We start from the raw sequence: 57,184 nt of genomic DNA on the forward strand, positions 1-57,184 counted from the left end.
CGGGCTGATGAAGCCCCTGCTTCCGCTTTACCCTCTGCGCTGGGCATTTGAAAAAATGGCGGAGCTGGAGCGTTACTCCAAGGCGTCGACGAGCGCGCCGATTACGACTGCCGAGCTCGAGATTCCGCCGGCGTTGTGGCACGCTTATTCAGCCGCAATGGCGCAGTATCTTCCGGCACCGCTTGAGGTCCCCGTGACTTTTTACGCGGCCGAACACGACGGCCGGGCGTGGCGGCATCTCAGTTCTCAACTCGACGTGGTCGAGGTGCCATGGGGACATCATGGCTGCCTGACTGTCGGCGCTGAATATCTGGTTGATCACCTGCGGCAAAGAATTGACGTTCTGGTTGACGGCGCGCCCTCTGCCGTTGAACCGCACTTTTCGCCGATCGGCTGTCACGGCGCGCAAATCGGTGGCCCCGCACTGGTCATCGAAACTTGAGGATCGGACCAGGGCGGCAGCAACGCAAATTGCGCCGTGCCAGTGCCTTGCGATGTTCAGCCAACCGGTCCGGGGATCCAATAGTCGCCGGAAAGCGGCCTGACGCTTACGCCGTAAATTACCCCGAGCTGCAGGCTTGGATCGAAATGGCGCATCGTCCGCTCATTGAGGTCAATGATGCGGCCAGGCGTCAGCGGCCCCACGTCATTTATCTTGACGATGACCTTCTTGCCTACAGCCTCAACCAGGGCATATTTCGGCCTCGCGCCATATCGGACCCCACCAAATTTCTGGCGCAGACTCGTCTTGATGGCAGCCGCCCAGACAGTGGGCTCATAGCGCTCGCCGGAGGCTGTGTTCGGGCCGCCCTCCCGCCATCCGGGCCGGAACGGATTGTACGTGGATGCTGCGCCAACGATCGCATCCCCAGAAGCAGCAATGACGACGGCGCTTGAATGAACTGCAGCCATTTCACTTCGAGCAACGGTAACAGAAATGGCAAGCAGCACTACGACGCCGCAAATTGCGGCGCTCGAGCGAAACAACATCGTAACTCCTCGATTGATTTTCTGGATCGTTCGGTTCCCGATCCCGCAAAAAATGGTCAAGCGAACGCGGATGCGTTAACGAGCTTGCGCCGATTTTGCGGATTCGTGCCGACACTGGCGACGGAACCGTTGTGGGAACCAGGATGGTCCTCCCACAGGTGTCTTTCCCACCGACTAAGAAAGAAATTGCGTCAGCAGCATGACTGAATAGAGGCGCTTGGTGAGGGCGTGAGCAGGAGCAGGCGTCTGGCCGATGTCGGCTCGGGTCACAAGCAGACGTTCAAGCTGATCCATGAGCAAGTCTGCATCGGCCTCACCAGCGGACATGAGAGGCGACGGCGACACGTGATCAGGTAAGCGTCTCATCCGGATGTGAGCAAGAGAAGTCTGCCTCGGTCCGTCGAGAAGCGGTCGAGGACGAATTGAGAGGCGTCAAACAATCGGGGAATTCGTCGGCCGGATTCCACTGCCGGCCCACAGCTCAGCGGGATCGAAATTTGTCTCCGTTGAAAATCTCCTCACAACGGGCGTTTCAGCGGTTAGCTGAGTGGAGCACTCCTGTGGTCCCTGGCTGCCCTCGGGTGCCAACGTCTGCCCTGCATCGTGGGCAGGCAAGCCAATTATCAGTCGCATTGGTCTCACTTCCAGAAGCGTACAGGTTGCTGCAAACTGCATATGTAATCTCGCGATTCGTAGATGTCTTGAGGACCCATGAACGAGACCTTGATATCCGCCTGCACGATGTTTCTCATTCCAGCGACGCTCTTGTTTGGCGCTTTAGGTGTCGCGAACTCGTCCTTTCTCAAGATGCTGGTCTGCTTGCTTGGCATCGCCACGACAGGGTTATGGCTTTACCGGATATGGTGGTGGGCAAACCTGTCTTTGATTGATCGCAGAACGGCGCTCGGTCTCGCGGGCATGTTTGCGTGCGCATGGCTGGTGACATTCCTGGTGCAGTTGAAGAATGTGTTCTCGTCGCGCTGACTGGCTTCGTTCCGTGGGGTGCATCGGCTGACAGCACCTTGGCTCACGACGTCGTCGGCGAGGGTGGTGTAATCGTCTCGGTCGACAACATCCGTTATCGCGCATCGATCCGGGTCACCGCTGCCTTCCCGAATTGCGGCTCGCTATTGGTGTCCGGCAAGGATTTGCGCGGCAGCGCCGATGCCTTGCCGGAAGGCCTCGTCGAACGTGACAGCCGCAAGCTGCCATTGCTGCGACCTGCCCTGCGAATCGAGCTGCCAGTCCGAGTTCCACCGCAGCTCCTGATCGTCCCAGACGAGGCGCACGATCAGCACGACCTCTCCGCCCCGCCCGGCCACGGCTTCAGCGATCTTCGCGGGCGCGATGCCCGCAAGCGCAAGCTCATTGGCGCCGACGCCGGCGAGCGCTGCGGCATCGGGCAGCACGATGGGCATTCCCCGCTTGGCCGCGGCCGCCAGGAGGGCAGCCCGCTGCAGATCCGTCTCTTTCGAGTCGCCTGCAACCACGTATCGTCGCGCGCCCGGCTGCATCTCCACGAAGACGCCAAGCACCGGGCGGCGGGTAAGCCATGGCTTGACGCCCAGCTTGGCAAGCATGCCGTTGATGGCGGCCTCGTCGAACTCGGCCGTCAGAATGAAGGAGCGGTCGCGGGTGCCCTGCTCGTCGTTCTTCGGCTTGCCGCCCTTTTCATCGCGGTAGGAAAAGTCCCGAACCAGTTTCGCAGCATCGGCCTTGTATGGGTCGAGACGCGGGTCGCCCGCGAGCCGCAGCATGCCGCTTACCTTGATGAGAACGTCTTCCAGGCACGATGCGAAGCCGAGGATACGGTTTGCCTCGCCCTGCCCCGTCACGATGGTCTGCGCGCGATAGAGTTCTGCCGGCGGAATAGCGTTTGCCGCGTTGGCGAGCCCCGGTTGCTGTGGCGTGTCGGCGGCGACGGCGGGGAGCGCGAGCAGCACTACCGCCGCGATTGCCGCCAGAAAGCAGGGAATGGAGCGTGTCGTCGCTGGATGCATCCTCAAGGCCGAAAGCCCTCACTTGATGCTGGCGACGCAATGCTGATCGCACCCGTCTCCAGGCAAATCCTCTCCTGACTGGGTATTCTACAGGGAAACTGACGATATTGGGGGCCAGCGAGAGCTGCCTTGCAGTTTCCGATTAGAGCACGAACGTGACCAATTGATACAGCGCATAGGCCAGCTGCACGCCCAACACGGCCAAGGCTACGATCATCAAAAAGGAGCTGAAATGCATGAGGGTTGAAACCAATATGCCCTCTTGAACTGATTGTTCTCGCAAGAAGACTTCGAACTGATCAGTACGTCATGCTGCCCTACAAACGTTTGGCAGTTCGAGAAGGAGGCTTCCGCCGCCGCGGAAGTAATGTCATTGCCGCGAACCTCTTCTTGGCCGGAGGTCGCTTGTTGGACGGAAGTTCACGCCTACGTGCCGTAGAAAATCTTCATCCCCCACACCACGACGACGACGGCCGACACCAGCGTGGCCGCCGTCAAGATACTTTCTAAGGAAGCGACTCTCATACTACTACTCCGCTTCCCAGCCCCGTTTGCGGTCTAGTTGATTCGTTCGGTCCGCCGCAATCGCGCGGGCGACTGTGTTGAGCGCTCGCACGGCAATTGTGGTTTGCGGGCCACATCATTCCCGTAGAATTACTGGCGCAGCGAGTGGGATTCGAACTCCTGGTACGGCCGGGCGGCAGTCGTGATCAAACCAGTCTCCGCCAATCGTCTCCGCAAGAACGGGACTATCCGGCGACAACGCCGCAGACCATCGGCGACTTCCACCCCAGGAACGGCGAACTGGGAGTCTGGAGACGAAATCGAATGCGCGAAAAGCCGGGATGCCCGGCCCTATCTCGCGTTTCTTGGGAAGCCTCGCCGAACGCCGGAATCGCTGGCTGGGGCGGGAGGGTACTCAGCCCGATTGGCTCCACCATCAACCAATTGAAAACGCTACAAAAATTGGTGCGATTCTGGGGTAGTAACGGGGGGCGTCCGACAGAAATCCGCCTACGCTGTTCCTACGACGTCCTTCTTGTGGAACAGCTTTCGAGGCCTCGATAAGGTACCCCATTATAGGCGGAGCAATGAAGCCGGCAGCGGCGGCCAACCCCGTTCAAGTCGCGGGACTGCCCGCATTCTGAAACCTCCGGAGTGCAGAGCATCGGCGATGAGCGGTGCGCTGCCGCAGGAGCCCTACAATGAGAGGCCCGTCATCTTGAGCACAGCCTCGGGCCGTTCACCCTGTACTGCGATCTTCGAAAGCGCTCTTGCGATCTCCTCCAGATCTGTTGCCGTGAGCGTCACGTCGACCGTGCCGCGGTTCTCCTCCAGACGATGTAGCTTGGTGGTGCCGGGGATCGACGAAGAACCGGTAATGAGCCCCCTCTTGCCCTTTGAGGGTCATATGACGGCCCCATACCGACTACGAGCGTAAAAATCTCATCGCCCGAGCGATTTCTTGATACCGTTCAGTCCAAGGCGCAGGAAAGGGTCGGAATGAATATAATAGAATTGGACGCCTTTTTCGCGCCAATGCGGCAATTCGTCGGCCGTCACCAGCGTACCAGCAATCTTGCCGGCGGCGCGTATCTTGTCGACGGTGAAACCGACCTTGTCGATAACGGCCTGTGGGCGGGGTTGACCGAAGGCTGGCGCCGGCGGGTATCCCATGTTTTGCGACAGGTCGCCGGGGCCGATGAAGAACACGTCGATCCCTTCCACCGCGAGGAGTTCGTCGATATTGCCGATCGCCTCCAGCGTCTCGACCATCGAGACGACTAGCCGCTTTTCGTGATCGGCCGGACAGGCGTAGCGAACCGCATCGACGATAGCGCGGGCCTGATCCGCGGTATCGACCATAGGCACCATCAGGCCATCAGCCCCGGCATTCAGATAGCGGATTAGCAGCGAGCGCTGGTGGGAATCCGGCCGTACGATCGCGGCCCCGCCGGCACCACGTATGACCTGCGCGGCATTCCGCACATCCTCGAAACCCCACGCACCATGCTCGCAGTCGACGAAGATCGAGTCCGCGCCAAGCTCCACCAGCCGCGCCGAGAGGCTGGCCGATACATGATGGGGATTGAACATGGTGATCGCCTCACCCTTCGACAGGCGTTCGCGCAGCTTGGCTCCATTCATGGCCGTTCCTTCCGGTCTATCTTTTTGGCTTGTCGGGGGTGTCGTCCGGCGCGCCGACCCAGCGCGCGGTCTCGATATCGGCTGACGTATCGCGCATGAAGGTCGGGCAGATCTGCAATTCGGGAATCATCGCGACCTTCTGCAGGCTGGCGCAGAGCAGCACCGCCCGGGCCACGTCATACGGATCGAGCATCACGGCACGTTCGCTCTCCAGCGGCGGTCGCGCGCGATTGTCCATGATCGGCGTGTTGGTCTCGCCGGGCAGGATCGTGGTCGCGCGGATCCCCTGGTTGCGGTAGGTGTTGTGCAGGAAGGTCATGAAGTTCTTCACGCCCGCCTTCGCCGCGCCATACGCAGCACCGCCCAGCAGGTTCGGATTGAGCGCCGCGAGCGACGACACGGTGATGATCGTACCCTCGCCTTTTGCGATCATGCCCGGCAGCACCGCCTGGGTGAGGTTGAATACCGCGGTGAGGTTGACGTTGACCGTGGAATTCCATTCCTCCTCGCCGATGAAGCGGGCGTTCAACACTTTGCTGGCACTGCCGGCATTGTTCACGAGAATGTCGACAGCGCCGACAATGGCGCCGACCCACGCAACCGCTTCAAGGATCGCCGCGCGAGACTCGATATCGAGGGACCGGCTGATCGCTCGGCCGCCCTGCTTCTTGATCTCCGCTGCGACTTCCTCAAGCGGTTCGATCCGGCGGCCGGTGAGTACGACGGTCGCGCCTTCCCGCGCCAGCAGGATAGAAGCCTCCCGACCGATGCCGGTGCCGGCGCCGGTGACGAGGGCTATCTTCCCATCGATCAGACCCATGATGTCTCCTATTCGGCGGCCGCAGGCGTCGCGCGCGTGTGGCGGTAGATTTCCCGGGCCGCCTCAGGGGTAATCAGTCCCTCCGCGAGATCAAGTTCGATCAGTTCGCCGACGCGCTCGGACGTCCGGCCCCATCCGCCGCCGCCGGGCGTTTCGACCTCGAGCCGATCGCCGGTCTTCAGCACGACCTTACCTTTCGGAAATTGCGGCTGGCCATTTTTTTGCACCTTCCCGGCGCTCCCGGACTGGCCATCCACCACACCGAAGCAGGGATGCCGCACGCGCTCAGAGGCCAAATAGATGCTCATGGGGCCCTTGCCGAGATTGCGCAGGATCACGCGCTGGCCGAGCCCTCCGCGATATTTGCCGGCGCCACCCGAGTCCGCAATCAGTTCCTTGCACTCGGTCAGAACGGGCACGGCGATCTCAAACATCTCGATCGCCGTTACCTTGCAGTTCGACGGAAAACTCAGGGTGTCGAGACCGTCAATCTCCGATCGCGCGCCCTGCCCGCCATGGAAGTTCTGGACCGAGCCGTACTGCGTGCCATCGTCGCGCTGGCCGACGCAATTGGCGGCCCATATCGGCGCACCGCCGCTGTCGCCCATCACCTTGTCCGGAACCACGTTCTCCAGCGCCTTGAAAATCAGCGAGGGGATGACGTGCCCGATCAGATTGCGCGAATTGCCCGCCGTCCATGCGTTCGGATTGAGGATGGAGCCTTCCGGCGCTTCGTCGGTGATCGGGGTGATACAGCCTTCATTGTTAGGCGTGTCGGGGTCCAGCAGGCATTTCAGGGCATAGACCGAATGGGCGTAACGGTAGTTGGTCCGGCAATTGATCGAGTGCAACACCTGGTCCGACGAGCCGGCATAGTCGACGTGAATGGAATCGTCCCGCACGATCACGGCCGCCTTCAGCTTGACGTCGACATCGTAGCCGTCGAGCAGCACTTCTGCCGTGTACGTGCCGTTGGGCCATTGGCGGATCGCCTTGCGGGTCTGCGCTTCCGAACGCGAATGGATGGCGTCGGCGAGATCGTCGATCTCGTCGAGCTCGTATTCATCCAGGAATTTCAGCAGCTCGCGTCCCATGACATTATTCGCCGCCACCATCGACTCGAGATCGCCCAGCACTTCCGTCGGCAGGCGCACGGACGCGGCGATGATGTCGAGCACGTCTTGGTTCGGAACGCCGGCCTTGTGCAGCTTGACGATCGGGAAGCGAATGCCTTCCTCAAAGATGTCGCTGGCCTCCGAATGCAGCGGCCTTCCGCCGACATCAGGCAAATGCGCGATCGAGCCGGCATAGGCGACGACCTTGCCGTTCTTGAAGATCGGCGTAATCATGGTGACGTCGGGCAGATGGCCGGTGCCGATCTCGGGGTCGTTGGTGGCGAGCACGTCGCCTTCGCTGAGCGTCTCGGCTGGAAACTTCGGCAGAAAATACTTTTGTGCGGCGACCGGCAGTGACGTGATGAACACCGGGATCGACCACGTGCATTGGGCAAGCGCCCGGCCGCGGCTGTCCAGCAACACGGTCACATAATCGTGGTTCTCGCGTACGATCGGCGAGAAGGCGGTACGTCCCAAAACATTGTCGGCCTGATCGGCGATGAAGATCAGGCGATTCCACATCACCTGGAGATTGATCGGATCGTTGAAATCGGGGGTATTTTTCGACATCGCGCGCCGTCCTCAGAGAATGTTGATCACGAGATTGCCGTGCCCGTCGACATGAGCGATGCCGCTTGGACCAACGACAGCCGTGGACTCGCGCTGCTCGATGATGGCCGGGCCCTTCACCGGCTGATCGAGCGGGAGCTTGTAATGATCGTAGACGGGCGTCTCGACGTAGGCGCCCAGCTCGTTGAAGTACACCGATCGCTTGCCCTTGAGGGCGTCTGCGACCTCCGCTTGATGTGGACGGGTGACCTGATCCTTGCCGCCGCTGGAACGAAGCCGCCAGGTGATGACCTCGAGCGACGCCGCTACGGTTCGGCCAAACAGCTCGCGATAGAGCTTGGTGAAGTTGTCCATCAACTGCCGGAGAAATTCGTCCTTCGGCAAATTACGGTCAGGCAACGCAACCGTAATCTCGTGGCCCTGCCCGACATAGCGCATGTCGACGGTGTAACGGTTGGTGATCGCCGCTTTCGCGACGCCGGCAGCGCTCACGACTTCGGCTCCTTGTGCGGCCAGATCGTCAAGCAGCAGCCGCATTCCGTCAAAATCCCAATTGTCTACGCCCATCGGGAAACTGGCGGACAGATCCACGGCAACAGGCGCGATGAGGAGCCCGATTGCTGATGTGACCCCGGCACCCGTCGGGCAGATGATGCGCTTGATGCCGAGCTTGCGCGCGATCCCGTAGGCATGCACCGGACCGGCGCCGCCGAAAGCCACCATCGGCAGCGAGCGTGGATCGACGCCAAGGTCGGTCGCATGCATGGCCGCCGCCTTGCTCATGGATTCATTGACGAGGTCGTGGATACCCCAGGCGCAGCGGTCGACGCTGACGTCGAGCGCGGTTGCAAGCTTTTTCATCGCCTCTTGGGCTGCATCTTTCGAGACCTTGAACGAGCCGCCGACGAAGGATTCGACGCCCATATAACCGAGCAGGATGTCGGCGTCGGTGACGGTCGGCTCGGTGCCGCCGCGCTGGTAGGCCGCCGGACCCGGAAGCGCGCCGGCCGAGCGCGGACCGACATCGAGAAGACCAAGCGGATTCTTTGCAGCGATGGATCCGCCGCCCGCGCCGATCTCGATCATCTGGATCGACTGGATCTTGAGCGGAAAACCGGACCCTTTGCGGAAGCGCTGATAATGCGCCACTTCGAGGTCGGTGCCGACGGTGGGCTCGCCATTCGGGATCAGACAGAGCTTGGCCGTGGTGCCGCCCATGTCGAACGAAAGCACGCTCGCCTCGCCCGCTGTTCTGCCGAATTCGGCGGCAGCGACCGCACCGGCGGCGGGCCCCGACTCAATCAGACGCACCGGCAATTCGGCGGCGCGCAGGCTCGGAACCAGGCCGCCGGACGACGTCATCCACAACACCTGCCGGTCGATACCCTTGTTGGCGAATTCGCGCTGCAAATGGGCGACGTGGCCGGCCATCTGCGGCCGGGTATAGGCATTGACGACCGTCGTCGAGGCGCGATCGAACTCGCGCACTTCCGGACAAACTTCCGAGGAAAGTGATACGAAGATGTCGGGGCTCTCTTCCCGCAGCAGCGCGGCAATGCGCTGTTCGTGCTTCGGGTATTTGTAGGCGTGCAGCAGGCAGACCGCGACGGATTTGATGCCCTTGCTACGCAGCCGCCCGGCGATCTCCCGGATGGCGTCTTCCTTCAATTCGGTGACCACGGCGCCATCGGCAGTCATGCGCTCCTCGGCACCAAAACTGTTGGCGCGCGTGACCAGCGGATCGGGATATCGGAGGTTCAGGTCATAGAGATCGTAGCGGCCCTCGTTGCGGATGCGCAGCATGTCCTGGAAGCCGGCGGTCGAGATGAAACCGGTTTCCACACCCTTGCGTTCGAGAACGGCGTTGGTGACGACGGTGGTGGCGCCGAGCACCTGGAGTTTGGCCAGATCGATCACGCTGGCAAAGCGGTCGAGCAATTCCGTCGCACCCTGCACCACGGCCTCCGCCGGATTTTTCGGCGTGCTCAAAACCTTGTGCAGATGCAATTCGCCGTCGTCGTCGAGCAGGGCGAAATCGGTGAAGGTGCCCCCGGTATCAAATGCGAGCTTGGCCATTGTTTCCTCGGCGCGACGGTTCTGCAGGCAGCGCGGGAACGGTCCCGAACGACCCGATGAATCATCGAGCCCGGATCACTGGAATCCCGTTATGGTTGAGGCTACGGGATGCAACTGGCGCCAGCCAACACAAGTGCGGTCTGCCGCCATAGACTTTGGTTATGGCGCCGCCCGGATCCCCTGCGGGTGCTTGCGCATCAGTTTCTCCACCACATCGAGGAGCACCGATCGGACCGCCACTGCGGGTTCCGACAGCGGTAGATGATCGGAGGTGCAAAGCGAGACCGTGGCCTCGATCACCGGACGCACCAGGCGCCTTATATCAGCGCCGGCAAAGCTCGAGGCGCCGGCGGCGACAGAGGCAGGCAATATCGTCGAACCGAGACCGTCCATGACCGCCGCCCCCAGCGACGAAACCGACTCGATTTCGGAGGCCACGTTAGGGACGACCCGCGCCCGGGCAAGGGATTCGTCGATCAGGCGGCGCAGAAAGTGGCCCCTGCTCGGCAACAGCAGCGCAACATCGGTGAGGGACGAAAGCGGCAGCGCCTCGGTCGCCGGCTTGTCGAATGCAGTTCCCGGGGGCGATACCAAAAACAGTTCCTCCCGAAACAAGGGCCGCAACACGACCCCCTTGATCGGCTCCGAACCATAGATGATCGCCATGTCCATCTTGCCGGTCATGATCAACTCGCTCAGCACATGACCGAAGCTGTCATTGATATGGACGATGATCTGGGGATGAAGCACCTTCATCTCCTTCAGGATCGGCAAGGACAGCGCACTCGACGTCGAATAGGTCGCAAGGCCGATCGAGACCCGCCCGGCCAAGGATTTCGAGGAGTTATCGATGTCGATCTTCGCCTGCTCGATCTGCTTGAGTAGCAATTGTGCATGCCGATACAATACGAGGCCGGCCTCGGTCGGCGTGATGCCAGTGTTGCTGCGTGTCAGCAGCTTGTGCTTGAAATGGCTCTCAAGGGCTGCGACCTGCTGGGACAGCGCGGGCTGAGCGGTACGCAGGATGCTGGCGGCGCGGGATACGCTGCCGGCGTCGACGATCTTCACGAAGCTCTTCAGTTTGGTGAAATCAACGCTCATGGCCCCGCCGCTTCGATCCTGCAAGATGCAGGATAGGTCGATGACGACAGGAGAACAAGGCGCTGCCGGCCCGGGCACTGTCGGCCCGGGTACTCCCGCCGCCTCAGCGCAGGGCGGCGCACGCCTTCTCGATGCGGTCGCACGCCTCCTTGATCATCTCCATCGATGTCGCGGTCGAAAGCCGGAAATACGGCGAAAGCCCATAGGCCGCGCCGTGGACCGACGCGACCCCGCCCTTGTCGAGGAGGTAGAGGACGAAGTCGAGGTCGCTGCCGATCGCCTTGCCCTCCGGCGTGACCTTGCCGATGGCACCGGCACAGCTCGGATAGAGATAGAACGCGCCGTCCGGCACGACGCAGCGCAGATGAGGCACAGCATTCAGGCGGGCGCAGGCATAATCGCGGCGCTCCCGGTAGAGCTTGACGCTTTCGCCGACGAAGCTCTGCTCGGCGACAAGCGCGTGTGCCGCGGCGGCCTGGCTGATCGAGGACGGACAGGACGACATCTGCGACTGCAGCTTGTTGATCGCCGCGATCAGGCCGGCGGGACCTGCGGCGTAGCCGATGCGCCAGCCGGTCATCGCGTATGATTTCGAAACACCGTTGGTAAGAAGGATGCGATCCCTGAGCGCCGGCACCACTGCCGCGATCGTCGTCATCGGCTCGTCGCGGAACCAGATCTGATCGTAGATGTCGTCGGACAGCACCATGACATGCGGATGGCGGAGCAGCACCTCGCCCAGTGCCTGGAGTTCGGCCTGATCATAGGCGGCGCCCGTCGGGTTCGAGGGCGTATTGAGGATCAACCATCGCGTTCGCGGCGTGATCGCCGCCTCCAGCGCGGCCGGGGTCAATTTGAAGCCGACGTTCTCGGAGCACGCAACGATAACAGGCTTGCCGTCGTTGGCGATCACCATGTCCGGATATGACACCCAGTACGGTGCGGGGATGATGACTTCCGCCCCCTCCTCCACGCTTGCCATCAATGCCAGGAAAAGGATCTGCTTGGCGCCGCCGCCGACACAGATTTCGCTTTCCACATAGTCAAGTCCAAGGCGGCGCTTGTAGTCGGACATGATCGCAGCGCGCAGCCCCGGTGTCCCATTGACGGCGGTATATTTGGTCTCGCCGGCGTCGATCGCCGCGTGCGCAGCGGCCTTGACGTGGTTCGGGGTGTCGAAATCCGGCTCGCCGATCGTCATATCGACGATGTCGTGCCCGGCGGCCTTCAACTCGCGCACGCGAGCCGCGGCGGCCGTGGTCGGAGAAATCTTGATGCGCGACACACGCGCGGCAGGTACGAAGATGGTCACGGTAGCTTCCTCTGAACGATGATCAGTGTTCGGCTTTGGCCTCGCCCCGCATCCGGCCCGTCAGGAAGAGCTCGCCGAGCTCATCGTGGGTGATGTCCGCAGGCCTGCCGTCCCAGATTACCTTGCCGAGACGCAGGATGACCGCGCGGTGCGCGACTTCCATTGCCTTCTTGGTATTCTGCTCGACGAGCAGGATGGTTTGCCCGCCGGCGTTGATGCGCAGCAATTCGTTGAAGACGATGGCAATGGCCGCCGGGGAAAGACCGACCGACGGTTCGTCGACGAGCAGTATCTTCGGCCGTTGCAGGACGGCCATCGCCACCTCAAGCAATTGCTGCTCGCCGCCCGACATGTTGCCGGCCAGTGTGTTGCGTCGCGCTTTCAGGATCGGAAACAGGTCATAGACATAGTCGCGGTCGGCCCTGACCCTGGCGTCGCGAAGCGTATAGGCGGCCATTTGGAGATTCTCGTCGATCGTCATGACCGGAAAATTGCAGCGGCCCTGCGGCACGAAGGCGATGCCTTCGGCGAGGATCGCCCGCGACTTGTAGCCGGCGATATTCTTGCCCTGCCATTCGATGCTGCCGTCCTTGATCGTCGTCATGCCATAGAGCGACTTCAGGAGCGTCGACTTGCCCGCGCCGTTCGGCCCCATCAGGGCGACAAATTGCCCCTGCGGCACGTCGAGGTCGACGCCGTTGAGGATATCGAGCGAACCGTAGCCGGCGCGCAGACCCTTGATCGAGAGACTGGGATCAACCACCGAGATAGGCCTCCCGCACCGCCGGGTTGCGAACAATTTCGTCGGGTGTCCCTTCGGCCAGCTTGCGCCCCTGATCGAGCACGACGATTCGTTCGCAGATGTCGGTGACGACATCGATGTTGTGCTCGATCACCAGGAAGCTGACGCCAAATTTCTCGTTGGCGAAGCGGATGCTCTCGACGACGCGCTCGATCAGCTTGGGATTGATGCCGGCCATCGGCTCGTCGAGCAGGATCAGTTTGGGCTCCGGCATCAGCATCGACGCGAACTGGATCAGCTTCTGCTGGCCTCCCGACAGTTTTCCGGCGGGCTGATGACGGACATCCCAGAGCCCGGCGATCTTGATAAATTCGCGCGCGCGTTCCCGCAACGCCTCGACACGGGCGCGCGCCATGGCACCGATTCCGAAAGTGGACCAGAGGTCCGGAAAGGTGAACATCTGGCCCGCAATGACGAGGTTTTCCTCAACGTCGAGGGCGCTGAACACCACGGTCTTTTGGAACGAGCGCAGCATGCGGCCCTCGCGGGCGATGCGGTTGAGCGACCATCCCGTGATGTCCTGACCGTCGAGTTTCACCGCACCGGCGTTCGGCTTGGAGAGACCGGTCGCACAGTCGAAAAAGGTCGACTTGCCCGAGCCGTTCGGGCCGATAAGCCCGCAGATCTCGCCGCGATTGACATGCAGACTGACGTCATCGACCGCGCGCACCGCGCCGTAGGACTTGTGCAGTCCGGAGATTTCAAGGATGGGCAGACCGGTCATTTGCGCTCCCTGAGAAAGGACCAGAAGCGATCAATCAGCGGCGCAAAGCCCTTCGGGAACCAGAACACCAGCGCCAGCAGGCAGAACCCGTAGGCGATCATCCTGACTTCAGGCGCGACGCGAAGGGCTTCGGAGAGGCCGACGAACAACAGGCTGCCGAACACGACACCCGAGATCGTTCCCGCACCGCCGCCCAGGACGATGATGAGCATCGTCGTCGAATAGTACATCTGAAACGTGAGCGGACTGACCACCGTCAGGTAATGCGCATAGACGCTCCCGCCGAGACCTGCGAAAGCCGCGCTGATCATGAACACCACCAGCTTGTAGCGCCAGGTCGGAATGCCGACGGATTCGGCCAGCGTCTCGTTCTCGCGAATGGCGACCATGTTGCGCCCGGCCGCCGACCGCACGATCAGATACGCCGCGAGCGTGGCCATCACTGCGATGACCAGCACCAGATAGTAGAAGCTCGTGGTTCCCGAGATCGTGAATGATGCCGGCCCAAGCGCGAAATAGGGTTTCGGAATGCCCGACAGCCCCATGTCACCGCGGGTGAGGCTGATCCAGTTCTTGGCGATCGCCTGCCCGATGATGACGAAGCCAAGCGTACACATCACAAAGGACGTGGCGCGCAGCCTGAGCGCCGGAATGCCAAGAGGCAGGGCGATGGCCGCGGCAAGCAACCCCGCCGCTAGGAAGTTCAGATAGAACGGCGTGCCGAAACGGACCGCCATCAGGCCGGACGTATAGGCGCCGATGCCGAAGAACGCGGCCTGCGCCAGCGATAGCAGGCCGGTATAGCCGACCAGCAAATTGAGGCCGTGGGCCGGCAACAGGAAGATCAGCGCGATGATGATCGCGTGCAGGGCATAGTTGCCGAGAAACAATGGGGCCAAACAGGCGGCTACCGCCAGCGCCGCGCCGAACGGCAACCGCAGATCGCGTCGGGGCGCCGGGAGTGAGAGATCGTTGGGCGACATCGTCTGTCCTCGAACAATCAGAAGCGGGCTTGCGCGGAGAACAGCCCGTGGGGACGCCACATCAATACGAGCATCAAGGTTGCAAAACCGACGGTGTCGCGGAACTGGAGGCCGACATAGGTTGCCACCAGGCTTTCCGCGATGCCGAGGATCATCGCCGCGAAGAACGTGCCGCGAACGTTACCCAGCCCGCCCATGATGATGACCGGCAAGGTCTTGAACGTGATGATCTCGCCCATCCCGCCATAGACGCTGACATTCACCGGCGCCGTCAGCACGCCGGACAACGCCGCCAGGCAAGCTCCGAGAATGAACGTCCGAAGCGCCACTTGGGGTACGTCGATGCCGACCACCGCGCAGCACTCGATATTCTGGGACACCGCGCGCATGGCTTTTCCCATGCGGCTGTAGGTAACCATCAATTCCAGTCCGACGAAGACCAGAATGCAGACGATGATGATCAGGACACGTTGCTCTGCCAGCGTGAAGCCAAAGATCGAGACCGGCTCGATGTAGCCGCCGGAGAAGAATTTATAGCCGCCGCCGAAGACGAGGATCACGGTGTTCTGCAGGACCAGCGCGATGCCGAGCGTCGCCAGCACTCCGGTTTCCGGCGGGGCGCCCACGATGCGCTGCATCACGAACTGGCCGACGACCACAGCTATGACCGCGGTCGCCACCACGCCAATCACGATCGCAACGGGATAAGGCAGATCGAAATATTCGATCGCGAACCAGGCACCAAAGGTGCCCAGCATGTAGTATTCGCCATGCGCGAAATTGATGGCGCGCAGCACACCGAAGATCATCGTCATTCCAACGGCGACGATGGCGTAGACGGAGCCGGAAACGATGCCGTTGACGATCTGCTCGAAGATCGCGGACACCATTTTGGTTACTCCTCTTTCGCGTTCACTTGGCGGGATACTTGATTTCGGCTGCGTAGGCTCCCTTGATGGCCGGCTTGCCGTTCTCGATCTGAAGCAGGATCATCGGCAGGCGTGCCTGGTTATGATCGTCGAAGGTCACCTCGCCCATCGCGCTATCGTACTTGATCTTCGATAGGGCGTCGCGGACCTTGGCACGGTCGGCACTGCCGGCCGCTTCGATGGCCTTGGCCAGAAGATGCACGGTTTCCCAATGCACATAAGCGTGATTGTTGGGAGTCTCGCGATATTTGGCTTTGAACTTCTCCACGAAAGCGAGGCTCTTCGGAGCGTCCCACGCCGGCAGCCACGCAGCGGCCTCTACGGCGCCTTCGAGCGCCTTCGGCGCCGCCTTGATGGTGCTTTCGGTATTGAATTCCGCATTTCCGATCAGCGGTACCTTGCCGGCCAGGCCGACTTCGATCATCTGGCGCCCGATGATCGGCGTCGTGTCCGCATTGCCGTACATGATAATCGCCTGAGCACCGGAGTCGCGGATCTTGGCGAGCACACTGCGAAAATCGACCTCGCCTTCCTTGTAATAGTCCTCCGTCAGGATCGTGCCCTTGAGCCCGGGAAGATATTTCTTCGTGAAGTCGACTGCCGCGCGCCCATAGTCGGTATCGACGGAGAGCACGGCAAACTTCGTGAAGCCTCTTTTCTCGGCAGCATATTGGATGACGATGAGGGCGCGGTTTTCATCGGTCGGATAGTTACGGAACGTCCATTTGAAACCGCCGACGCCCGCAGCATAGGTGATCTTCGGGTTGGACGAGGCGGCATTGAGCAGCAATACGCCCGCGTCCTCGGCGACGGGCTGCATGGCGAGCGTCACCGAACTCGACACGTCGCCGATGATGAAGTCGACTTTGTCCAGGTCGATCAGGCGGCGCGTGGCCGAAACGCCTTCGACCGGCGTGCCCTGGCTGTCGCCCGAATTGATCGCGATCTTGCGGCCAACAACGCCGCCGGCATTATTGATTTCCTCTATGGCCAGTTGGGCTCCGCGCAGCGAGAAGGAACCGTAGCGGGCGTTCGGCCCGCTCATGGGAGCGACGATGCCAAGGCGGATCGTTGCATCCTGGGCCCAGACATCGACCGATCCAACCCCCAGCCCGATCAAGCCCATAGCGAAGCAGAATGCCCTGCGATCAAGTTTGTGCATCATGACCTCCTCCATCCAAAACACTGGCGGCTTGCCTCACCGTAGCTCACCGTCTCGCGAACGGGCGCATCCGGTTTGTGACAATGAGACTATGGTCGCGGGCCAGACCGGGGGAACCACAACTGCAATCTGCCACCATAGCGTTTAGTTATGGCGACCTGCATGGACGCGTGCGCATATCAATTGCATCCATCCTCGGGTTACTGAGCAACAGGTCTTGCGGACTAAAAACGCCCATGCTGCGCGCGGATCTCCGCGTTCGAGGCACTCCTGGTGGGGTGGAAGGCGATCGAACGCCCCTAGGCGCTTAGCTCATTTCGAAGGCCAAAGTAATTGGATTGCCCCCGCTTTCCATACTCCGTCCGAACCTGCGATACCCTCCCCAAATACCCTAGTTCTCGGCGATCTGCGCAAGACATCGACGCTGGTACGGTCAAGCGCTATTGCGCAGGCGCTTCCGGAAAAACGCGCGCACTTCACCTCAGCACCCCGCCGCCAGCTTCCGGAACAGGCTGTCCCTGTAGAGCAACGCATGCTGATCGAGCGAGGCTGCCGCCACGACACGGCCGATATAGATGTGATGCGTCCCGGAGCCGATCGAGATTACCGATCTCGCTTTGCTGCCGGCTACAACCAATGGAATCCGCGAGAGACCACGCGAGACGACTTCCGTCGAAGGCTCGATGAACTCTACTGATCGCAACCCTGCACGCCGCTATTGTCGAGACCCAGCCTCGACGCAAAGTGCGAGTTAGCGCGGGCGATGACTGCGATGTCGGTATGACGTGCCGAACAACGTCATGGCAGTTTGCGGACCCACTCGACGATGACCTTAACGACGGCCTGCGGCTGCTCGGGGATCAATGCGTGGCTCGCGCGCGGGATGATCATGACAGTGGCGCGCCCGCCGAACTCGTCGCGGCTCTCGTACCATTTTTCCCTGGGCTTGAATGGGTCGCTATCAGGCACCAGGTCCAGTATCGGCACGGTGCCCGCCTGCCAGTATTCCGCCTGGCTGGTGGCGGCGGCAGCGACGCCCTGGCTGCGGTGGGCGGCCGGCGCCCAGCCGTTCAACCAGACCGATGCATCGTGGCCTTCCAGGAAAAACCCACGGCGCAAGGCGGCGAGACGCACGTCATCCGGCAAACGCGAGTCCGCGGCCTGCTGCACATCGTCGCGCAGGTAGTCCGGAAACGTCCTCGCGGCTGCCGCGACAAGCACGATGCCGCGCACGAGTTCGGGATGATCGGTCGCCGTCATGCGGGCTACCCAGTTTCCGTAAGCATGCCCCGCGATGACCGCGGGCCCGGCCTTTTCGCGACTGATCACGAACGCAACGTCGCGCGCGAGGTCCTGCAGACGGACGCCTTCCAACGGCCCGGTGCTGCGGCCGGCGCCACGCGGTTGCGGCCTCAGCACGCGGAACCCGGCGCCAGCGATGCCGGCGGCGACCTCGTCGAAGTCCTCGGAACCGCGTCCACGCGACGGCAACATGACGACGAGCGGACCGCTGCCCTCAGCGATCAGGTCGATGGCAACGTCGTCATAGGTGACGACCTCGCGCGTTCGCGGCGCCTGCGCCGCAGTTGACGCCGCATCGCAGACGACGAACACGAAGAAGATCGCCACAGCAAGCCGGCGCATCGGAGCATCGTCGGTTTCACGCACGGAAGCGATCATGGTCGGTCAGAACGTCGGCTTACGCTTCTCGCGGAAGGCCGCCTGCGCTTCCTTGAAATCCGCCGTGGTGGCGAGCATCGCTGTCTGCGACTGCTCGAATTTGTAACCCTCCTGCAACGGCTGGTTTTCCGTGACCAGGAACGATTTCTTGGCGGCGCGCACGGCGAGCGGGCTCTTCGACGCAATCTGGCGGGCGATTCCTTGCGCCGTCTCCATGAGTTCATCGCGCGGCACCGACATTGACGCTACGCGCATGCGCAGCAATTCCTGCCCGGTGACGCGACGCGCCGTGTAGATCATCAGGCGAGCATCCGACTCGCCGAAATGGCGGCGCACATGGGCGACGCCGCCCGCGAGCACATAATCGACCTCGGTCATCGACAGATAGGCATCGTCCGCGGCGACGATGATGTCGCAACAGAGCGCCAGCACGCAGCCGGCGCCGATGGCCCCGCCGTTGAGCGCCGCGATCACCGGCTTTTCGCACTCCATGACGCAGTTGAAGCCTTCACGCACTTTACGTCCGTGGGTCGTGTAGGCGCCCGGCACGCTCGGGTCGGGGCGGTCTTTGAGGTCGGCGCCGGCCGAAAACAGCTTGCCCTGCCCGGTGAGCACGATGGCGCGAACGTCCGGTCGCTGTCCCAAACTGTCAAAAATCCGCGTGATCTCTTCCCGGAATTTTCCATTCTGGGCATTCACCGGCGGCAGGTTGATCGTGACCGTCGCGACGTAGTCGGCGACGTCAACGAGGCAGGTTTCATAGGTCTCGGTCATCGTGGTTTCCTCTCAGTCAAGCGGGGCTGCGGCGTCGAACCCGTAGAGCCGTGCGGGATTATCGACGAGAATGCGGGTGCGAAGCGCGGCGTCGCCCGTCCAGGCGTCGAACAGATCAAGCAAATGCCCGGCATCCGGCGCGGGTGACAGGCGCACATAGGGCCAATCGGAGCCCCACAACACGCGGTCGGGATTGGCTTGGACAAGCGCGTCATGAAGCGGACGCACGTCGGCGTATTCGGGCGCAGCCGACGACACCCGGCAGATTGACAATTTGACCCAGATCCGCGCCTCGCGCAGCGCCGCGAGCAGCAGCTGAAAGCCCGGGTCGGCAACGCCGCGGGCGGGATCCGGCTTGCCCATGTGGTCGAGCACGAGAGGCACGCCGAGCGGCAGCAGGCGCGGCAACCACTCGAGATATTGGACGGTGCCGGCCCAGAGCTGGGCGTGCAGTCCGTGCTCGCGAATTCTCGGCGCCAACGCGACGAACTGATCGAAGCCGACGCTGCCGGGGTAGCGCACGCCGCCAGGAGCGTGTGCCTCGACAAAGCGCAGGCCGACGATGTCTCCGAGCTTCCAGGCAGCGAGCGTCGCGTCGCTCACCGTTGTATCGGCTGCGGCTACGGCCTTGAGCGCGCCCGCGGAGGCGGCAAGGGCATTCAGCATCGCCGACGGATCGAAGCCGTAGGGCGCCGCCTGGGTCAGGACGCCGCGCGCAAAGCCGAGTTTCGTGCGAATCTTCGCGTGCACATCGGGCGTGGCTTCGGGAAGCGCATAGACAGACGGCGCAGACGAAACGAAGCGGTCAAATGGGCCGAACACGTGGCTGTGCACATCGCACGCGCCCGGTGGAAGCGGCCGTCGCGGCGGGCTGGCGTCCGGAGCGATGATCGTTGGCGGCTGCGATGCTCCGGTCATGACTTTTCCGATCTGGAAACAAGCGCCGGCGGCAATAGCGTCAACCCGTTGCCGAGTTGTTTCAGCGGCGGCTCGACGCCGTCGGGAAGCGGGATCTCATGCGAGTTGAGCGTCATCGAGACCATCGTGTAGTAGCCCACGAGTGCGGTCAGTTCGACGACACCGCGCACGCCCCAGCGCTGCTCGACCTCGCGATAGGTGGTGACATCCGGCTCGCCCTGCTGCTGGAGCTGGCGGGCAAATTCGTAGACGACGGTTTCGTCGCGGGTTTCAAACTGCGGCGCCTTGCCTACGCGGATCGCTTCGATGGCGGCCGCGGCCAACCCAGCTTCGCCTGCCGCTCTGGCGTGCACCCACCACTCGATCTGGCTGGTCCAGCGCCGGCCAGTCACCAGAATCGCAAGCTCTTTCAGCAATGGCGGCAGGCACGTCTGGTAGCGCAGATATTCCCCGAGGCTCGACCAGCGCGCCGCAAGTTCCGGAGAGTGGATGACGGCACGCAGCGGCCCGATCAACTGTCCGCGCGGCCCAGACACGGCCGCATCGTAGACGCGACGCTGATCCGCGCTCATCTCATCGGGGGTTGGCAGAGGAATGCGCGCCATGACTTTCCTTCGCATCGCTTGATTTCAGATGATGCCGCGCGCCGCGAGCGCATGGATGGCCGCTGCGTCGAAGCCGATCTCGGCCAGGACTTCGTGCGTATGTTGGCCGAGCAATGGCGGCGCGGCGTCGAAGCTCAACGCGGCATCCTTAAAGCGCATCGGACTGACGACTTGCGGCACAGTGCCGGCACTTTGGTGAGGCAAGTGCCGCAGCATCTGCCGGTGCTTGATCTGCGGGTCGTCGAACACCTGCGGAATGGAGTTGATCGGCGCGCACGGCACGCCGGCGGCATCGAGCCGTGCGGCAAGATCGTCGCGCGAAAAATCGCGGAAACGCTCCGTCAGCAGGCCGGTCAGCATGGCGTTGTTGCGAACGCGATCGGCATTTCTGGCGAAACATGCGTCGGTCGACCACGTAGACCGCCCGATAGCTTCGCACAGCTTGGAGAACTGCCCATCGTTGCCGACCGCGAGCACGAGATGCCCGTCGGCGCAGGCAAATACGTCCTGCGGCTGGATGTTCGGATGACGGTTGCCGCCGCGTTGCGGCGTCTTTCCGCCAACCAGAAAATTCATCGCCTGATTGGCGAGGAACGCGGCCTGCACATCGAGCATCGCAAGGTCGATGGTTTCGCCTTGGCCGGTCTCGTTGCGCCGGACGACCGCGGCAAGGATGGCGACCGCTGCGTACATGCCGGTCATGATGTCGACGACCGGCACGCCAACCTGCTGCGGGCCGCCGCCGGGCTGGCCGTCGCGTTCGCCCGTGATGCTCATCAGGCCACCCATGGCCTGAATGGCGAAATCATAGGCGGCCTGGTTGCTACGCGGCCCGTCCTGGCCGAAGCCGGTGATGGAGCAATAGATCAGCTTCGGGTGCTTCGCGCGCAGCGTCGCCGCGTCGAGGCCGTAGCGAGCAAGCGCGCCAGCCTTGAAATTCTCGATCACAATGTCGACGTCAGCAGCCAGCCGGCGCACCAACTCCTGACCCTCGGGCGCGGCCAGATCGATGGCGACCGAGCGCTTGGCCCGATTGACCGACAGGTAGTAGCCCGACTCCTTCGTGGGCTTGCCGTCACGATCTTCCAGAAACGGCGGCCCCCATGAACGCGTGTCGTCGCCGCTGCCGGGACGCTCGATCTTGATGACGTCGGCGCCGAGATCGGCAAGCATTTGCGTTGCCCACGGCGCCGCCATGATGCGACCAAGGTCCAGCACCTTGAGATGCGACAGCGGACCAGTGCGCTGCCGTTTGTCCGTTTCAGCCATCGACGATCTCCGTGGCCTTGGCGGACGGGCGCTCGCTGAACGATTGATACCATGCCGTGAGTGCCGGGTGACCGGCCCGCCAGTTGAGATCGGCAAAGCGGAAGTCGAGATACGACAGGGCACAGCCGATTGCGATGTGGCCGATGTCGAACGGCGCATCGCCAAGACGCGGCGCGAGCTGCTCGAAACGCTCGAGCGCCGCGCGCGTCTTCAGCGCAAAGCCTGCGATCCATTCCGGCGTCTGCCGGGCTTGCGGCTTGTCGCGCTCGTTCCGCCAGAGGATCAGCACGTCGAGCAAGCCGTTGGCCAAGGCGTGCCGGGTAAGGGTATTCCAGCGCTCCGGCTTTGACGCGGGAAACAACCGGCCGCCGCCCGCGAGCGCGTCGAAATATTCGCAGATCGTCAGGCTGTCGAAGATCGCCGTTCCATCGTCCAGGACCAGCGTCGGAATTTTGCCGACGGGGTTGTCCGACAGCAGCGCCTCGTTCGGCTTCGACATGGCGACGACGGTGCGCAGCAGCGTCAGCCGTTGCTCAAGCCCGAGCTCATGCGCCGCGATCATCACTTTGCGGACGAACGGGGACCGTGGGGACCAGTGCAGCTTCACGATGGGAACTCTTTTCGGTACCTAAAGCGCTAAAAGCTAGCTTTATAGCCTTTTTGATGTGCTGTCTACTGCAGACCGCACAGGCGCTGCCGCGGCACGGCTCAGCGCAACTTGATATCGACCCGCACCAGGTCACCGCGATAGATGCCGTCTGCGATGAGCACGATGTAGCCTTCCTCATCGACGGCGGTACGCTGGACGAAAGCGACGGGTGCATTAAGCGGCACGCCGAGCAGTTCGGCTGTCTCGAGATCGGCACCGCCGATCGTCAATGTCTGTTGCGCATCCTTGATGACGAGGCCTGGAACGTCAGCCACCAGCTTCAGCGCCGTCTTCGACGTGAACGCGTCGGGCGGAATGCGCGGCACGAGCCGCTCGTCGATGAACACGTCCGCGAGCAGAAAGGCTTCACCGTCGCGCGAGTGCCTGCGCTGCAGCCGTTTGTAGCTCGGAGCCAACTCACCGATGCCGTGCGGCACGATCATCGGGAGCTGACCGTCGGCGGCCGACAGCACTTCGATCGTGGCGCCCTCGCGTGCACGGAGCAACCCCGCGAAATTGGTCTCCATCGTACACCACAGATGATCCTTGGGCTGGCGGCGCACGAACGTGCCCTTGGCGCGGAACCGCTCGATCAATTGCTCACTCTCGAGGATGCCGAGCGCCTGCCGGAGCGTTGCCCGTGCGACGCCCACCTCGGAAGCGAGTTCATCGACCGTCGGGATCTGCTCGCCGACTTTCCACCGTCCCGTCTCGATATGTCGGCGGAACAGGGTTGCCAGCTGGATGTAACGCGGCACGGCGCTTTGGCTGAGGGTGCTCATGACAACGTCTGCATATATGGGATTCCGGCCTGACTTGCAGTAAATAGGATAATAACCTAGCCTAACGACCTGTTACATTCAAGATCGCATTCCGCGCCATGGCGCTTGCCTGCGGAAAAAAGGAGGGGAGGCCATGGCTTCTGTAATCCGTCTCATGCTGCCAACACGTCTTGCCTGCGCCGCATCGGCCCTGGCGTTTGTTGCTGCCATGGCAGGCCCACTTCCGACGGCCGAGGCCCAGGACTTCCCGGCGAAACCGATCACGCTGATTATCCCGTTCCCGGCGGGCGGCGCGACCGACATCGCGGGGCGTGTACTCGCCGAGAGGATGGCGATCTCGCTCAAGCAGCCGATCGTTGTCGACAACCGCGCCGGCGCCGCGGGCGCCATCGGCATCAAGGCGGTCGCGACGGCGGCGCCCGACGGCTATACGCTCGGCGTCAGCGGCGTCGGCACCACGGCATTGCTTGAACCGCTCGGACGTAATCTTGGCTTCAGCCCCGGCAATGATCTCAACTATGTCGGCCATATGGGCTCGTCGGCGATGCTGATCGCCGCCAAGTCCGATCTTGGCGCGAAGTCGATGTCAGAATTGATCGCACTGGCCAGATCGAAGCCGGAGCAGTTGACCTATGGCACATCGGGGATCGGCTCGCCCGGCCATCTCGCGATGGAATGGCTGTTGTTCGACGCCGGCGTCAAAATCATGCACTTGCCCTACAGGGGTAACGCGCCGCTGTTGAATGACCTTGTCGGCAAGCACGCCGACCTCGGTGTACTGACCATCCCCGGCACGTCGGATCAAGTGAAGGCCGGCAATATCGTTCCGATTGCCGTGACGAGTACCGTGCGCTCCGATGAACTTCCCGACGTCCCGACCACGCGTGAGGCCGGGATCAGGGATTTTGCGGCCGAGTTGTGGAATGTGCTGGTCGCACCGAAAGGCACACCTCAGCCGATCGTGGACAAGATCAGCGCCGCCCTCGCCGAGGCGATGAAGGATCCACGCGTGCACGCCCGGTTCAAAGCCAACGGCCTTGTGCCTGTGACCATGACGCCAGCCGAAACCCGCGCCTTCGTCGATACCGAACGCGTCAAGTGGGCCGATGTTGTCAGGAAATCCGGAGTGAAAGCCGATTGAGCGGGACGTCAGCTGCATTTGTGGGGACTCTCGAAAATACCCAATGCGAGGTCGGCATACTCACAAAGGATGTTGCCGATGCCGGCGACGTCTCCACTCCCGTGCGAATCCACCAGCGCGATGTTCTTTGCCGCGAGAACCCCTTCAGAGGCCCGTCATCTTGAGCACAGCCTCGGGCAGGCGTTCGCCCTGGACTGCGATCTTCGAAAGCGCTGTTGCGATCGCCTACAGATCTTTTGCCGAAAGATCGCGATCAATTGATGCCGCGGCAGGTTGGGCGTGATCGTGATATCGCCGATCTCGGACGATGCGTTGCATTCGAGCTTCGTAGTCGCCTTACTCGTCGCGAACGCCTCCAGCTATCCCTCGGGCCGGGTGGAGTACGACTGACACGCTGACCGGCGACGTTCACTGCCGCTGTGCCGCGGCGAATCAACCGTGGCGCTTCACCGAGCGGCGACCAGACACCGCCTTCATCATTTGATCGACAGCCCAGATCGGGCGTTCGTTCGGCCAAAAGAAAAAAGTGGAACGTTAGCCATCGGCGCACCGGCGTCAAATCCCACGCATTGAGTGCGGGTGCTATGTCGGAGGAACTGTCGTTGGCCCCCTGGGCGGCACCTCGCGTAATGCGTCTCTCATCGGCATGCCCTGCTGCGCGCCGGCCTTGAGGCAACTCAAGCCGGCGGCCTCGCATCCGACTTCCAACGCCTTTTTGAGCGACGATTTTTCGCCAATCATGGAAGCAAAGGCGCCAACAAACGTATCGCCGGCACCGGTGGTGTCGACCGGTTGGATGCTCGGCGCCGGCGCGCGAAAACGGGTATCGTCGGCCGTCACGGCTATGGCTCCCTGTGCTCCAGCTGTCACCACGCAAGTCAACCCGTCGGATCTGGCCAGCCAGCCGCAGGCGGCCTCGAAATCCGTCACGCCTGCGTCGAGCGCGGCAGCAAGGTCGAGCGCCTCGTGCTCGTTGACGATGAGGTAATCCGTCGCGTCGAGCAGACCGCGGATCGTCGCGCCTGTCATCTGATCCGGGACCGGCGCCAGGTTCCAGATGACTTTGCCATTGGCCGACTTGACTTTGCACGCCAGGTGGAGGGACTCGGCGTACGGCACCTCCATCTGCAGCACCAGAACGGTGTCGGCGTTCAAGAGTGTCTCCGAGACGTCGGCGGCGCATGCCGTATTGTTAGCGCCGCTTGCCACCGTGATCGCGTTTTCTCCGTTCGGATCTACGGTGATGAACGCGCAGCCCGTCGGCTCATGGACCCTGACGATACGGCTCGTGTCGATGCCGTTGCCGGTCAGGTTCTTGAGAGCCTCATCACCAAACACGTCCTGCCCCAGCCGGCCCGCCATACGGACCTTTCCAGGACCGGCGATCCGTGCGGCGGCGACCGCCTGGTTGGCTCCCTTTCCACCGAACTGGATTTCATAGGATGGAGCGAGCACCGTCCGGCCGGGGCCGGGAATGACCGGCACTCTGGCGACCAGATCGACATTGAGTGAGCCGAACACAAGGATCATCGCCCGCCCCCAAGCAAAAACCTCAGCCTTCCGCATCCATTTCGTGAAGCTTCTGGACGCGTCGCCGGAAATCCTCATCCGTCGAAAACTCGGCGGCAAGAAACGAGGAGATCAGATCGTTGGCGAGCCACGGTCCGACGATCTGGGCGCCAATGCACATGACATTCACATCATCATGCTCGACGCTCTGATGGGCCGAATGGACGTCGTGACAGACCGCGGCGCGGATGCCCTTCATTTTGTTGGCCGCAATCGAGGCACCGACACCGGTACCGCACACCATGATGCCGCGCGCGACTTCGCCAGAAGTGACCTTCTTGGCCACGGCCCGCGCGATATCGGGAAAATCCACCGGCTTCTCGTCATAGGAGCCGACATCGACGACCTCGTGGCCGAGGCTGCGGATATGGTCGATGACGGCTTGCTTGAGCGGCCAGCCGGCGTGGTCGGATCCTATGACGAGGCGCATGTGATTTCCATTTCGTTGTTCTTGGGACCGTGACAGCCGCACCCGGCTGTCACGGTTGGGCTTCGTTCAACCACGCATGTCGGGCGGCAGCTCGACCCCGTGGAATTTCTTGTAGATGGCGTTGAGCTTGCCGTTCTTGACGTTTTCGGTGATCCACGCGTTGAGCTTCTCCAGGAGGCGCGGCTCACCCTTCTTCAGCCCGATGGCGAGTTCGAAGCTGGCGAGCGGGATCTTGGATTCGAAAATGCGCGCCGGATTCTTGACGCCAATCTGGTTGATGATCGTGGCCGACGAGCCGACGCAATCGACCTGGCCGGAGACGGCCGCCGTCACGCCGGTGGCATCGTCATCATAGCGCGCGATCTTCAGCTCCTTGTCCTTCATATTCGACAGCATCGTATCCTGCGTGGTGCCGCGCGAGACGCCCACGGTCTTGTCCTTCAGGTCCGGCCAGTCCTTGACGTTCAGTGACTTCAGACAACCGATATCCGATTGCAGCGTGGCGTACTTCTTCGAGAAATCGATAACCTTGGCCCGCTCAGGCGTGACCGACAGGGTGGATATGATGATATCGGCCTTGCCGGTCTGCACATTCGGGATCCGCGTCGCGCCAGTCGTCTGGATGAATTCCAGCTCGAGGCCCCAATCCTTGGCCAGCATCTCGGCAACTTCGACATCGGAGCCGGTCGGCTTCATGCTGCTGTCCATCATGCCGGACGGCGGGATCGCAAGGTCGGTCGAGATGCGGATCTTCTTGGCCTTGGTGATGTCGTCGAGCAGGTCGGCAAAAGCCGGCTGCGCTGCCAGTGCGAGAAGGCAACATGCCGAAATGGCCGCGCCCAAAAGTTTCCTGTTTTTCATCATTTGTTTTCCTCCGGTTATGATTTCAAATTGCCCGTGCCGACGAACTGCGCGAGTTCGAGGGTAGTTGGCGACGTCAGGATCGAGGCCGGCCCGGTTTCGTGAACCTTGCCGCGATGCATGAAGACGATCCGATCGGCGATGCCTTTGGCAAAACCCATTTCGTGCGTGACCATCACCATGGTCATGCCATCGGCAGCGAGCTGTTCGATTACCTTCAGGACTTCGCCTGTCAGTTCGGGATCGAGCGCCGAAGTCACCTCGTCGAACAGCATGACCTTGGGCTGCATTGCGAGTGAACGCGCGATGGCGGCACGCTGCTGCTGACCACCGGATAGCTGCTCGGGATAGGCATGAATCTTCTCTTCGAGGCCGACCTGCGCCAGCACCTTGTGCGCCAGCGCTTTCGCTTCGGACAGGCCCATTCGTTTCACCGAGCAGGGCGCCAGCGTGATGTTCTGCTCGATCGTGAGGTGCGGAAACAGGTTGTAGCTCTGGAATACGATACCGACATCCTGTCGCAGAGCCCGCAGATCGACGTCTGGAAGATCAACCCTGCGCCCGCAGACGGTGATCTCGCCTCCGTCGACCTTCTCGAACCGGTCGATGCAGCGTAGCGCGGTGCTCTTGCCGGAACCCGACCGGCCGATGACGGCAAGGACCTCGCCGCGCTCGACGGTAAAGCTCACGCCATCGAGCACCTTCAGCGAGCCAAAGCTCTTCTGCACGTCGCGGAGCGACACGATGGGAGTGGAAGATGCGGGTTGCTGCATGTCAGGCCAGACTGAAGTTGGCACTGCCACGTCCCATCCGCCGCTCCAGCTTCTGGCTGAACAGGGACAGCGGGTAGCACATGGCGAAGTACACGGCGGCGATGATCGCGTAGACGATGAACGGCTCGAACAGCGAGTTGTTGACGATCTGACCCGAGCGCATCAGTTCGACGAAACCGACCACCGAGGCGAGCGAGGTGTTCTTGATGATCTGCACCATGAAGCCGACGGTGGGCGGCGTCGCAATGCGGATCGCCTGCGGCAGGATCACCTTCATCATGCGCTGGGTGCGGCTCAGCGCCAGGCCTTCCGCCGCTTCCCATTGCGGCTTTGGCACCGATTGTATCGAGCCGCGCCAGATCTCGCCGAGATAGGCGGCGACATAGAGGGTGAGCGAAGCGCTGGCGGCTGCAAGCGGGGACATCTTGAGGCCAATGGCTGCCAGTCCAAAATAGCCGAGGAACAGGATAACGAGGAGCGGCGTACCCTGAACCAGTTGCACATAGGCGGCACTGAGAAGCCGCACGGACCTCAAGGGAGAAATGCGCGCGAGTGCGATCACGAAGCCGACGATACCGCCGCCAATGAGAGCGATCAGGGAAAGCCCGATCGTCCATAGCGCGCCGTGGCCGAGGAAAAGCAGGTGGTTAGCGTTGAGATGTCCGCCCATGCTTACCTCACAACGCCGTGCCGAGCCGTCGCCGGCGCGGAAACAGGACGAGGCCGAGGCCCCAGAATCCCGAGCGCATGACCAGCGACAGCAGAATGTAAAGCACGGCGACGATGATGTAGGTCTCGAAGGCTCGATAGGTATCCGACTGGATGTAGTTGGCTACGGCCGTCAATTCCTCGGCGGATATCTGCGAGCAGACCGACGAGGCGAGCATCAGCAGAACGAACTGACTGGTCAGCGCCGGATAGACCCTTTCGACGGCGGGCAGCAGGATGATGTGCCAGTAGATCTGGAAGCGCGAGAGCGCGAGCCCTTCGGCCGCCTCGATCTGACCCCGCGGGATCGCCTCGAAACCTGCACGCATGATCTCGGCCGTGTAGGCCCCGACATTGATCGTCAGAGCAACCACCGCAACGGTGAAGGCGGACAGTTTCAGTCCGATGCTGGCAAGTCCGAAATAGACCAGGAATATCTGGACCAGCAGCGGTGTATTGCGGATGGCTTCCACATAGACTTTGCAAATGCGGGCAATCAGCCGGCTATGGTTTCCGCGGCCTACGGCCGCAAGTGTACCGATAAGAGCTCCGGAAACTGTTGCGAGGAACGCGAGTTCGAGCGTCAGAATGGCGCCGCCGAGAAAGTTCGGCCACCGTTCCAGTACCGCGGGAAAGTCGAGTTCGATATTCATTGCAACAGGATCATCCAGCGCTCTGATTGGTCATGCGGTCGTAGACACGGAACAGAGCCTGATTACCGTTCGCGCCTTCGCCGTGCGCCCGCGCGTCGACATATTGGCTGGTGACGAGCGCGGTTCCGGGCAGTGGTACGTTCAACGCCTGGGCATGCTCCTGCACCAGCCTGAGGTCCTTGAGCATCAAGTCGATCCGAAAGCCGGCGCCGACGTCGCCTCCGATCATCGCCGGACCGAGCTTGTCCAGCATCCAGGATGCGGCCGAGCCGCCCAACAGGACGCGGCGAAGCAGGTCCAGGTCGACGCCGGAGGCGCGACCCAGAGCGAGCGCTTCGCAAATCGCTTGGATGTTGATGCCGCAAATCAGCTGATTGCAGAGCTTGACCGTTTGTCCAGCGCCGGACGCGCCGACATGGGTGATGGTGGTGCCCATGGCCCCAAAGAACGGTTCAGCCTTGCCGAAGGCTTCCGCTTCGCCGCCGGCCATGATCGACAGCGCTGCATCTCTCGCGCCGAGCGGTCCGCCGGAGACGGGCGCGTCCATGAAGCTCACGCCGGCCTGCTGCAGATCCGCATGGATGCGGCGGACGGCAACCGGCGAGATCGTGCTCATGTCCACGATCAGCTTGCCGGGAGGCGGCGACTTCAGGAGCCCGTGCTCGCCATAGATCACCGCTTCGACATGCGGCGTGTCGGGCAGCATGGTGATGACGATGTCGGCGTCCCGCGCGGCGTCTGCCGGGTTCTGCGCGCGGACCGCGCCATCCTTTGCGACGTCTGCGACGGCCGCCTCGTTGAGGTCGAAGGCACGGACCGCGTGACCGGCCTTCAGAAGGTTGCGGACCATTTCCCGGCCCATCGTGCCAATGCCGATGAAGCCGACGCTTCCCTTGCCATCCCGTCCCATACGCTTACTCGTCTTCTTGTTGGTTGGAGTTGCAGTCAGCGCGATGCTTTGCGGCCTTCCTTCTCGCCGACGACGGCGCGCCTTCTGTATTCGTCGCCGATCTCAAAATGCTTGCGCAGCGTGGCATCCGCCCGCTCCGGATCGCGTGCGATGACCGCCTCGAAGATGCGCCGGTGATCGTCGATCAGGTACGTCTTCATCGAGGGGAACGACTGCACGAGTTCGCGGCGGCTTCGATGCGAGCGCGTCAAAAGGCCCGCCACCGAATTATGCAGAACCGTCAGCGTTTCCGAGCGCGATGCCAACACGATGGCGCGATGGAATTCGAAGTCGGCCATGCCGCCCGCATCGGCCTCATCGATCGTTTCCTCGATATTCGCGAGGGCGCGTTGCAAGCGTTCGAAATCGGCGATGCCGGCGCGTTCGCAGGCCAGCCTGATAGCCTGACATTCGATTGCGACGCGGGCCTGCATTACGTCATCCAGCATGTCCGCCTGCTGGGCCAGCGCAAAGGTGAAGAAGTCGTTCAGGACCGAGACGTCAGGACGCGTCACCACGGTGCCGATGCGGTCGCGTATTTCGACGATGCCGAGCATGGTTAGCGCGCGCAGGGCTTCCCGGACAAGCGGCCGGCTGACGCCGAGCTGTGTCGCGAGTTCGCGCTCGGAATCCAGGCGGTCGCCCGGCTTGAGTGATCCGACGATCAACCGGTCGCGTAGGAAGGCAAAGACCTTCTGGAAGCCCTTTTCACCCTCGGCCGCTCGCTTGAGTTCCATTCCCGCAATCTTTTGGATGTTATCTTGGTAAGACCAGTAGGATGACCAGGGTGTAGACGTCAAGCCCCTAATGGCGCGGCGGTCAGCATGAGTGGCAGTCAGATGCGGGGGAAACCGATCAACAGGTTCAGCCTTTGACCGCGGTGACCACAGCTTCAATCAAAGCCCTCGCCACCGAGATCGGCCACACCAACCATTGCTCGCGCCGTCTATCATCTCGCGATCGAGCGGCTGACCAGCATCGACGCACCTGTTGTCGCCGCGGTGCGCGGTGGCGCAGGCGGCGGCGGGTTGGGCCTGATGTATGTCGCGGACATCGTCGTTGCGGCCGAGGACGCGCGGTTCGCACTGGGTTATGGCGCGCTCGGCCTCACCGCCGACGGCGGCAACACCTGGTTCCTACCGCGTATGGTCGGGATGCGGCGCGCGCAGGAGGCGCTCGCCTTCGGATTGGTATCGCGTCTGAGACCAAGCGACGCAGTTGAGCGAAGCGGCTGCCATCGTCGCCACGCTTGCCGCGGGGCCGACCCGCGCTTACGGCGCCGTCCGCCGCATGCTGCGGCAGTCATTCGAGACGGGGTTGTCAGATCAGCTCGACGCAGAGAAGGAATCGATCGTGGAAGCCAGCGACACCGGCGACGCGCAGGAGGGAGTCGCCGCCTTTGTCGCCAAGCGCCGCCCGCAGTTCCGAGGCGAATGAGTGGAGCGATCGGACGACAACACACATCACCACTGACCGCAGCGCCGTTCCGTTCAGCCTGCTCATATTGGATGCTGTAGATTTCTTTGATCTCTCGGTGCACACATCGTGCACACGCCGCCGTCTAACTGATTGAAAAACCTGAACTCTCGTTCCAATCCATCATGGGCAGCTATGTCCAGCATCCGTGGTCCAGTGAAATCATATTCACTCGGCGCTGAGAATGTCGCGGTATCTGAACGGCAAACCGCGACATGATCTCTTGCCCGTTATGATTGCAGATGAAACCGCCCCGAAGGCCGCGTCATTGCTCTTCTACTTCCTTGAAGGCCTCCCGCGCGTTTCGGAAGGCATCGATCCCTGACGGGATGCCACAATAGACGGCGACTTGAAGCAGGATCTCCTTGATCTCGTCCTTCGTGAGCCCGTTCACGAGGGCCCCCTTTACGTGCAGCTTCAGTTCATGGGGACGGCCCAGTGCGCCTAACATAGCCAGGTTGACGATGCTGCGGGTACGACGGTCCAGACCCGGCCGCGTCCACAGAGCACCCCAGCAAAACTCGGTCGACCATTCCGCCATCGTCCGGGTGAATTCGTCGGCGCCTGCGATGGATTTGTTGACGTAGTCCTCGCCGAGCACTTCCTTGCGAACCTTCAGGCCCTTGTCGAACAACTCAGTCATCGTTGGTTCCTTCCATTGTTTGAGAACTGTTTTTCAAGGCGGCGCGGCTCAGCCGTGCGCCCTCATCAGGCTGGAAACGTCGGCAAGCTCGTCGAGACGCCAAACACCATCGATGATGCGATCTATATCCCAATCGGTCCCACCCAGCCGCGCACAATCGCGCAGTTTCGCTTCGATATCCCGATCCGATAACGGGTCGGCAAGACTGCCCTTCGCTGCCATCACGATCTCGCTGAGCGTCTCTCCCGACGTCAGGCGGATAATGACACGCGCAGCACCATCCGGAAGCGAGGCGTCAAGCTCCGCCCCCACCTTCTGGCGCAGCGAGACGATGTCTGGCCGAAATACCGTCGCATCCGCGAACTCGGTAACGCCGGCCGTTCCCAGCAGCAGCGCACAGGCGGCGCAGTGATGAATGCTGACCCGTGCGTCGCGCTCGTTGCGAACCGGGCGGTCGCCGCGCGCCAGCAGCAGCGCCGAGCCCTGCACTGTAATGGAAGCGATATCATCGATGCGGCGGTCGAGCTTCGCCCGCAAATTGAAACAGGCGTCGATCACGGCATGAAACACGATGCCCGCCGGATAGGGCTTGTAGGTATTCTTCGCGATCTCCCAGGTCTTGCCGAGGCTGCCCGTCAATCGCCCAAGATCAGGTTCGTCTCCCATAGCGCGCGCCCAACCGAGCGGTCCCTCAATGGCCCGGGGCGATGCGGAATAGCCCTCGGCCGCAAGCAATGCTGAGAACAGGCCGTTGCGTGCCGCGTTGCCGACGCTGACATTCTTGGCGGCACTGGGGAGGTTCTCGATGATCCCGGCCGACTGGCTGGCGGCGATTCCGATCGCATTAGAAATCTGGTCCGTCGGAAGCCCAAGCAGCTTCGCGCAGGCCGTGGCCGCGCCGAACACCCCGCACGTCGAGGTGATGTGCCAGCCGCGCGCGTAATGTCCGGGAGACACCGCGTTGCCGATGCGGCATTCGACCTCCACGCCGAGAATGAATGCCGTGACCACAGCCTGCCCCGAATATCCCCGCGCTTGCGCCAATGCCAGCACCGGCGCTGCGACGGGCGCCGCCGGATGAATGATGGTGTCCAGATGGGTATCGTCAAAATCGAGCAGATTGGCCGAAATCGCGTTGACGAACGACGCAGCCAGCGCATCGAGCCGTTCCAGACGACCGATGACCGCGGATGTCGCGGCGCCGCTGAACGGCAACAACGTGCGCAACGCGGCAGTGACGGCAGGATCATTCGCCGACCCCAGCGCGGTCGCGAAGAAGTTCAGGATCGAGCGTTTAGCCTCGTGATTTTGCGCGGCGACATCCGCCCACACCGTGCCGGCAACGAAATCGGCGAATGTCGTGCCGGCGCCTTGCGCTTCATCTTGCCGCACTGAGCGAATTCCTCGGACCTTGTTTTTCCGACCCTATTCCGGCGCGACATCCCCTGTCGACAAAAATCTTATGCTTGACAGATTGACTGACAATCTGGAAATTTGGCGAAACGCGACCGGGGAACCCTGGCGCGACAAGAACAAGAATGCGCCCGTGCTTGCGGCGCGACAGGGAGCGAACCATGGCAGCAGAAACAATCGGCTTTGTCGGAACGGGCCGCATGGGCGGACCGATGGCCGGGCGCCTGCTCGACGCCGGCCATTCGCTGTGCGTTTACGATTCGCAGGTTGAGGCGACCAATGCGCTGGTTGCGCGCGGCGCACGGCTTGCGAAATCACCTGCCGAAGTCGCATCGAGCGCCGATATCGTGCTATGCAGTCTGCCCACCCCCGATATCGTCAAGGCGGTTGCGCTGGGGCCCGATGGAATCGTTGCCGGAAACCGCGCCACGGTGCTGATCGACCTGTCCACCACGGGACCCGGCGCTGCCAAATTGATTGCAAAGGGATTCGAGCCGAGGAACCTGACCCTGGTCGATGCGCCGGTCAGCGGCGGCATCAAGGGCGCGGTGAACGGCACGCTCGCGGTAATGGTGTCCTGCCCGAAGGCGACCTACGACCGGGTTGAGCCGATCCTGAAGCATTTCGGAAAGCTGTTTTACACCGGCGACAAGCCGGGCACGGCACAGACGGCAAAACTCGCCAACAATCTGATGGCCGCGGCAGCACTGGTGATCACCTCCGAAGCGGTGGCGATGGGCGTCAAGGGCGGTGTCAATGCCAAGGTGCTGATCGATATCATCAACGCCAGCAGCGGTCGCAACAGCGCCTCCGAGGACAAATTCCCCCGCGCCGTGCTTCCCGGCACCTTCGATTTCGGATTTACCACCGGCCTCTCCTACAAGGACGTGCGACTCTGCGTCGATGAAGCCGAAGCCATGGGGGTCCCGATGGTCTGCGGCTCGGTGGTCCGGCAGATGCTCGCGATTACCAACGCCAAATATGGCGCGTCATCCGACTTCACCTCGATCGCCAAAGTGCTTGAGGAATGGGCCGGCGTCGAAATGCGCGGCTAGACCGAAGCCACCGGCGCGAGAGGCGATTGCCATGACGATCGGATCGACCGGACCAAACGAGGTTTCGTTGGCGCGAGCGCTGACGCGCACCGCGCTTGCCGTCGACCCCGGCCGTTTCGACGCTGAAGTCATCGCCAAGGCAAAAATCTGCCTGCTGGATTTTCTCTCCTGCGCCTTCGAGGCGCGCAATCACCCGTGGAGCCGCCAGGCGATCCGCATAACGCGCGAGGTCGGAGACGGCGCAACCGTCATCGGCACCCGAACCCTCGCCTCGCCGGGCGACGCGGCCTTCGCCAACGCCACTATGGGTCACGGCCTGGTGCGCGAAGACATGCACGCCGCCAGCATCTGCCATCATGGCGTGGTGATCTGGCCGATCCTGCTCGCATTGTCGGAACGAACGCCGCTATCAGGCGCGACATTCCTTACCGCGGCAATCATCGCTATGAGACCGGCGCGCAGATCGGCCGCGCGCTCTTTACCGCCGACCTCGCCCGCCTCTACCGGCCGACCGGTCTCGTTGCGCCGCTCGGCGCAGCGTTGGCGGGAAGCTATGCCCTTGGACTTACCGAAGATGCCGCAACCAGCGCAATTGCCATTGCCGCCAACACATCGTCCGGCTTGAACGAATGGCCGCGCGCGGGCGGTTCCGAAATGTATTTCCACCCAGGCTTTGCAGCGCGTAACGCGATTGCGGCGATCGAATTGGCGGAGGCCGGCGCCCTCGCTTCGGAAACGATCCTTGAGGGCAAAGCCGGATTGTTCGCTGCCTTCCGCCGCCAGCCTGCCCCCGACGATATCCGTTTGTTCACCGGCGCCGAGCCGGAAATTATGGCCGTCTACAACAAGCCGGCTCCCGCCTGCAATTTCGCGCAAACCGCAGCCCAGGCGGCTCTGCGCGCCGCGCGCGAACTCGGATCATCGGACGACGTCGCGACCGTTGCCATTCGAGTCCCCGAAGCGGCGGCCCGCTACCCCGGCTGCGATTCGAAGGGACCCTTTCACAACGCGCTGCAGGCCAAGATGAGCATTTCCTTCAGCGTCGCCGCGGTGCTGGCGCGCGGCGCGCTCGAAGAAGAAAACTACGCTGACATCAACGATCCCAGGATACTGCGCGTGGTCGAGCGGACCGAGCTACAAAGCGCGCCTGATCTCACCGCTGCATTCCCCGCGAACCAGGGCGCTGAGGTCCTTGTTGGCCTGCGCAATGGAAAGACCATCCATCACCGCCTCGAGAATGTGATTGCCGCGACGCCGGAGCAAATCCGCGCCCGCTTTCGGCGGGCTGCTTCCGACGTCATCGGCGACAAGCGCGCGCTGTATCTGGAAGAGCTGGTGGACAATTGCACATCGCTTCCTGTCAGCCACGTGATAGCCGCTCAGTGCCGGCTTGAACCATCCGAGCAACGGCTGCGGCCAGCTTCATGATCGATCACGACAAACGGAAAATGAGGGGCACCATGTTCAAACCGGAAATGGCCGAAACAGCCACACCGATGGCCGGCACGAAACACGGATACTCCCCTGCCGCGCGAGGTCTCCGGTGACCCAGGCGCTGGAAGGCTTCCTGCAAGCGCTGTCCGCCGGACTTTTGATCGGCGCGGTCTACGGCCTGATGTGCGTCGGGCTCGGGCTGATTTTCGGCGTCATGCGGGTGATCAATTTCGCCCAGGGCGATTTCATGATGCTCGGCATGTATGCCGCGTTCTATTTCTTCACCGCGTTTGGCGTGCAAGCCACGTTCGGCAACACCTTCGGACCGTTCGTCGCGATCCTGCTGGCCGGCCCGGTGCTGGCCGTGTTCGGCTACTTCGTCCATCTTACGCTAATCTCGCGCGTATCAGGCATGCGCACTTCCTCGCTCGAGGGCGAGGGTCACTATGCCCAGCTCATCCTGACGCTGGGGATCGCGCTGATCCTGCAGAATGGCGGCCTGCTCGTGTTCGGCTCGGTGCTGGCCTCGATCCGGACGCCGCTGTCGAGTTCGGCGTGGGAGCTTGGACCGATGTTCTATGACGTCAGCGTCTTCATCAACAAGGCGCGCGGCATAGACGCTGTTGTCTCGCTGGTGACGATGCTGCTGCTGACGCTGATGATCACGCGGTCGCGGATCGGAAAATCGCTGCGCGCCGCCGCCGATAACCCCACCGCGGCAACCTATATGGGGATCGACGTCGACCGCGCGCACCGCATCGCCTTCGCAATCGGCACCGGCATCACCGCGATCGCGGGCGGCCTGCTCGCCACCAACTATCCCTTTCACCCGTTTGTCGGCGTCGAATACGTCATCGTGATGTATGCCGGCGTCGTGCTTGGCGGCATGGGCAGCATCATCGGCGCCTTCTGGGGCGGCATGACGATCGGCCTCGTCCAGCAGATGTCGACGCTGATCCTGCCGACGCAATTGCAGAACGCTGCGATCTTCGTCGTGTTCCTGCTGATCATCTTCTTCCGTCCGCAAGGCTTCTTCGGGCGTATGGTCGAGAGGACATGACCATGCGCGGATGGCGATCGCTGTTGCCTATCCTTGTCTTCACCGCGCTCTATGCCGCGGTGTCGCTGAGCGTGACCAATTCCTATTACCAGCTGGTGATGACGCTGGTTCCGGTCTGGGCGATCTTCGGGCTGTCGTGGAACCTGCTTAGCGGATACACCGGGCTAATCTCGTTCGGTCATGCCGCCTTCTTCGGCGTCGGCGCCTATACCGTCGTGCTCTGCCAGATCCATTTCGATCTGTCGCCGTGGGTGACGATCCCCATCGCGGCCGTTCTCGGCGGTATCGCCGGATTGCTGATCGGCTTTCCGACCTTCCGCCTGCAGGGGCACTACTTCGCATTGGCGATGCTGGCCTACCCGCTCGCCATTCTCTACGTGTTCGAATGGCTCGGCCTGCAGGAAGTCACGCTGCCAATCAAGCGCGACAATCCGATCGCCTATATGCAGTTCGCCGATCACCGTCTCTACACGTTGCTGGCGCTGGCGATGATGCTCGGCACCATCCTGCTGACACGCGCCATCGAGCGGTCGCGCTTCGGCATGGCGCTGCTTGCGATCAAACAAAACGAAGCCGCCGCGGAAGCCGCGGGGATCAACACGCTGGCCTGGAAGCTCCGTGCCGTCACGCTCAGCGGCGCCATCGCCGGAGCGGTTGGCGGGTTCTACGCTGTCGTGTTGCTGGTCGTGACCCCGCAATCTGTGTTCGGCATGCTGGTGTCGGCACAGGCGCTGACGGTCGCCATGTTCGGCGGTGTTGGAACAGTCTGGGGTCCAGTGATCGGATCGGTGATCCTGATCCCATTGGCTGAAACGCTCAATGCCGAAGCGGGTTCGCGCTTTCCCGGCATTCAAGGGGTCATTTACGGCCTTGCTATCATATGCGTCATTCTTCTCGCGCCTGAGGGCCTGTACTGGAAAGTGCGTGACTTCCTGCGAAAACGCTCGGCACTACCGGCTGCGGCGACGCAGAGCGCGCCGAATGTCCCGGTTGCGGCGCCCGTCCCCGCCGCACCGGCGCCAGCGCGTGTCAAACGATCCGTCGGAACGGGCGACGTCGTCCTCGAAGTCCGCAACCTGTCGCGTTCCTTTGGCGGGCTGAAGGCCGTGCAGGATGTCAACTTCAAGCTGCGGCAAAACGAGATCCTTGGAATCATCGGTCCCAACGGCGCCGGCAAGACTACGCTGTTCAACCTGCTGAACGGATTCCTGCGGCCGGGTACCGGCGAGATTCTGCTCGACGGACGCGAGATGTCCGGCCGCAAGCCGCACGAACTCTGCGAGGCCGGCATCGGCCGCACCTTCCAGATCATGCGTCCGTTCCTGCGCATGTCGATCTCGGACAATGTCGTGGTCGGAGCCTATGTCCGCGCCAAGACCGATGTCGAGGCAAGGAAGCTGGCAGCCGATGCGATTGCCCGCGTCGGACTGTCGGAGATCGCCGAGCGCATCGCGGGCGAACTCACGACCAAGGAATTGCGGCTGATGGAACTCGCCCGCGCGCTGGCCGGACAGCCACGTATCTTGCTGCTCGACGAGACGCTCGCGGGCCTCGGACACGACGAGGCTGACGAGGTCGTCGCGGTAATCCAGCGGCTTGCCCGCGACGGCATGACGATTGCGATCATCGAACACACGATGCAGGCGATGGTCCGCCTGGTCGACAGTTTCCTGGTGCTTGACCATGGCGCCGTAATCGTTGAGGGCGAGCCTGAAGCGGTCACCCGCGACAGCCGCGTCATCGAGGCCTACCTCGGCAAAAAATGGGTGGCCCATGCTCCGCATTGAAGGGCTTACCGCCGGCTATTCCGCGATCCCCGTGCTGAACGACGTCTCGATCAAGGTCGACGAAGGCCAGTTCGTCGCGATCGTCGGACCGAACGGCGCCGGCAAGACCACGCTGTTCAAGACGATTTCCGGTATCGTGCAGCCGAGCGCAGGAACGATCACATTCGAGGGTCATGACCTGCTCGCGATCCGGCCGTCGCAACGCGCGCATCTCGGCATCGCCCACGTCCCGGAAGGCCGTCAGGTTTTTCCCTCGCTGACGGTGATGGAAAACCTTGAAATGGGCGCGATGACCGAGGCCGGCCAGCGCGATTGGAAACACAACATCGAGCGCATCTTCGAATGGCTGCCGATCCTGGCCGAGCGCCGCGGCCAGTTCGCGGGCACTCTCTCCGGCGGACAGCAACAGATGCTGGCGATCGGCCGCGGGCTCGCAGGTTCGCCCAAACTCCTGATGTTGGATGAACCCTCGATGGGTCTTGCGCCCACCATCGCCGATTTCATCTTCGAACGGCTGATCGAAATCCGCCGGCAATCCAACCTGACCATCCTGCTGGTCGAACAGCGCGTGGCGGAGGCACTCGAATCCGCCGACCACGGCTACGTGCTCGAAGCCGGCCGCGTCGCACTCGAAGGCAACAACGAAACCTTGCGGGCGGACGACCGCATCCGCAAGGCCTATCTCGGCATGTAACCAACAATAACACCATTGGGAGGACGAAAATGGGCCAGGGCAAGATTGAGGACAACGTTGCCGACAAGATCTCGAAGACGTCGCTGACGCGGCGAACCGTGCTCTCGGGAGCGGCCGCGATCGGCCTGTCGACTGTGGCGCGAGCGCAGCAACCTGCCGAAGTCAAGGTCGGCCTGATCGTGCCGTTGTCCGGCATCTATACCCGTCCGGGCCAGGTGATGCGCATGGGCGCCGAGATGGGCATCGAGCACATCAACGCGCAAGGCGGCATCAAATCGCTCGGCGGCGCAAAGATGAAGCTCGTCGTGATCGATTGCGGCGACACCACCGAAAAGGCCAAGAACGCAGCGCAGCGCATGGTGGCGCAGGAGCCCGATCTGGTTGCTGCGACCGGCTCCTATCTGAGCTCCTTCACGCTGGCGGTGACTGAAGTCACCGAACGCGCCGAACTACCTGTCCTGACGCTGTCTTATTCGGACCTGCTGACCGATCGCGGGTTCAAGTTCATTTTCCAGACCGCAGCGCCCGCCAGTGTGCAGTCCCAACTCGGCTTGCCCGAACTGATGAAGCTGGCCGAGACCGCTTCCGGCAAGCGACCGAAGACCGTCGCCATGCTGATGGACAACACGGCGACCTCGGTCGCAACCGCCAAGGCGCTGAAGGAGAAACTCCTCGCGCAGGAAGGCCTTCAGCTCGCGGTCGAGGAAGTGTGGACACCCCCACTTTCCGACGCCACGCCGCTGATCCAGAAGGTCAGGTCAGCCAGGCCGGACCTGTTGCTATTCATGCCGAACGCGGTCTCCGACGCAAAGCTCGGCCTGGAGAAGATCAACGAGTTCGGCCTCGGACAGGGCAAGATTCCGACTGTGTCCTTCAGCATCACCATTGCCGAGCCGGACATGCTGCAAAGCGTCACCCCGGAAGTCGTCCAGGGCATTATGACGATCGTCGCCAACTGGGGCTGCAAAGGACACGAGGACATCATCGCCGAACTCAAGGCCAAGTACAAAGAGCCCTGGGCGACGCAAAATGTCATCTCGACCTATGGCGACATGTGGCTGATGAAGGCTGCGCTTGAAAAGGCCGGGAAGGCCAACCGCCTCGCCGTCGCCGATGCGTTCCGCACTCTGGATGGCGGGCCCGCAAAATACTATCCCGGCGGTCAATTGAAGTTCGATGAAAAGGGCCGCCGTGTCGGCGCAGGCGTCGTCATCGTGCAGTGGCAGAACGGCGTACCTGTCACCGTGTTCCCGTCCGACCTCGCTCAGTCGTCTCCGTTCTGGCCAAAGAAATCCTGACTGCAACGCATCTCAAAAATTTCAGGGAGGAATAGCCATGACAAAAATTGCACAGACCGCTCTAACGCGGCGCAGCCTGCTCGCCGATGCATCCGCCGGCCTGATCTCGACTCGCGTATGGGCGCAGCAACCGGCCGAAGTAAAGGTCGGATTGCTGGTGCCGATCTCGGGCCTCTATGCGCGCCCAGGAGCTGTGATGCGCCACGGCGCCGAGATGGGCGTGGAGCACATCAATGCGCAAGGCGGCATCAAGTCACTCGGCGGCGCCAAGCTCAAGCTGGTCGTGCTCGATTCCGGTGACACCACCGAGAAAGCCAAGAACGCCGCACAGCGCATGGTCGCCCAGGAAACCGACTTGGTGGCCGCGAGCGGCTCCTATCTGAGTTCATTCACGCTGGCGGTCACGGAGGTCACCGAGCGGGCCAATCTTCCGGTCCTCACCCTCTCCTACTCCGACCTGATTACCGATCGCGGCTTCAAATATGTGTTCCAGACTTCGGCCACCGCGGGATCGCAGGCGAAACAGGCCCTGCCCCAGATCGTGAAGCTGGCGGAAACCGCTTCCAGCAAGAAGCCCAAGACGGTCGCGATCATCACCGACAACACCGCGGCATCGGTTTCGTCGGCAAAGGCGATGCGCGACGGCCTGCTCGCCGAAAACGGGCTGCAACTGATCGTCGATGAAACCTTTACGCCGCCGCTCGCCGACGCCACCTCGCTGGTTCAAAAAATCCGGTCGGCCAAACCTGACCTGCTGTTCTTCCTGCCGACGGTGATTTCCGACGCCAAGCTGCTGCTCGAGAAGATGAACGAGTTTGGCCTCGGACAAGGCAAGATTCCGACTATCTCGTTCGGCATCGCCATCGCCGAACCCGACATGCTGCAGACCGTAAGCCCGGAACTGCTGCAGGGCCTGCTGACCTGCGTCGCAAGCTGGGGCGCCAAGGGTCACGAGACGCTGATCGCCGAATTGAAGACCCGCTACAAGGAGCCCTGGATGACGCAGAACGCGATCTCCACCTATGGCGACATGTGGGTCATCAAGGACGCGCTCGAGAAAGCCGGCAAGGCAGACCGCGTTGCGGTCGCCGACGCGCTGCGCACCATGGATGCCGGTCCTTCGAAATATTACCCGCTCGGCGAAATCAAGTTCGACGAAAAGGGTCGCCGCGTCGGCGCCGGCATGACCATCGTGCAGTGGCAATCGGGCATCCCGGTCACGGTATTCCCGCCGCAGCTGGCGCTGTCCCAACCGTTCTGGCCCAAAAACTAGCCAAGGATTGGATACCGATATGGACAAGGCGACATACGATCGAGGCCTCCAGATCCGAAAGGACGTGCTGGGCAACGAATTCGTCGACAAGGCGATCGCATCGGCCGATGACTTCAATCGGCCGATGCAGGACCTCACGACGGAGTATTGCTGGGGCTATGTCTGGGGCCGCGACGGCCTCACGCACAAGACCCGCAGTTTCCTCAACCTTGCGATGCTGTGCGCGCTCAACCGGCCGCAGGAACTCAAGACCCATGTGCGGGGCGCCCTGACCAACGGCGCGACGCGCGAGGAGATACGCGAGGTGTTCATGCAGGTTGCTATCTATTGCGGCGTGCCGGCCGGCGTGGACGCTTTCCGTAATGCCAAGGAAGTGTTTGCCGAACTGGACAAGAAGTAACGGAGCCCGAGACGATGTTGCAGGGCAAATGGGCTCTCGTGACCGGGGCGACGGCAGGCCTGGGCTTGGCCGTGGCTGAAAGCCTGGCCGGCGCGGGAGCCAACATTGTCCTGCACGACCTCAAGGAACCGGCGCAGACGCGGGACCGTCTGCGCGCGCAATTCGGCGTCGAGGTGGTCAGTGTCGCAGCCGACCTGTCGCAGCGCGCCGCCATCGAAGCTGTCATGGACGCCCTGTTCGGCCGCATCGGTGCGGTCGATATTCTGGTGAACAATGCGGTGGTACGGCACTTTTCTCCGGTCGAGAACTTTCCGCCAGAACGATGGGACGAAGCTCTCGCCGTCAATCTGTCGGCCCCGTTCCACCTGATCCGCCTCGCATTGCCCGGCATGAAGCAACGGAAATGGGGCCGCATCATCAACATGGCGTCGATCTATTCGACTCGCGCGGTCGCGGACCGCATCGACTACGTGACCACCAAGACTGCCATTGTCGGCATGACCCGCGCCGTCGCAATCGAGACCACGAAGAGCGGAATTACCTGCAACGCACTGTGTCCAGGCACGCTGCCGACGCCGGCCATTCAGGGAAAAATCGCGGGGATCGCGGCCAGCGAAGGCCGCAGCATCGACGAAACCACCAGTGACTACCTTGCGAGCCGGCAGCCGAGTGGGCGGTTTGTCGCCATGGAAGCCGTCGGCGCGATGGCGGCCTTCCTGTGCAGTCCGGCCGCGCAGGACATCACGGGGGCAATGCTGCCGATCGATGGAGGCTGGTCCGTCGCATGAGCGTCACCGTCCGTCTCACCCAGGAGATCTACAATGGCTGAAGCAACGAGCCGAAATGCCGTGGTAACCGGCGCCGCCGGTGGCATGGGTCGTGCCATTACGAAGGCGCTGCTCGAAAGCGGGCGGCGGGTCGTGCTCGCCGACCGCGATCCGGCCTCGCTTCGCGAGTTCGCCACTGAGATGGGCGACAACACATTCCCGATCGAACTCGATATTACCGACACCAAGGCCGTGGACCGCCTGCCCGACCTCATCCCGGACGCCTTCAAGCCGATCGACATCCTCGTCAATAATGCCGGCCACGACATCGGCGGCCGGACCCGGTTCGATGCCGGCGCGGCGGACGATTGGTCCGGGATCATCCAGACCAATTTGATCGGCCTGATGCGGGTGACCCGCAGCCTGCTGCCCGACATGATCAGGCGCAATTCGGGCCACATCGTCAACATCAGCTCGATCAACGCCCTACGCATCATTCCCGACATGGCCGCCTACAGCGCCAGCAAGGCGGGCGTGCACATGTTTACCGAAACGCTCCGCGGCGAGCTCGCAGAAACGGCGATTCGGGTGACCGAGATGCAGCCCGGCTTGACCCGGACCAATATCATCTTCACCCGCTATCGCGGCGACCGGGAGAAGGAAAAGGACTATTTCGACCAGTTCAAGATGGCGCTCGATCCGGCCGATATTGCCCGGTCGATCGTGTTTGCGCTGGACCAGCCGCCGCATGTTCAGATTGCGGAGATGATGATTCTGCCCGTAAATCGCTATTGAACCAATGCCGGTGCGAAGGCGGTAGACAATGGACAAACGCGGTGAATTGCAATCCACGCTCCGGATCGAGGACGTTCCGACCGTCCGGTCGATGGTCGCCCAGAAGCTGCGTGAGGCGATCATGTCCGGAAAGCTGAAGCCGGGCCAGCGCCTAGTCGAACGGGAGCTTTGCGAGATGACCGGCGTGAGCCGGCCGTCCATTCGCGAAGCGCTCCGGTTGCTGGAAGCCGATGGTCTCGTCAATACCGTCCCTCACCGCGGCCCTGTCGTCAGCACCATCAGTCTTGAGGAGGCAAAGCAGCTCTACGCGGCCCGCGCCGTGCTCGAGGGATTTGCCGGACGAGAATGCGCGCGCCTGCACGATCCTGCCGTTGTCCGCAGGATCGGGGACGCTCTCACCAAGCTGAAGGCGGCGTTCGCCGATTCCGACTTGATAACGGCCCTCGAAGCCAAGACGGAGTTTTATGCGGCGTTGATCGGCGGCTGTCAGAACGCCTTCATCGAACGGATGCTCAGGCCGCTGCACGACCGGATCACGCTGCTGCGGATTACCTCGATGTCGCAGCCCAAACGCATCAACAAGAGCCTGCGCGAGGTCACCGCGATCTGGCGCGCCATCCAGAGCGCCGATCCCGATCTCGCCGAGAAATGCTGCGTCGATCACATCAACGCGGCGGCCGTGGCCGCGCTCAGCATGATCGAGCAATCATCCGCGTCGAACGAGAAGGCGACCGCGGATGAATGACCCAACGTTATTTCGACCAAGCCGTTTCAAAGGGCCACAAGGCCGATAGGAAGCTGCCATGAAGTTTGTAAAATGCGTTCTTCTGATGCTGTTGCTGTCGCCAGTACTGCCGGCATTCGCCCAGGAATTTCCGAGCCGGCCGATCACGCTGGTCGTTCCCTTCTCGGCCGGCGGGCCCGGCGACGTCATTGCACGCCTGCTCGGGACATCGATGAGCGCGACGCTGAAGCAGTCGCTCGTCATCGAAAACGTCGTCGGCGCCGGCGGTACCCTTGGCACCAATCGCGTCGCCAAAGCCTCCCCTGACGGTTACACCCTGCTGCTGATGCATGTCGGTCAGGCCACCGCGCCGGCGCTCTACGCCAAGCTGCCGTTCGACCCCGTTGGTGACTTTGCGCCGATCGGTCTCGTCACCGACGTACCGATGATCTTGGTGGCGCGTGCGAATTTTCCCGCCAAGGACCTGAAGGAACTCGTCGCCCATGTGCGAGCCCAAGGCGACAAGGTCACCTACGGCAATGTCGGCCTCGGCTCCGCGTCACATCTGTGCGGGCTGATGTTCATGAGCGCCATCGAGGCCAAGCTCACACCGATCTACTACAAGGGTGGAGGCCCCGCGCTGAACGATATCATCGCCGGTCACATCGACGTCTATTGCGATCCGGCAACAGGGCCTACGCCGTATATTCAGGCCGGCACCATCCCGGGTTACGCCATCACCAGCAAAAAACGCGTGCCGACCCTGCCGAATGTGCCGACGTCGGCGGAAGCGGGGGTACCGAAGTTCGACGTCACGACCTGGTACGGGCTGTATGCACCACGCAATACGCCGAAACCGATCGTTGACGCTCTCGTCGACGCCCTGCAAAAGGCGCTCAAGGACCCGCCTCTGGTCACCCGCTTCGCTGAACTCAGCATGGCGCCGGTCGAGCCGGAACGCGCGACGCCAGGGGCGCTCGAAGCCCTCCTGAAGAGCGAAATCGACAGATGGGGCCGTATCATCAAGGATGCCGGCATTACGCCGCAGTAAGCTGACTCAGCTCGTAGCACGGTATTTTTCCGGATCGGAACCCGACTTGTTCAATGGTCGCATGAAGCAGAGATCAGAACACCACTGGAATATTGTTGTGCCAAACAGGAAGACGCGGTGGCGTGACAGGCCATGGCCACAACTGACGCGCAACGGCCCCAGTATGAGCGCTCGCACGCCAACTGATAAGGTTTTCTGCGAAACCTTACGAGTCTGCAAACTGCCTCCATTTTCGGTATTTCCTTATCGATCGCCAACTGCCCTATTTCTTACTCATGCTTATCGACCACGAGATGCTGTTGGGCATGAACGGCCGCTTTGCGGGGCGGGTTCAACTGATCGCTGTCCCCGCGGATTGAGGAGACAAGATCGAAACCCGCATCTAGTGCCTGGGATTGAGAGCATCATTCAGGCCGTCACCCATCAGGTTGAAGCCGATCACGAGGGCGATGATCGCGAGCCCGGGCCAGAACGCCATCCATGGCGCCTCGCTGAGAAACTGCCTGGCGACATCAAGCATGGCGCCCCATGACGGGGCCGGAGGCAGCTGGCCAAGCCCCAGGAAGGCAAGGCTCGCCTCGGCCAGGACCGCAATCGCCATGGTGAGCGTCGCCTGCACGATCGTCGGCGCAAGCACATTCGGCAGCACCTGTCCGGTGAGGATGGCGAGATCGCCGAGGCCTTGGGCACGGGCCGCCGCGATGTAATCCTCGGTGCCGACGACCAGTGTTTCAGCACGCGCGACGCGAACGAAAACCGGTACGGCGGAAATGCCGATGGCGATCATCGCATTTTCGAGACTGGGGCCCAGGAAAGCGGCCAGCGCAATCGCCAGCACCAGGAAGGGGCAAGCCAGCAGCGCATCGGCGAGACGCGAGATCACCATGTCGGCGAGGCCGCCAAAATAGCCGGCGACGAGACCAAACGGGAGGCCGATGAGCACAGCGACGGTCACGGAGACCATGCCGGCTCCAAGCGAAGCCTGCGTGCCAAAGATGACGCGGGACAGTACATCACGGCCGAGATCGTCGGTGCCGAACCAGTGAGCTGCACTGGGCGCCGCGCGTATAGCCATCCAGTCCGGCGCATTTGGATCGTAGGGCGCGATCCACGAGGCAAACACCGCAAGCACGGCAAAGAACAGAATGATCGTAGCCCCGATCACGGCGGACGGCTCGCGCAACAGGCGGCGAATCTCCGGAGAACCGCCTGCGCGCACCCGACTTGCAACCGGCGTCGCCTCAATCGAACTCATGACCTGAGCCTCGGATTGAGCAGCACATAGGCGACGTCGGCAATCAGGCTCATCAACAGGAACACGGCCGCCGTGCACAGCACCACGGCCTGGACCACGGCATAATCGCGGCTGAACACGCCATCGACGATCATCTTGCCAAAACCGGGTATGGAAAACACCTGCTCGGTCAGCACCGCGCCAGCCAGCAATTCGCCGAATTGCAACGTGCCCAGCGTCACCACCGGAATCAGCGCGTTCGGCAGCGCATGGCGCAGCACGATTGTGCGATCGCGGACACCCTTCGCGCGGGCGGTACGCACATAATCCTGCTTCATCGCCAGGATCATCGCACTGCGGACATGGCGCATCATGATGGCGGCGGTGCCGGTGCCGAGAACCAGGGCAGGCATCAGCATTGAAAGCAGGTTGCGCCCCACGCTTTCGAAAGGCGAAACAAACCCTCCGGCCGGCAGCCAGCCGAGATTCACCGAGAACACCAGGATCATCATGATCCCCAGCCAGAAATGCGGAATCGACAGGCCAGCCAGTCCGAACAGACTGGCACCGTAATCGAACGGCGTTCCGCGCCGCAGCGCCGCGAAGATTCCGATCGGCAGCCCGAGTAGGAGCGCAACCAGCATCGACAGGATCGCGAGTTCGATCGTCACCGGCAGCTTTTCAACCAGCATGGTGCCGATCGGCAGCCGGGTGCGCACCGAGGTACCGAAGTCACCCTGCACCACGCCTTTCAGCCAGACGACGTATTGCACCGGAACCGGATCATTGAAGCGATATTTCTGCCGAAGATACTCGACGACCTCCGGGTTGCGCTCTTCGCCGGCCAGCGCCAACGCCGGATCGCCGGGCAGCAGCTTCTGAAGGCCGAACACCATCATCGACACCAGCAACAATGTCGGCAGTGAGACGCCGAGCCGGCGCAGAAGCAGTGTCTTCATCTTGGCAGTCAGTTCCTCACTTGGCCGGCGCGCCGACGCGCGCCAGGCGTTGCGCGTCAGTTCGCAGGCTTGACGCCCGTAAAGCGCAGCAGCCCGTCGGGTACCATGACGATGCCGCCAACCGATTTGCGTGCCGCAAAGAACCAGTTTGGATGGTAGAGGGGAATCGACGATAGCGCCGTTAAGTAGATGTCCGTAGCCTTGACGTAGAGCGCCTTGCGTTTGGCTTCGTCGGCCTCACCGCGGGCCTCGCTCAAGATCACATCGAGATCCTTGTTGCAATATTTGTTGACGTTCTGCGAGCCGGCGCAACTGAAAAAAGCAATCAGTGTCGGATCCGGGTCGGCACGGCCACTCCAGTTGCCGATATAGGCTTCGAAATTACCATTCATATAGCGCTCGATCGCCGTAGCCGACTCCATCGGCAACAGCTTGACATCGAAGCCCGCCTCACCCGCCATCGACTGCATGATTTGCGCGACACGGGTATCGCCGGCCGTGTTCTCGTACTGGAGTTCGACGGGCACTCGGGTCATGCCGGCAGCAGCGATCATCGCCTTGGCCTTCGCCACATCGCGCGCCGGGATCTTGTGGGCGCGGTCGTAGAACGGAGACGACGGCGGGATTATCTGATTATCGGCCAGAAACTCGCCGTTGAAGGCGACGCGGTTGATGACGTTGCGATCGATCGCCAGCTCAAAAGCCTGGCGGAGCGTCGCGTTCTTGCCGAGCGGCGTGTCGGCCTTCGCTCCCGCGCCGACATTGAACATCAGATGCGCGACGGCAAGTCCCTGGCCGGAATGCAGGGCGAGGTTGGCGTCTTCACGCACGATTTTGAGGTCGGTCGGCGCGACGCGTTCGGCGAGGTCGAGATCGCCGGCCCGCACCCGCGACAGCCGCACGGTTGAGTCAGGCACATAGTGATAGACGACCTCGTCGTAGCCGATCTGTCCGGCATTCCAGTAGCCAGGATATTTCTTGACACGAATGAGGTCACGCGACTTGCGCTCGACGAACTGATACGGACCGGCGCAGACCGGCGCCGCCGCGAATTCGCCGACCTTCTCGCCGGCGGCCTTGGGCGACACCATCATGCCGGCACGGTCGCTGAGATTGGCGAGTAGCGGCACGAAGGGCTCCGACAGGTTGAACCTGACCTTGTCCGCCGCAAGCGCCTCGACGCTCGCGATCGGCGCCAGCTCGGCCTTGCGCTTGGAATCCGGCATGGTCTTCATGCGCTCTATATTGAACTTCACCGCCGCCGCATCGAACGCGGTACCATCATGAAAGGTGACGTTCTTGCGCAGGGCGAAGGTGATCGACTTGCCGTCCGGAGCCCACTCCCAGGCCTCGGCGAGCTGCGGCACGATCTTGAGCTCGGGCGAGATGTCGACAAGCTTGTCGCACAGCGCCGCGAACACAAAACGGCCGGCATAGGTGCCGCTGAGCGCCGGGTCGAGTGCATCGGGATCGTCCTGAAGGCCAACCCGCAGCGTCGCGGCCTGGGCCGAGACCAGAGCCAACGCGGTCATCGAAATTGCCGTCAACACCGTAGCTACACGCCTCATGTCGGACTCCCATGGCCTTGCCGTCGGAAGACAAAGCAAGCACGTTCGACTCTATTTGTAAATATTGCGAACAAACTACCCGGTATTTCGTAACATTCGAGCACCTAAGCGACTTCAAAAGCCCCTTGACGCCATTCAACCAAGGATATTAGTTCGGCATCTTGACCAATTGGATTGGCCCCCATGCAAGATTTTCCATCCTCGCCCGTTGCGCGACAGCAATCCGTCCGCCTCGTGGTCGAGCGGCTGCTGCGGGATCGATCGGTGTCCCGCGCCGAAATCGCCCGCAGCACAGGCCTGTCCAAGCAGACCATCTCGGAGGTGATGCGCGAGCTTGAACGCGACGGCTGGGTGTACGAGGACGGGCAGATCCAGGGCACCGTGGGGCGAAGCGCCGTAACTTACGCGCTGCGACCAGACGCGGCCTTCGTGCTGGGCATCGACCTCGGCGGCACCAAGCTGCACGTCGCTCTTGCCGACTTGCAGGGCGTGACCGTCGCCGAGAGCATTGAAGCGACCGCGGGCGATGGCGGCGCCGCTGTTGTCGCCCAGATCGGGCGCATGACCGATGCCCTGCTTCAGCGCGCCGGCGTATCCGCGCAACGTCTGCGCGGCGGCGTGATGGGAAGTCCCGGCATCATTGAGCCGGCGTCGGGCGGCATTGTGATCGCGCCCAATATCGCCGGACTGGACAGCCTGGACGTGCGCGCCGCGCTGCACGCCCGGCTCGGCATCGACATCGCCATCGAGAACGACGTCAATCTTGCCGCAATCGGGGAGCATTGGCGTGGCAATAGCCGCAAAGCCCGCACCTTCGCCTTTATCGCTCTCGGCACCGGCATCGGCATGGGCATCTTCGCGAATGGCCATCTTATCCGCGGCGCACGTGGCGCGGCCGGCGAAATCGCCTACCTGCCGCTCGGCGGAGACCCCTATGATGCGCGTGGCCAGCGGCTCGGCACCCTGGAAACCGCCGTCGGCAGCGCAGGCATCATCGAGCGCTACACCGGACTCGGCGGCGCATCCGGCAGCACTGTGCGCGACGTCTTCGATCGGCTCGATACCGACGAGGCTGCGCGGATCACGATCGACGAGGTCGGCCGGGTCATCACGACCGCAATTCTTGCCGTGCATAGCATGCTCGATCCCGAGATCATCATCATGGGCGGCAGCATCGGCGCGCGTCCTGAATTGAAGCTCCGAATCGACGCGCATCTCGGACGCTGCACGCGCGAGCCGGTTCGGATCGAACTCAGCGCACTCGGCAATCGCGCTACCTTGATCGGCGCGATCGGCAGTGCGATCGACCACCTGCACCGCGCGCTGTTTGGCATCGGCAAGGATGCGAGTCCGCTGGCCCTGCCCTTCACAGCTTCGGATGTCGCGGCATGAGACAGCACGCGCCGCAAATCGAGATTGCGGGCAATGCCACCGCCGTCGCGGAACGCGCGGCTGCGCACATCGTTGCCCGGCTGCGCAACGAGCATGCGGTCACACTTGGTTTTGCGACCGGCGCAACGATGAGACCGGTCTATGCCGGCCTCGTCGCCGCTACACGCGCCGGCGATGTCTCATTCAGGGCGGTCTCCAGCTTCAACCTCGATGAATTTGTCGGCGTTGCGCCGCAATCGCCGGGAAGCTTCCATGGCTATATGCAAGAGCATTTGTTCGGGCATGTCGACATGGAAGCCGGACGGGCGAGAATTCCCGACGGCATGGCCGGCGACATCGCCGCCGAAGCGGCCCGCTATGAGGCACTGATTGCGGCTGCCGGTGGCATCGACTTGTTGCTACTCGGCATCGGGGCCAACGGCCACATCGGCTTCAACGAACCGGGTTCGGATTTTGCGTCACGCACCCGCGAGATCAAGCTCGACGAAGCCACCCGCATCTCGAATGCCGGCAATTTTCCTCATCTCGCATCGGTTCCCGAGCGTGCGATCACGATGGGGATTGCGACAATCCTGGAAGCGCGCAGCATCCTGCTGATCGCAACCGGATCCGAGAAGGCGGCCGCCCTCGCAGCCGCCATTGACGGCCCAATCGGGCCGGCTTGTCCCGCCTCCGCGCTCCGCCTGCACGACAACGTCCATATCCTTTGCGACGAAGCGGCCGCCGCAGCGCTCGCCAACCGGCCTCACAACAACAATCGGAGAACGGCATGAGCTGGCGGCAGCGCGATTTCATGGTGCCGGGACGCTCGCTGGCGGTGGGTGACCGTGGCATGGCCGCGGCCTCTCACCCCGCTGTCACGCTCGCCGCCATCGACATCCTGCGCAGCGGCGGCAACGCGGTCGACGCCGCCATCGCCGCGATCGCGCTCCAGGGCGTCATCGATCCGCACATGACCGGCATCGGCGGCGACTGTTTTGCAATTTATGCTCCCGCCTCAGGCCAGCCTGTCGCAATCAACGGCTCAGGCAGAGCACCAGCGAAGGCCGAGCTCGGCTGGTTCCGGCAACAGGGGCTGATGTCGATCGCTGACGATTCACCTCATGCCGTTACCGTTCCGGGTGCGGTCGACGCCTGGTGCCGGCTTGCCGCCGATTACGGCTCGAAAGGACTGGACGAGATTCTGGCGCCGGCGATCCACGCGGCCGAGAACGGATTCGTGGTCCCGCCCCGCTCCGCGCTGGATTGGGCGCGCTATGCCGACCGCATCGAAAGACACCAGGCTGGCGTCCCGGTCTATCTGCCCGGCGGCGTTGCGCCTGGTATCGGCAGCAAACTCAGCCATCCGGCGCTTGGCACGACGCTGCGCCGAATCGCGCGCGAGGGACGCGCCGCGTTCTACGAAGGCGCCGTCGCCGAAGAGATCGTGGCAACGTTGAGGGCGCTCGGCGGACTGATGCACCTTGAAGATCTTGCAAACGCCAGATCGGAGTACGTTGCGCCGATCAGCGCCGACTATCGCGGTCATCAGGTCTGGCAATGTCCACCCAATGGACAGGGCGTCGCGGCGCTGCTGATCGCCCGCATTCTTGCCGGCTTCGACATGGCCGATCCGGCGCTCGGCGAAGCGGACCGCATTCATCTCCTTGCCGAGGCAACCAAGGTGGCCTACCGGCAACGCGACGCACTGGTCGCCGATCCGGCCTTCCATCCGCTCGATGTCAAGGCGCTGCTGTCGGACGCCTCGATCACCGCGTTGCGCGCCACCATCAGCACGAAGCGCGCCAGCGCCCCGGCGGACTTTGAGATGCCCGTCCATCGTGACACCGCCTATGTCGCGGTCGCCGATCGCGACGGCAACATGGTGTCCTTCATCAACTCGCTGTTCTTCGCCTTCGGCAGCGGCATCTACGCTCCCCGTTCGGGCGTGCTGCTGCATAATCGCGGCTCGGGCTTCCGTCTCGTGGAAGGCCATCCCAACGCCATCGCGCCGGGAAAGCGTCCCTTTCACACCATCATTCCGGGCTTGCTCGCGAAGGACGGTAAACCCGTCATGGCATTTGGCGTGATGGGCGGACAATATCAGGCCACGGGACACATGCAGATTCTGAGCGGGGTGCTCGACCGCGGCCTCGACATGCAGCAATCTTCGGACGCGCCGCGCAGCTTCGCCTTTGACGGCACGCTGTCGCTCGAACCGACGGTGTCCGGCTCGGTCGCCGACGATCTGATCGGACGCGGCCATCGTGTGACGTGGGCAGACGAGCCACTCGGCGGTTTCCAGGCGGTGCAGGTCGATGCCATCAGCGGCGTCATGTATGGTGCGTCGGACCATCGCAAGGACGGCATCGCGCTGGCGGCGTGACCAGGATGGAGCAAATGATGTCAGGCCGGACACCATGAGCGAGACGGTGGCGGAAGACGCGATTCTGTCGATCGAGCAGCTGACGCTGGCGCTGCCCGCCGACGCCGATCGAGCCTTTGCCGTCGAGGCGGTCTCGCTCGCGCTGTACCCGCGGCAGATCCTTTGCGTTGTCGGTGAATCCGGCTCCGGCAAGACGGTCTGCGCTTCCGCTGTGATGGGCCTGTTACCCACGGACATTCGACCGGTCGCAGGGGCGATTCGCTTCGAGGGACGCGATTTGCTGAAATTGCCGGCAGCCGAGTGGCGGGCATTGCGCGGGCGGCGCATCGCCATGATCTTCCAGGAACCGATGACGGCACTCAATCCGGTGATCAGGATCGGCGACCAGATCATGGAGGCATTCGAGGCGCATGGGCACCTCGCGCTGGCCGAACGGCGCGCCCGCACGCGCGCGCTCGCCGAGGAAGTGGGATTGCGCGATCTGGACCGGATCATCAACAGCTACCCGCATCAACTGTCAGGCGGGCAGCGTCAGCGCGCCATGATCGCGATGGCGCTGGCGCTCGAACCATCGATCCTGGTGGCGGACGAGCCGACCACCGCACTCGACGTCACCACCCAGGCGCAGATTCTGCGGTTGATCCGTGACATCCAGCAGCGGCGGGGCATGGCCGTGCTGTTCATCACCCATGATTTCGGCGTCGTCGCCGATATTGCCGACCGCGTCGCCGTGATGGAGAAGGGGCGCGTCGTCGAGCAGGGTTCGGTCGCGGATGTGCTCGAACGTCCGCAGCATCCCTACACGCGCCGGCTGCTCGCCGCGGTGCCCGGCTTGACCCCGCCGGTGCGCCCTGTGGTCGAGGACGCGCCAGTCGCCTGCGCGGCAATCGGGCTTGCGAAGACCTATCGCAGCAACAATTGGTTCAACTCGCAGCGCGAGGTCGCGGCTGCGAAGAGCGTGAACTTCGAAATCCGGCGCGGCGAGACACTCGGCCTTGTCGGGGAATCAGGCTCGGGCAAGAGCACGATCGGCCGCCTCGTGATGCGGCTCACCGATGCCGATGCGGGCGTCGTGCGCGTCGGCGAACTGGATTTCACGCAAGCGCGCGGGGCTGGTCTGCGGGCCGCGCGCAAGCATATCCAGATGGTGTTCCAGGATCCATTCACCTCGCTCAATCCGCGTCGCCGCGTCGGGCGGATCATCGCCGACGGGCCGATCGCCCATGGCGTCCCGGCGGCGCAGGCCTTTGCGCGTGCCGAGGAGCTGCTGACGCTGGTCGGCCTCGACCCGAGCGCGATGCAGCGATTCCCGCATGAATTCTCGGGCGGGCAACGGCAGCGGATCGGCATTGCGCGCGCGCTGGCGCTCGACCCCGACGTGCTGGTAGCCGACGAACCGGTGTCGGCGCTCGACGTCTCGGTCCAGGCCCAGGTGCTCGCGCTGCTCGAGACCTTGAAAACGCGGCTGCGGCTGGCGATGTTGTTCATCACCCATGACCTCAATGTCGCGGCCCAGGTTTGCGACCGGATCGCGGTGATGCGGCTTGGCGAAATCGTCGAGATCAGGCCGACCGCAGATCTGCTGAGCCGGCCGGAGCATCCCTATACTCAGGCGCTGCTGGCCGCCATCCCCGGCCGGCAGCGCAAGGCACCACCCATATCACCTGACGCGCTGGGCGACGACGTACGCCATTGAAGGAGAGGTCTTGATATGCCGAAGCTCCCGGAACTCCCGATGCTGCGCGTCGGCCTCATCGGCAGCGGCTTCATCGCCGCCTTCCATCTGCAATCCATGGTCGGCGTGCGCAACGTCAGCATCGGCGGCGTCTACAGCCGCTCGGTCGAGCGGCGCACGCGCATCGCTGATAAAGCGCGCAGTCTCGGCCTTGGGCAGGCGCATGTGTTCGACAGCATCGAAGCGATGGCGATGTCGGGCGAGGTCGATGCGCTCTGGCTGCTGACGCCGAACGACACCCGTCTCGACATTATGCGCGAAATCCATCGTGTGACGAAAGTCGGCGCGCCGCTGCGCGCCGTCGCCTGCGAAAAGCCGCTCGCCCGCACGCTCGCCGAGGCGCGCGAAATGCTCGAGCTCGTCGAGGATGCAGGCCTGCTGCACGGTTATCTGGAGAACCAGTTGTTCTCGACAGCGGTGATGCGCGGCAAGGACATCATTTGGCGTCGCGCCGTGCCGCAGGGCGGACGGCCCTATCTGGCCCGTGCGGCGGAGGAACATTCCGGCCCGCACGAGCCCTGGTTCTGGCAAGGCGAAAGGCAGGGCGGCGGCGTGCTCTCCGACATGATGTGCCATTCAGTTGAGGTTGCGCGCTTCATGCTGACCGCGCCGGGCGCGACCCGCGACAGCCTGCGGCTGGTAAGCGCAAGTGCGACGACGGCCAACCTGAAATGGACGCGGCCACGCTATGCGGCCGACCTGAAGACGCGGATGGGCATCGATTTCGCCAAACGCCCGGTCGAGGACTTCGCGCGCGGCATCCTTGCGATGGAGGACGCCGACGGCCATCAGTTGATGATCGAAGCGACGACGTCATGGGCCTATGTCGGCGCCGGCTTGCGTATCCAGCTCGAGCTGCTCGGCCCCGAATATTCGATGGAATTCTCGTCGCTCTCGACCGGTCTCAAGGTGTTTCTCTCGCGCGCGGTTACCGGATCGGAGGGCGAGGATCTCGTCGAGAAGCAGAATGCCGAGCAGGGCCTGATGCCGGTGGTCGAGGACGAAGCCGGCATCTACGGCTATACCGATGAGAACCGACATATGGTGGAAGCGTTCAGGCGCGGGCTGAGCCCCGCGGAAACCTTTCATGACGGCGTCGGCGTGATGGAAATGCTGATGGGGCTCTATCGATCCGCGGAACTCGGCCAGACGGTGCATTTCCCCGACCCCGAACTCGAACACTACGTACCGTTGGTGGCCCGCTGACGGCAGGCCAGAGGGCGAATGCGATTTCGAGAGCGCCAGCGATTCCAGGTAATGCCCAGGACATGTAACAGATCCGTTCGGCGCCATTGGCGTGAGCAGACTAGCGTATGAGCTTTATGGAACAAACCGGCTTCGCCCGCGGCAACTGATAAGTTTTTTCTTCTTTCCTTATCAGTTCGTCGACTGCCTCCATTTTGTATGAAAGCTTATCAGTCAGAACACTAACCCATTTTTCTTCTTTCCTCATCGAAAGCTATTCGACTCAATTTTCTTTCCGATGATCATGCGCCGGATCGAAAAGGGTGAACGCAAGGGCGATGCCAAAGTGTGGTCCTACCCTGGTATGGAAAAGGTCGTGCAGC

The 57,184-nt window shown here is 62.5% G+C and carries 55 protein-coding genes and 4 pseudogenes (1 of these 59 cut by a window edge); 24 read left to right on the forward strand and 35 right to left on the reverse strand.

What is annotated here, in order from left to right:
- Positions 1 to 442 (forward strand): annotated as a pseudogene (locus JQ611_RS30385) (hypothetical protein); the annotation flags it as partial.
- Between the two features lie 56 nt (positions 443 to 498).
- Here JQ611_RS30385 and JQ611_RS30390 read toward each other — a convergent pair.
- Positions 499 to 990 carry a septal ring lytic transglycosylase RlpA family protein gene (locus JQ611_RS30390; protein ID WP_212268180.1) on the reverse strand — a complete coding sequence of 164 codons (492 nt, stop codon included), beginning with the start codon at positions 988 to 990 and terminating at the stop codon, positions 499 to 501.
- 711 nt (positions 991 to 1,701) lie between these two features.
- Between JQ611_RS30390 and JQ611_RS30395 the strand changes: the two genes are divergently transcribed.
- Complete coding sequence (locus tag JQ611_RS30395) at positions 1,702 to 1,974, forward strand: hypothetical protein (protein WP_212268182.1); 273 nt, start codon at positions 1,702 to 1,704, stop codon at positions 1,972 to 1,974.
- A 143-nt stretch (positions 1,975 to 2,117) separates the two neighbouring features.
- Here JQ611_RS30395 and JQ611_RS30400 read toward each other — a convergent pair whose 3' ends face one another.
- From JQ611_RS30400 to JQ611_RS30495, 21 genes and pseudogenes are all read right to left on the reverse strand, one after another.
- Complete coding sequence (locus tag JQ611_RS30400) at positions 2,118 to 2,933, reverse strand: DUF2066 domain-containing protein (protein ID WP_212467513.1); 816 nt, start codon at positions 2,931 to 2,933, stop codon at positions 2,118 to 2,120.
- 1,257 nt (positions 2,934 to 4,190) lie between these two features.
- A pseudogene (locus JQ611_RS41975) lies at positions 4,191 to 4,355 on the reverse strand (aldo/keto reductase); the annotation flags it as partial.
- Positions 4,356 to 4,436: 81 nt separating this feature from the next.
- Positions 4,437 to 5,138 (reverse strand): HpcH/HpaI aldolase/citrate lyase family protein, encoded by a 702-nt coding sequence (locus tag JQ611_RS30405; RefSeq protein WP_212385924.1) that lies wholly within the window; start codon positions 5,136 to 5,138, stop codon positions 4,437 to 4,439.
- Positions 5,139 to 5,154: 16 nt separating this feature from the next.
- Positions 5,155 to 5,958, reverse strand: a complete 804-nt coding sequence (locus JQ611_RS30410; RefSeq protein WP_212467514.1) for an SDR family oxidoreductase — start codon at positions 5,956 to 5,958, stop codon at positions 5,155 to 5,157.
- A gap of 8 nt (positions 5,959 to 5,966) precedes the next feature.
- Positions 5,967 to 7,643, reverse strand: a complete 1,677-nt coding sequence (locus JQ611_RS30415) for a hydantoinase B/oxoprolinase family protein (RefSeq protein WP_212268190.1) — start codon at positions 7,641 to 7,643, stop codon at positions 5,967 to 5,969.
- A 12-nt stretch (positions 7,644 to 7,655) separates the two neighbouring features.
- Positions 7,656 to 9,719 carry a hydantoinase/oxoprolinase family protein gene (locus JQ611_RS30420; protein ID WP_212268192.1) on the reverse strand — a complete coding sequence of 688 codons (2,064 nt, stop codon included), beginning with the start codon at positions 9,717 to 9,719 and terminating at the stop codon, positions 7,656 to 7,658.
- 159 nt (positions 9,720 to 9,878) lie between these two features.
- A complete protein-coding gene (nac, locus tag JQ611_RS30425) occupies positions 9,879 to 10,820 on the reverse strand; it encodes a nitrogen assimilation transcriptional regulator NAC (RefSeq protein WP_212467515.1) in 942 nt (313 codons plus the stop codon).
- 103 nt (positions 10,821 to 10,923) lie between these two features.
- Entirely contained in the window at positions 10,924 to 12,132 is a 1,209-nt protein-coding gene (locus JQ611_RS30430) for an aspartate transaminase (protein ID WP_212467516.1), read from the reverse strand.
- Positions 12,133 to 12,154: 22 nt separating this feature from the next.
- On the reverse strand, positions 12,155 to 12,895 hold the full coding sequence (locus tag JQ611_RS30435; protein ID WP_212385920.1) for an ABC transporter ATP-binding protein: 741 nt from the start codon (positions 12,893 to 12,895) through the stop codon (positions 12,155 to 12,157).
- Positions 12,888 to 13,658: an ABC transporter ATP-binding protein gene (locus JQ611_RS30440; protein ID WP_212268200.1), complete on the reverse strand. Its 771-nt coding sequence runs from the start codon at positions 13,656 to 13,658 to the stop codon at positions 12,888 to 12,890. Before JQ611_RS30440 ends, JQ611_RS30435 begins: the two co-directional genes overlap by 8 nt.
- Positions 13,655 to 14,641, reverse strand: a complete 987-nt coding sequence (locus JQ611_RS30445; RefSeq protein ID WP_212385919.1) for a branched-chain amino acid ABC transporter permease — start codon at positions 14,639 to 14,641, stop codon at positions 13,655 to 13,657. The genes JQ611_RS30440 and JQ611_RS30445 overlap by 4 nt, the downstream gene beginning before the upstream one ends.
- A 17-nt stretch (positions 14,642 to 14,658) precedes the next feature.
- Positions 14,659 to 15,531, reverse strand: coding sequence for a branched-chain amino acid ABC transporter permease (locus JQ611_RS30450; protein WP_212268204.1), 873 nt, complete (start codon positions 15,529 to 15,531; stop codon positions 14,659 to 14,661).
- A 22-nt stretch (positions 15,532 to 15,553) separates the two neighbouring features.
- The gene (locus tag JQ611_RS30455) at positions 15,554 to 16,696 is read right to left on the reverse strand and encodes an ABC transporter substrate-binding protein (RefSeq protein WP_409363253.1); all 1,143 of its coding nucleotides are present in this window, start codon (positions 16,694 to 16,696) and stop codon (positions 15,554 to 15,556) included.
- 517 nt (positions 16,697 to 17,213) lie between these two features.
- Positions 17,214 to 17,435 (reverse strand): hypothetical protein, encoded by a 222-nt coding sequence (locus JQ611_RS30460; RefSeq protein ID WP_212467517.1) that lies wholly within the window; start codon positions 17,433 to 17,435, stop codon positions 17,214 to 17,216.
- 95 nt (positions 17,436 to 17,530) lie between these two features.
- Positions 17,531 to 18,400, reverse strand: a complete 870-nt coding sequence (locus tag JQ611_RS30465) for an alpha/beta fold hydrolase (RefSeq protein WP_212467518.1) — start codon at positions 18,398 to 18,400, stop codon at positions 17,531 to 17,533.
- Positions 18,401 to 18,418: 18 nt separating this feature from the next.
- On the reverse strand, positions 18,419 to 19,186 hold the full coding sequence (locus tag JQ611_RS30470; RefSeq protein ID WP_212268212.1) for an enoyl-CoA hydratase/isomerase family protein: 768 nt from the start codon (positions 19,184 to 19,186) through the stop codon (positions 18,419 to 18,421).
- 12 nt (positions 19,187 to 19,198) lie between these two features.
- Complete coding sequence (locus tag JQ611_RS30475) at positions 19,199 to 20,104, reverse strand: amidohydrolase family protein (protein WP_212385916.1); 906 nt, start codon at positions 20,102 to 20,104, stop codon at positions 19,199 to 19,201.
- Positions 20,101 to 20,709: a carboxymuconolactone decarboxylase family protein gene (locus tag JQ611_RS30480; protein WP_212467519.1), complete on the reverse strand. Its 609-nt coding sequence runs from the start codon at positions 20,707 to 20,709 to the stop codon at positions 20,101 to 20,103. Before JQ611_RS30480 ends, JQ611_RS30475 begins: the two co-directional genes overlap by 4 nt.
- Positions 20,710 to 20,733: 24 nt before the next feature.
- Positions 20,734 to 21,978, reverse strand: coding sequence for a CaiB/BaiF CoA-transferase family protein (locus tag JQ611_RS30485; protein WP_212467520.1), 1,245 nt, complete (start codon positions 21,976 to 21,978; stop codon positions 20,734 to 20,736).
- Positions 21,971 to 22,585, reverse strand: a complete 615-nt coding sequence (locus JQ611_RS30490) for a glutathione S-transferase family protein (protein ID WP_212268219.1) — start codon at positions 22,583 to 22,585, stop codon at positions 21,971 to 21,973. The genes JQ611_RS30485 and JQ611_RS30490 overlap by 8 nt, the downstream gene beginning before the upstream one ends.
- Before the next feature lie 101 nt (positions 22,586 to 22,686).
- Positions 22,687 to 23,409 carry a GntR family transcriptional regulator gene (locus JQ611_RS30495; protein ID WP_212385913.1) on the reverse strand — a complete coding sequence of 241 codons (723 nt, stop codon included), beginning with the start codon at positions 23,407 to 23,409 and terminating at the stop codon, positions 22,687 to 22,689.
- 133 nt (positions 23,410 to 23,542) lie between these two features.
- Between JQ611_RS30495 and JQ611_RS30500 the strand changes: the two genes are divergently transcribed.
- Positions 23,543 to 24,550 carry a tripartite tricarboxylate transporter substrate binding protein gene (locus JQ611_RS30500; RefSeq protein ID WP_212467521.1) on the forward strand — a complete coding sequence of 336 codons (1,008 nt, stop codon included), beginning with the start codon at positions 23,543 to 23,545 and terminating at the stop codon, positions 24,548 to 24,550.
- A 582-nt stretch (positions 24,551 to 25,132) separates the two neighbouring features.
- On the opposite strand, the gene JQ611_RS30505 is transcribed toward JQ611_RS30500, so the two are convergent.
- The 8 genes from JQ611_RS30505 to JQ611_RS30540 form a co-directional block, all read right to left on the reverse strand.
- Positions 25,133 to 26,080 carry a ribokinase gene (locus JQ611_RS30505; RefSeq protein ID WP_212268226.1) on the reverse strand — a complete coding sequence of 316 codons (948 nt, stop codon included), beginning with the start codon at positions 26,078 to 26,080 and terminating at the stop codon, positions 25,133 to 25,135.
- Positions 26,081 to 26,102: 22 nt separating this feature from the next.
- Positions 26,103 to 26,549, reverse strand: a complete 447-nt coding sequence (gene rpiB, locus JQ611_RS30510) for a ribose 5-phosphate isomerase B (protein ID WP_212204225.1) — start codon at positions 26,547 to 26,549, stop codon at positions 26,103 to 26,105.
- A 66-nt stretch (positions 26,550 to 26,615) separates the two neighbouring features.
- Entirely contained in the window at positions 26,616 to 27,410 is a 795-nt protein-coding gene (locus tag JQ611_RS30515) for a transporter substrate-binding domain-containing protein (RefSeq protein ID WP_212268228.1), read from the reverse strand.
- A 17-nt stretch (positions 27,411 to 27,427) separates the two neighbouring features.
- Positions 27,428 to 28,183 (reverse strand): amino acid ABC transporter ATP-binding protein, encoded by a 756-nt coding sequence (locus JQ611_RS30520; protein WP_212268289.1) that lies wholly within the window; start codon positions 28,181 to 28,183, stop codon positions 27,428 to 27,430.
- A gap of 1 nt (position 28,184) precedes the next feature.
- The gene (locus JQ611_RS30525; protein WP_212268230.1) at positions 28,185 to 28,853 is read right to left on the reverse strand and encodes an amino acid ABC transporter permease; all 669 of its coding nucleotides are present in this window, start codon (positions 28,851 to 28,853) and stop codon (positions 28,185 to 28,187) included.
- Positions 28,854 to 28,860: 7 nt separating this feature from the next.
- Positions 28,861 to 29,544, reverse strand: coding sequence for an amino acid ABC transporter permease (locus JQ611_RS30530; protein WP_212467522.1), 684 nt, complete (start codon positions 29,542 to 29,544; stop codon positions 28,861 to 28,863).
- Positions 29,545 to 29,554: 10 nt separating this feature from the next.
- A complete protein-coding gene (locus JQ611_RS30535) occupies positions 29,555 to 30,493 on the reverse strand; it encodes an NAD(P)-dependent oxidoreductase (RefSeq protein ID WP_249133588.1) in 939 nt (312 codons plus the stop codon).
- Positions 30,490 to 31,230: a FadR/GntR family transcriptional regulator gene (locus JQ611_RS30540; RefSeq protein WP_212268236.1), complete on the reverse strand. Its 741-nt coding sequence runs from the start codon at positions 31,228 to 31,230 to the stop codon at positions 30,490 to 30,492. The genes JQ611_RS30535 and JQ611_RS30540 overlap by 4 nt, the downstream gene beginning before the upstream one ends.
- A 195-nt stretch (positions 31,231 to 31,425) precedes the next feature.
- Here JQ611_RS30540 and JQ611_RS43140 point away from each other — a divergent pair.
- Positions 31,426 to 31,698: pseudogene (locus JQ611_RS43140) on the forward strand (enoyl-CoA hydratase-related protein); the annotation flags it as partial.
- Positions 31,699 to 31,711: 13 nt separating this feature from the next.
- Positions 31,712 to 31,930 (forward strand): hypothetical protein, encoded by a 219-nt coding sequence (locus JQ611_RS41980; RefSeq protein ID WP_249133576.1) that lies wholly within the window; start codon positions 31,712 to 31,714, stop codon positions 31,928 to 31,930.
- Positions 31,931 to 32,234: 304 nt separating this feature from the next.
- Here the strand turns inward: JQ611_RS41980 and JQ611_RS30550 are convergent, their stop codons facing one another.
- Together JQ611_RS30550 and JQ611_RS42805 are read right to left on the reverse strand one after the other, a co-directional pair.
- Positions 32,235 to 32,612, reverse strand: coding sequence for a carboxymuconolactone decarboxylase family protein (locus tag JQ611_RS30550; protein ID WP_192734580.1), 378 nt, complete (start codon positions 32,610 to 32,612; stop codon positions 32,235 to 32,237).
- Positions 32,613 to 32,660: 48 nt separating this feature from the next.
- Positions 32,661 to 34,004 carry an MmgE/PrpD family protein gene (locus JQ611_RS42805; protein ID WP_212467523.1) on the reverse strand — a complete coding sequence of 448 codons (1,344 nt, stop codon included), beginning with the start codon at positions 34,002 to 34,004 and terminating at the stop codon, positions 32,661 to 32,663.
- 182 nt (positions 34,005 to 34,186) lie between these two features.
- Here JQ611_RS42805 and JQ611_RS30560 point away from each other — a divergent pair, with 182 nt between their 5' ends.
- From JQ611_RS30560 to JQ611_RS30615, 13 genes and pseudogenes are all read left to right on the forward strand, one after another.
- Positions 34,187 to 35,080: an NAD(P)-dependent oxidoreductase gene (locus tag JQ611_RS30560; RefSeq protein WP_212268240.1), complete on the forward strand. Its 894-nt coding sequence runs from the start codon at positions 34,187 to 34,189 to the stop codon at positions 35,078 to 35,080.
- Between the two features lie 31 nt (positions 35,081 to 35,111).
- A pseudogene (locus JQ611_RS41995) lies at positions 35,112 to 35,806 on the forward strand (MmgE/PrpD family protein); the annotation flags it as partial.
- Positions 35,807 to 35,911: 105 nt separating this feature from the next.
- Entirely contained in the window at positions 35,912 to 36,508 is a 597-nt protein-coding gene (locus JQ611_RS42000) for a hypothetical protein (protein WP_249133590.1), read from the forward strand.
- Between the two features lie 115 nt (positions 36,509 to 36,623).
- On the forward strand, positions 36,624 to 37,574 hold the full coding sequence (locus tag JQ611_RS30570) for a branched-chain amino acid ABC transporter permease (protein WP_312012289.1): 951 nt from the start codon (positions 36,624 to 36,626) through the stop codon (positions 37,572 to 37,574).
- A complete protein-coding gene (locus tag JQ611_RS30575) occupies positions 37,571 to 39,361 on the forward strand; it encodes an ABC transporter permease subunit (RefSeq protein ID WP_212467524.1) in 1,791 nt (596 codons plus the stop codon). Before JQ611_RS30570 ends, JQ611_RS30575 begins: the two co-directional genes overlap by 4 nt.
- Entirely contained in the window at positions 39,348 to 40,055 is a 708-nt protein-coding gene (locus JQ611_RS30580) for an ABC transporter ATP-binding protein (RefSeq protein WP_212467525.1), read from the forward strand. Before JQ611_RS30575 ends, JQ611_RS30580 begins: the two co-directional genes overlap by 14 nt.
- 29 nt (positions 40,056 to 40,084) lie before the next feature.
- Entirely contained in the window at positions 40,085 to 41,353 is a 1,269-nt protein-coding gene (locus JQ611_RS30585; protein WP_212467526.1) for an ABC transporter substrate-binding protein, read from the forward strand.
- Positions 41,354 to 41,390: 37 nt separating this feature from the next.
- Positions 41,391 to 42,626, forward strand: coding sequence for an ABC transporter substrate-binding protein (locus JQ611_RS30590; protein ID WP_212467527.1), 1,236 nt, complete (start codon positions 41,391 to 41,393; stop codon positions 42,624 to 42,626).
- 19 nt (positions 42,627 to 42,645) lie between these two features.
- Entirely contained in the window at positions 42,646 to 43,026 is a 381-nt protein-coding gene (locus tag JQ611_RS30595; RefSeq protein ID WP_192734573.1) for a carboxymuconolactone decarboxylase family protein, read from the forward strand.
- Positions 43,027 to 43,040: 14 nt separating this feature from the next.
- Positions 43,041 to 43,814, forward strand: coding sequence for a 3-hydroxybutyrate dehydrogenase (locus JQ611_RS30600; protein ID WP_249133578.1), 774 nt, complete (start codon positions 43,041 to 43,043; stop codon positions 43,812 to 43,814).
- 33 nt (positions 43,815 to 43,847) lie between these two features.
- Positions 43,848 to 44,588, forward strand: a complete 741-nt coding sequence (locus JQ611_RS30605; protein ID WP_212467528.1) for an SDR family oxidoreductase — start codon at positions 43,848 to 43,850, stop codon at positions 44,586 to 44,588.
- A 28-nt stretch (positions 44,589 to 44,616) separates the two neighbouring features.
- Entirely contained in the window at positions 44,617 to 45,333 is a 717-nt protein-coding gene (locus JQ611_RS30610; protein ID WP_212268252.1) for a GntR family transcriptional regulator, read from the forward strand.
- A gap of 58 nt (positions 45,334 to 45,391) precedes the next feature.
- Positions 45,392 to 46,363 carry a tripartite tricarboxylate transporter substrate-binding protein gene (locus JQ611_RS30615; protein WP_212268254.1) on the forward strand — a complete coding sequence of 324 codons (972 nt, stop codon included), beginning with the start codon at positions 45,392 to 45,394 and terminating at the stop codon, positions 46,361 to 46,363.
- Between the two features lie 382 nt (positions 46,364 to 46,745).
- Here JQ611_RS30615 and JQ611_RS30620 read toward each other — a convergent pair whose 3' ends face one another.
- From JQ611_RS30620 to JQ611_RS30630, 3 genes are read right to left on the reverse strand one after another with little or no spacing between them, the layout of a single operon-like run.
- Positions 46,746 to 47,618 carry an ABC transporter permease gene (locus JQ611_RS30620; protein ID WP_212467529.1) on the reverse strand — a complete coding sequence of 291 codons (873 nt, stop codon included), beginning with the start codon at positions 47,616 to 47,618 and terminating at the stop codon, positions 46,746 to 46,748.
- Entirely contained in the window at positions 47,615 to 48,556 is a 942-nt protein-coding gene (locus JQ611_RS30625; RefSeq protein ID WP_212268256.1) for an ABC transporter permease, read from the reverse strand. The genes JQ611_RS30620 and JQ611_RS30625 overlap by 4 nt, the downstream gene beginning before the upstream one ends.
- A 56-nt stretch (positions 48,557 to 48,612) precedes the next feature.
- Positions 48,613 to 50,124: an ABC transporter substrate-binding protein gene (locus JQ611_RS30630; protein WP_212467530.1), complete on the reverse strand. Its 1,512-nt coding sequence runs from the start codon at positions 50,122 to 50,124 to the stop codon at positions 48,613 to 48,615.
- 183 nt (positions 50,125 to 50,307) lie between these two features.
- On the opposite strand from JQ611_RS30630, the gene JQ611_RS30635 reads away from it, so the two are divergent.
- The 6 genes from JQ611_RS30635 to JQ611_RS30660 form a co-directional block, all read left to right on the forward strand.
- Entirely contained in the window at positions 50,308 to 51,516 is a 1,209-nt protein-coding gene (locus JQ611_RS30635; protein WP_212467531.1) for an ROK family transcriptional regulator, read from the forward strand.
- Positions 51,513 to 52,289 (forward strand): glucosamine-6-phosphate deaminase, encoded by a 777-nt coding sequence (nagB, locus tag JQ611_RS30640; protein ID WP_212467532.1) that lies wholly within the window; start codon positions 51,513 to 51,515, stop codon positions 52,287 to 52,289. Before JQ611_RS30635 ends, nagB begins: the two co-directional genes overlap by 4 nt.
- Positions 52,286 to 53,881, forward strand: a complete 1,596-nt coding sequence (gene ggt, locus JQ611_RS30645) for a gamma-glutamyltransferase (protein ID WP_212467533.1) — start codon at positions 52,286 to 52,288, stop codon at positions 53,879 to 53,881. Before nagB ends, ggt begins: the two co-directional genes overlap by 4 nt.
- 34 nt (positions 53,882 to 53,915) lie before the next feature.
- A complete protein-coding gene (locus JQ611_RS30650; RefSeq protein ID WP_212467534.1) occupies positions 53,916 to 55,577 on the forward strand; it encodes an ABC transporter ATP-binding protein in 1,662 nt (553 codons plus the stop codon).
- A gap of 15 nt (positions 55,578 to 55,592) precedes the next feature.
- Positions 55,593 to 56,822, forward strand: a complete 1,230-nt coding sequence (locus JQ611_RS30655) for a Gfo/Idh/MocA family protein (RefSeq protein ID WP_212467535.1) — start codon at positions 55,593 to 55,595, stop codon at positions 56,820 to 56,822.
- Positions 56,823 to 57,105: 283 nt separating this feature from the next.
- Positions 57,106 to 57,184 carry the 5' portion of a hypothetical protein gene (locus JQ611_RS30660; protein ID WP_212268270.1) on the forward strand. 203 nt of this gene lie beyond the right edge of the window, so only the first 79 of its 282 coding nucleotides appear in the window; the start codon lies at positions 57,106 to 57,108; the stop codon falls past the right edge of the window.

The sequence above is a fragment of the Bradyrhizobium sp. AUGA SZCCT0182 genome (assembly GCF_018130185.1).
In the GTDB taxonomy this organism is placed as follows: Bacteria; Pseudomonadota; Alphaproteobacteria; order Rhizobiales; family Xanthobacteraceae; genus Bradyrhizobium.

Bases quoted from the DNA above. Each gene is read 5' to 3' on its own strand.
- JQ611_RS30390 (WP_212268180.1), bottom strand. From the start codon at position 990: ATGTTGTTTCGCTCGAGCGCCGCAATTTGCGGCGTCGTAGTGCTGCTT.
- JQ611_RS30395 (WP_212268182.1), top strand. From the start codon at position 1,702: ATGAACGAGACCTTGATATCCGCCTGCACGATGTTTCTCATTCCAGCG.
- JQ611_RS30405 (WP_212385924.1), bottom strand. From the start codon at position 5,138: ATGAATGGAGCCAAGCTGCGCGAACGCCTGTCGAAGGGTGAGGCGATC.
- JQ611_RS30410 (WP_212467514.1), bottom strand. From the start codon at position 5,958: ATGGGTCTGATCGATGGGAAGATAGCCCTCGTCACCGGCGCCGGCACC.
- JQ611_RS30415 (WP_212268190.1), bottom strand. From the start codon at position 7,643: ATGTCGAAAAATACCCCCGATTTCAACGATCCGATCAATCTCCAGGTG.
- JQ611_RS30420 (WP_212268192.1), bottom strand. From the start codon at position 9,719: ATGGCCAAGCTCGCATTTGATACCGGGGGCACCTTCACCGATTTCGCC.
- nac (WP_212467515.1), bottom strand. From the start codon at position 10,820: ATGAGCGTTGATTTCACCAAACTGAAGAGCTTCGTGAAGATCGTCGAC.
- JQ611_RS30440 (WP_212268200.1), bottom strand. From the start codon at position 13,658: ATGACCGGTCTGCCCATCCTTGAAATCTCCGGACTGCACAAGTCCTAC.
- JQ611_RS30445 (WP_212385919.1), bottom strand. From the start codon at position 14,641: ATGTCGCCCAACGATCTCTCACTCCCGGCGCCCCGACGCGATCTGCGG.
- JQ611_RS30450 (WP_212268204.1), bottom strand. From the start codon at position 15,531: ATGGTGTCCGCGATCTTCGAGCAGATCGTCAACGGCATCGTTTCCGGC.
- JQ611_RS30455 (WP_409363253.1), bottom strand. From the start codon at position 16,696: ATGGGCTTGATCGGGCTGGGGGTTGGATCGGTCGATGTCTGGGCCCAG.
- JQ611_RS30470 (WP_212268212.1), bottom strand. From the start codon at position 19,186: ATGACCGAGACCTATGAAACCTGCCTCGTTGACGTCGCCGACTACGTC.
- JQ611_RS30475 (WP_212385916.1), bottom strand. From the start codon at position 20,104: ATGACCGGAGCATCGCAGCCGCCAACGATCATCGCTCCGGACGCCAGC.
- JQ611_RS30480 (WP_212467519.1), bottom strand. From the start codon at position 20,709: ATGGCGCGCATTCCTCTGCCAACCCCCGATGAGATGAGCGCGGATCAG.
- JQ611_RS30485 (WP_212467520.1), bottom strand. From the start codon at position 21,978: ATGGCTGAAACGGACAAACGGCAGCGCACTGGTCCGCTGTCGCATCTC.
- JQ611_RS30495 (WP_212385913.1), bottom strand. From the start codon at position 23,409: ATGAGCACCCTCAGCCAAAGCGCCGTGCCGCGTTACATCCAGCTGGCA.
- JQ611_RS30500 (WP_212467521.1), top strand. From the start codon at position 23,543: ATGGCTTCTGTAATCCGTCTCATGCTGCCAACACGTCTTGCCTGCGCC.
- JQ611_RS30505 (WP_212268226.1), bottom strand. From the start codon at position 26,080: ATGATCCTTGTGTTCGGCTCACTCAATGTCGATCTGGTCGCCAGAGTG.
- rpiB (WP_212204225.1), bottom strand. From the start codon at position 26,549: ATGCGCCTCGTCATAGGATCCGACCACGCCGGCTGGCCGCTCAAGCAA.
- JQ611_RS30515 (WP_212268228.1), bottom strand. From the start codon at position 27,410: ATGAAAAACAGGAAACTTTTGGGCGCGGCCATTTCGGCATGTTGCCTT.
- JQ611_RS30520 (WP_212268289.1), bottom strand. From the start codon at position 28,183: ATGCAGCAACCCGCATCTTCCACTCCCATCGTGTCGCTCCGCGACGTG.
- JQ611_RS30525 (WP_212268230.1), bottom strand. From the start codon at position 28,853: ATGGGCGGACATCTCAACGCTAACCACCTGCTTTTCCTCGGCCACGGC.
- JQ611_RS30530 (WP_212467522.1), bottom strand. From the start codon at position 29,544: ATGAATATCGAACTCGACTTTCCCGCGGTACTGGAACGGTGGCCGAAC.
- JQ611_RS30540 (WP_212268236.1), bottom strand. From the start codon at position 31,230: ATGGAACTCAAGCGAGCGGCCGAGGGTGAAAAGGGCTTCCAGAAGGTC.
- JQ611_RS30550 (WP_192734580.1), bottom strand. From the start codon at position 32,612: ATGACTGAGTTGTTCGACAAGGGCCTGAAGGTTCGCAAGGAAGTGCTC.
- JQ611_RS30560 (WP_212268240.1), top strand. From the start codon at position 34,187: ATGGCAGCAGAAACAATCGGCTTTGTCGGAACGGGCCGCATGGGCGGA.
- JQ611_RS42000 (WP_249133590.1), top strand. From the start codon at position 35,912: ATGGCCGTCTACAACAAGCCGGCTCCCGCCTGCAATTTCGCGCAAACC.
- JQ611_RS30575 (WP_212467524.1), top strand. From the start codon at position 37,571: ATGACCATGCGCGGATGGCGATCGCTGTTGCCTATCCTTGTCTTCACC.
- JQ611_RS30580 (WP_212467525.1), top strand. From the start codon at position 39,348: ATGCTCCGCATTGAAGGGCTTACCGCCGGCTATTCCGCGATCCCCGTG.
- JQ611_RS30585 (WP_212467526.1), top strand. From the start codon at position 40,085: ATGGGCCAGGGCAAGATTGAGGACAACGTTGCCGACAAGATCTCGAAG.
- JQ611_RS30590 (WP_212467527.1), top strand. From the start codon at position 41,391: ATGACAAAAATTGCACAGACCGCTCTAACGCGGCGCAGCCTGCTCGCC.
- JQ611_RS30595 (WP_192734573.1), top strand. From the start codon at position 42,646: ATGGACAAGGCGACATACGATCGAGGCCTCCAGATCCGAAAGGACGTG.
- JQ611_RS30600 (WP_249133578.1), top strand. From the start codon at position 43,041: ATGTTGCAGGGCAAATGGGCTCTCGTGACCGGGGCGACGGCAGGCCTG.
- JQ611_RS30605 (WP_212467528.1), top strand. From the start codon at position 43,848: ATGGCTGAAGCAACGAGCCGAAATGCCGTGGTAACCGGCGCCGCCGGT.
- JQ611_RS30610 (WP_212268252.1), top strand. From the start codon at position 44,617: ATGGACAAACGCGGTGAATTGCAATCCACGCTCCGGATCGAGGACGTT.
- JQ611_RS30615 (WP_212268254.1), top strand. From the start codon at position 45,392: ATGAAGTTTGTAAAATGCGTTCTTCTGATGCTGTTGCTGTCGCCAGTA.
- JQ611_RS30620 (WP_212467529.1), bottom strand. From the start codon at position 47,618: ATGAGTTCGATTGAGGCGACGCCGGTTGCAAGTCGGGTGCGCGCAGGC.
- JQ611_RS30625 (WP_212268256.1), bottom strand. From the start codon at position 48,556: ATGAAGACACTGCTTCTGCGCCGGCTCGGCGTCTCACTGCCGACATTG.
- JQ611_RS30630 (WP_212467530.1), bottom strand. From the start codon at position 50,124: ATGAGGCGTGTAGCTACGGTGTTGACGGCAATTTCGATGACCGCGTTG.
- JQ611_RS30635 (WP_212467531.1), top strand. From the start codon at position 50,308: ATGCAAGATTTTCCATCCTCGCCCGTTGCGCGACAGCAATCCGTCCGC.
- nagB (WP_212467532.1), top strand. From the start codon at position 51,513: ATGAGACAGCACGCGCCGCAAATCGAGATTGCGGGCAATGCCACCGCC.
- ggt (WP_212467533.1), top strand. From the start codon at position 52,286: ATGAGCTGGCGGCAGCGCGATTTCATGGTGCCGGGACGCTCGCTGGCG.
- JQ611_RS30650 (WP_212467534.1), top strand. From the start codon at position 53,916: ATGAGCGAGACGGTGGCGGAAGACGCGATTCTGTCGATCGAGCAGCTG.
- JQ611_RS30655 (WP_212467535.1), top strand. From the start codon at position 55,593: ATGCCGAAGCTCCCGGAACTCCCGATGCTGCGCGTCGGCCTCATCGGC.